The organism is Clostridium bornimense, assembly GCF_018917145.1.
Classification (GTDB): Bacteria; Bacillota; Clostridia; order Clostridiales; family Clostridiaceae; genus Clostridium_AN; species Clostridium_AN bornimense_A.
Map to the genome: position 1 here is coordinate 1 of NZ_JAHLOD010000015.1, position 57,671 is coordinate 57,671.

Consider the following 57,671-nt stretch of genomic DNA (forward strand, 5'->3'; position numbering starts at 1 on the left):
ACCACCGCGAGTATTACCATACTTAATTCCAAGATCTAAACATATTTGACGACAACTTCTAGTTCCTGAAATATAATCTTTTGATGCCTTGATTTTATCTTCAAAAGAATATTTATATTTTTTTCCCATAAAAAATACCTCCAAAGTAGATTTTGGTTATTTACCATGTCTACTTTAGAGGTATCATATCATTATGCTGGTGATAGTTCTTTTTTATAATTAAATGAAATAGATTAATAAAAATTCGTCATTACTTTCGTATAATAATTAAACATTATTATTATTATTGTTATTATCACTATAAAAGTTATTATATGTATTCGAAAAGTTATCTTGGCAAGGTGAAGTACTTAACTTTTCTTTATGTTTATCATTAAGTATTTTTACTGAAGTGCAAGTAATACCTACTACTGCTAGTACCATAAACACAATAGAAATAGCAGAAAATAGAAGAAAATCACCAAGCTCAGCATCTTCGTTTTTTAAGATAGTTAATGTATATTTGTCATCAGTAGATTCATTACTAGATTCATCCGTAGATTTATCACTAGATGTTATAGAAAAAGTATATGCACCTGGATCTTTAATATAAAATTCAAAAATTGCTTCACCATTTTCATAATCCAAATTGTAGTCATTATCTAAATTGCATGTATAGATAGGAACTTTTTTATTAGTTTCTTTATTAACTAATGAAATATCTGAACTAGTTATAGGAGAGTCATTTTCGTCAATTGTATTATTTTCATTAGGGAATAAATCATCTATATTGAAAGCAAAGTCATTGTCATAATAACTATCATCGTCGTAATAGCTGTTATTGCTAGAATATATATCGTCGTAGGTATAATCTTTGTATATAATATATTTTCCTGGCTTATCGAAAGCTATAAGATGTTCACCAGGAACATTTACTCTATTCATAGGAGTATCATTGAAGATATTAGAAGTGTAGCAACCATACACGAAAGTTACTACGGTAAGTATTATTAAAAATGCCCCAAGAATATATCCTAGAATATAAATTGTTTTTTTCATAGTCATCCTCCTAAAATTACATAGTTTATTTCAATATATATAATTATACAATAAAGGATATAATTGAATAAACAAAAACTTACACAAAATTCAAATACATTTCATATTGATATGTTAGTATTTCCTCAATGAATAATGGAGAGGGGATTTTAATAATATGAACGATAAAAAGGCGACGAGGAAGTTTTGTATTAATGGATCAATGGCTATAATATATTTATTACTTATGACATTAAATACAACAGGAGTATTAGTTCATGAAATTTTAGGTATTGCATTTTCTGTTTTAGTAATAATTCATATTACATCTAATAGAAAGTGGCTAAAGCTTGTTGGTGAAGGGATATTTACTAATAGAATAAAAGTTCGAGCAAAGTCAATGTGGATTGTGGATCTAATTATGATTATTTCTATGTTAGCAAGTATTATTACAGGAATATGTATTTCTAAATATATTTTTAGTTTTTTAAATATAAGCAATACTAGTACCATTGAAAATTTACATATATCTGCATCGTATATATGTTTAATTGCAATTTCAATACACACAGGATTTCACTTTTCTAAAATACTTGATGCATTTAGAAAGGTTTGGGGAATAAATGAAGAGTTTAAAACTAGGAGAGTAATACTGAGAATTTTAGTTATTGTGTTAGTTCTTAATGGTATAAGAGTATCAATTCAAGAAGATATAGGATCTAAGATATTATCTCCTATAGCTTGGAATTCCAATAAAGAAAAGACTATTCAGTGGCCTGAAGATAATGGAATGCCGGATAATAACAATAATCAATATGTTATTGGCAGGTTAAACAATAACAATTCAATGGCAAGAGGAAGAAATTCTCAAGGTAAAGGTAATTTTAATAATGGAAACAATGGTTATGGGCAACAATCTGGTGAAGGTGAACAAGGTTACGACTCTCAATATGGAGAATCAGATAACTATGGACAAAATGATGAAGGAAATGGAGGATTTTATGGCAATGGTCAAGGAGAAATGCCAGATGGTTCAAGTGGTAATGGCCAAGGTGGAATTCCAGGAGAATTTAATGGTAATATAAAAATTAATGAAAGGTATACCTCTACCAGTGGAAATTTAGATTCTATTTTTAATATTATCTCAATTATGAGTATATATGTAGCTGGAACATATTATACAGTAAGGTTAATTGATAGAAAAAGTGAAATAAAGAAATAATATAAAATAATTGACATACATAATATTTTAAAATTAGTATTGTGTGTCAATTATTTTGTTTTTATAATAATTAATAATCAGGTTGGAAATTATATTCATAACACAATATTTAAACTGTTTTTCAAAGTAAGGAGTAATTTTTAATGAAGAAGTTATTAAATTTATTTTGGGCATTTTTCAAAATAGGCGCTTTTACCTTTGGTGGAGGATATGCTATGGTTCCTTTAATTGAGAAAGAGATAGTTGAAAAACAAAAGTGGGTTGATAAAGACGAATTTGTTGATATCATAGTTTTATCGCAGAGCTTTCCCGGTGCATTAGCAGTAAATTGTTCAACAATGGTAGGATATAAAATATGCGGAATTGTTGGAGCAGTAGTAACTCTTTTAGCAGTTGTATTACCATCATTTATAATAATGCTTATGGTAGCAATGTATCTTATGAAGTTTAGAAATAATATATATGTTAATGCTGCTTTTAAAGGAATTAATGCTGCAGTACCAATAATGGTATTGGTAGCAATAGTTTCATTATCAAAGTCATTAAGAAAATCAACAATGACATATATAATTATGGCAGCAGCACTAATAGTATTACTGTTTTTCGATATTAATCCTATATGGGTTATTATAGCTTCAGCACTATTTGGAGTGGTTTATTATGGTAGAGGAGAAGAAGAGTAATGATTTACATAAAGCTATTTTTATCTTTTTTAAAAATAGGTACTTTTAGTTTTGGTGGAGGATATGCAATGCTTCCTTTTATACAAAAGGAGGTTGTTGAAAAAAATCAGTGGATAACGATGACGGATTTTACTGATATAATAGGAATTTCGCAAATGACACCGGGACCAGTAGCTATTAATTCAGCCACTTTTGTTGGATATAGAGTTGCTGGAGTTTTAGGCAGTATTGTAGCAACAATAGGGATAATATTCACCTCATTTATTTTAGTGCTTATAACAAGCAAAGCTATAAAAAAATTTAAAGATAATCCTAGAATAAAAGGTATGTTTATGGGGATGAGGCCAGCACTTATAGCGCTGATATTGACAGCATTTTTATCATTGGCTAAGGAAGCTTACGTAGATTTAAAATCGATTTTTATAACATTAATAGCAGCAGGATTTTTATTTACGAAAAAGCTACATCCTATTTTAGTAATTATTTTATCAGCAATTTTAGGGATTATATTATATTTATAATTTTTATTTTGCCACTACTTATCTAGAACAGATTTTAATATGATTTATTTGAAGACAAAAGCTGCTGCACTTATATTTGTGTGCAACAGCTTTTGTATCTATATTAATGTATTGCAAATTGTGAATTATATAACTCTGCATAAATTCCATTTTGCTGTAGTAAATCTTCATGTGTTCCAGATTCAGAGATACCTTCATCTGTTAATACCATAATTTTGTCAGCATTTTTAATTGTTGATAGTCTATGAGCTACAATAATTGTGGTTCTACCTTCAGATAATTTTTCAAGAGACTTTTGAATTATAAGTTCAGTAGTATTATCTAGTGCAGAGGTAGCTTCATCTAAAATAAGAATTGGCGGATTTTTAAGGAACACTCTTGCAATTGAAAGTCTTTGCTTTTGTCCTCCAGAAAGCTTTACACCTCTTTCACCAATAAAAGTATCATAGCCATTTTCAAGACCTAAAATGAAATCATGAATATTTGCTTTTTTTGCAGCTTCTATAATATCTTCAAGAGATGCATTAGGACTTCCATAACATATATTTTCTTTAATTGTCCCTGTAAATAAAAATACATCTTGTTGAACGATACCTATATTACTTCTTAATGAAGCAAGTTTTATATTATTTATATCAATATTATCTATAGATATAGTTCCTTCTGTAGTAGAATAGAATCTTGGAATAAGATTACAAATTGTAGTTTTACCGCCTCCAGAAGGTCCAACTAATGCAACGGTAGAGCCTTTTTCAATTGTGAAAGATATATTATCTAAAATATGATTTTCGTCATCATAATTAAATGATACATTATTAAATCTAATATCACCTTGAACATTAGAAAGCTCTAATCCATTTGGATTATCTTTTTCACATTCTTCTTCAATAAGTTCAATAAATCTTTTAAATCCAGTGGCACCAGATTGAAATTGCTCAACAAAACCAATAAGTCTTTTTATTGGGTTTAAGAACATTGATATATAAAGGAAGTATGCGGCAAAATCACCAAAATTAATTACTCCTTTATAAGCAAAATAGCCACCAGCAATAAGTGCAACAAGATTCAATAAATCTAATAAAAAATACATTCCTGAGTAAAACTCAGCCATTGTTTTATATGCAAAGCTACGAGCTTTTATAAAAAGGACGTTATTTTTCTTAAACTTTTCTAGTTCATAATCACTATTAGTAAATGCTTTTACAACACGAATTCCTGAAATACTATTTTCTAATGAAGCGTTTATTTCTCCAGTTTGAACTCTAGTTTCCATAAATGCAGCTGACATTCTTTTTCTCTTTTTTATGGTAAACCAAATTAAAAGTGGTAATAAAAGAAATATTATAATTGTAAGAGGAACATTTATGGTGCATAATATGAAAAATGATCCAACAAGTGTTATAAGAGATATGAATAGATCTTCTGGACCGTGGTGTGCTAATTCAGATATATCCATTAAATCATTAATAATTCTTGACATTATAACTCCTGTCTTGTTATCAGAAAAATATCCAAGAGGAAGTTTTTGTAGATGAGTAAATACATCTTCGCGCATTTCAGCTTGCATTCTAACGCCAACAACATGTCCCCAATATTGAACAAAAAAATTGAATATATATTTTAAAATATATATCACTAATAAGGAAATACCAAAAACAATTAACAATCGTAGGTTTTTATTTGGTACTACATTATTGATTATTTCTCTTGTAATCATAGGGTATACAAGATCACAGAGTGCTAGAGCAAAGGCGCATAATAAATCTAGTATAAATAGTTTTTTATGATTTGAATAATAGCTAATGAATTTTTTAACCATTAAATACCTCCTTTTCAAGATTAAAAATGCATAATTACTATGTTACACTTATTTTTTGATTATTACAAATGAAAAATAAAGAAAAAAAGAAATGAGGCGATAATTTATTAGATATAAGTGAAAGGAAGGTGTTTATATGGATATTGGTAATTTATCTATGGCTATGAGTCAAAATTTATTAAATACATCAGTACAATTGTCAGTATTAAAATTAGGTATGGATAGTAGTGAAGAATTAATGGTTAATATGCAAGAAATGATGGAAAATGTAGTAGTGGATCCTAATGTAGGGAGAAATATAGATATAATGGCATAAAGAGGAATATTGTAAGGTTATCATAGATAAGATTGTTTATGATAACCTTTTTTAATGTATATTTTACAAAAAAATATGTGCATTTTCATGAAAATTATGAACAAACTTTGACTAAATTATTAAAAAAGAGTAAAATTAACATCGTCGAAAATTATACGGAGGTGGACAAAATGAGACCAAAGCTTTTTACGATGATAAAAAAGCAAGAATTCACAAAAGAGAAGGTTATTAAGGATATCGTTGCAGGTATAATCGTGGCAATTATTGCATTACCACTGTCAGTGGCGTTAGGTATATCTTCAGGGGTATCCCCAGAAAAGGGTTTGATAACAGCTGTTGTAGCTGGATTTATCATATCTTTTGTAGGTGGAAGTAGAGTTCAAATAGGGGGCCCTACAGGCGCTTTTGTTATCATTGTTTATGGAATTATAGAAGATTACGGTATAGATGGACTTATAATGGCAACAATAATGGCTGGTGTTATATTGGTCATTTTTGGATTGTGTAGGTTTGGTAATATCATAAAATTTGTACCCCATACAATAACAGTAGGGTTTACAGCAGGTATAGCTGTTACACTTTTAGCAACTCAATTAAAAGATTTTCTAGGGTTACAAATAGATAAAGTACCAGCAGAATTTATTCCTAAAATAATATGTTATGTTAAAAATATAAGTAGTATAAATTTTACAGCTTTGGTTATAGGAATTTTATCAATTATTATTATTTTATTTTGGCCTAAAATTAATAAAAAGATACCGGGGTCATTAGTGGCTATTATTATAACTACTTTAATTGTACAACTTATGGGATTAGATGTTGAAACTATAGGAAGTAAGTTTCCAACATTATCAGGAGCAATTCCTATGCCATCATTACCTAATATGGATTTGAAAACTATAGAGGGTCTTATACAACCGGCATTTACTATAGCGATTCTTGCAGCAATGGAATCATTATTATCAGCAGTAGTTGCCGATGGAATGATTGGTGGAAATCACAATTCTAATATGGAATTAATAGGACAAGGTCTTGGAAATATTGCATCAGGATTATTCGGAGGAATACCAGCAACAGGTGCTATAGCAAGAACTGCTGCAAATGTAAAAAATGGTGGAAGAAGTCCAATAGCAGGAATGGTACATGCTGTAGTGTTATTATTAACTATGATAATGTTTATGCCTCTTGCAAAAATGATACCTATGACTACACTAGGAGCTATACTTATAGTTGTTTCATACAATATGGGTGAATGGAAGACATTTGCATCATTATTGAAGGCACCTAAAAGTGAAGTAACAGTTTTACTTTTAACTTTCTTTCTTACTGTAGTTTTGGATCTTGTGGTGGCTATAGAAGTTGGTATGGTATTAGCAATGATATTATTTGTTAGAAGAGTTGCAGAAAATACTGAAATTAAATCTACAATACTTGGAGCTGAAGGCGATGATGAGGAAGTAAGCGATAAATCAAAAGGAAATGTTCTTGTGTATGAAATCAATGGACCATTTTTCTTTGGAGTTACTCACAAGTTTATAGATATTATGAAGAGATTAAATTCTTCATATGATGTTTTAGTTTTAGATATGAAACATGCAACTACTGTAGATGCAACAGCTATAGATGCTTTAGAAAGATTATATAAGAGATGTGAAAAGAATAATATTAAACTTTGTTTAGCTAACATTAAAGAGCAGCCTAAAAAAGTTTTAACTAATATGGGCTTTATAGATTTAGTTGGAGAAGAAGCAGTGTTTAAGAGTAGAGATAAGGCAATAGAGGGTGCAGTACCTAATGTTGCTATATAATTAGTATAAGTTAGTAAAGGCATTTCATTGGAATTGATAAATTTTAATGAAATGCCTTTTGTGTTTTTTTGGTATTTATTGAGGGGTGGGGAATATGTTGTTAAAGTTCATATTAGTATCCGTTGCAGATAAGTAGTGGTAAGTGGATATTTATCTCAGGTAAGGAAAAAGATTCAATGTATATTTTTATTAAGAAATGTTCAGAATTTAGAAAAGTATTCTGGAGGAAAAAAATATGCAATATTCAAAGAATCTATTAACTGATAAATCGAAATTCTACTCAATATTAGAGAAAATGAATAACAAGATTAAAGAGGATAAAGAAATTAAAAACAGAAGTTGTCCACATTGTGATAGTACGAAAGTAATAAAGTATGGAAGAGTAAAAAGTAATAAGGCACAGATATTTTATTGTAAGAAATGTAGAAGAAGATTTGTGGAATCTATTGGGACACCATTTTATTGTAGCAAAAAAAGTAATGAAGTATGGGATAAATATTTTGAAAATATGTGGATTGGATGCACTATAAGGCAATGCGCAAAGAAAGGTGAGATCTCTCAAAATACTGCCTTTTTCTGGAGGCATAAAATTCTGAGTTACTATTCAAAGTTTATTAAAAGAAAAACACTAGAAGATGAAGTGGAGATATTAGTGAGAACTTATGCACAGAATTCAAAAAAAATAAAAGAATCAGTTGTTGAAAATGTTAATAAAGAGATATTTGAATTAAAAAAAGGCGAGAGGTTTTACTTCTTTTTTACTAAAGATAATAACGATAATATAGGATTTTTGCCATTTGATAAATATCCCCTAGTAAGATCAACACTAGAAAGAAATTTGTTAAATATTTTAAATGAGGTGAAAAAGGTATCTATTTATGGAAATAATATTATCAAGTCTTATGTAAAAAGGAGATTTAAAGAAGTTTCAAGAATAGCTCAAGATTCCAAGTTATTTTTCTATGAAAGAGAATTGAAGACTTGGATTAGTGGTTTTTGGGGGGTGTCTTTCAGATATATTACTAATTATTTGAATTGGTTTAAATTATATTATGACAATAATAAGGAATATAAGAACACTAGACAGTATATGTATAGAACTATTAGGGAACTTATTTTAGAAAATGTAATATAAAATGAAAGGTATAGTTTTGTCCAATAAAGTGAATTATACAGAAGATAACAAAAAACACTACTTATCTATAACAGATGTTAATATGAAGTTTAGTTAAATGCAAATTCCATGTCGAAAAATATATAGAAAAAATGGTTGATATTTACTAAAAAGTTATTATATACTATATAACAAAATAACAAACAAGTTATAAAAAGTTTATTTTTAAATTGTATAGGGAGATGTGGAAAATGAAAGGAAAAAATACGACTATTATTGCAGCAGCAATAACTACGGTTAGTGTTTTAGGGGTGATTTTATTAATAGATGGGCACAAAACGGTACCTACTGGACATACTGGAATAAAAGTAGTTTTAGGAAAAGCACAAGAAGAAACATTAGCAGAAGGTTGGCATTGGAAAATGCCATTTGTTACAAAGATTGAAGTGATGGACAATAGGACTCAAAAAATTAAAGTAGAAGGTTCTTCTGCAAGTAAAGATTTGCAAACTGTATCAACTAAAGTTGTAGTAAACTTTAGAATTGATAAAGAACAATCATCTAATTTATATAAAAATGTAGGAAGAACATATGAAGATACAATATTAGCACCAGCAATTTCAAACAGTGTTAAGGCAGTTACAGCAAGATATACAGCAACAGATTTAATACAACAAAGGGATGAGGTAGCTTCTGCCATGACAGAAGATTTAAAAGAAAAGATGTCTGTTTATGGTATTGTAATAGATGGATTTAATATTACTAATCTTGATTTTAGTGAAGAGTTTAATAAAGCAATTGAAGCAACACAAACAGCACAACAAAATGCATTAAAAGCGCAACAAGAATTAGAAATTTCTAAGGCGGAAGCAGAAAAGAAAGTTGTAGAAGCTAAAGGTGATGCTGAAGCTAATAGAATAAAAGCAGAATCAATTGATGATAAGATATTACAACAAGAATTTATTAAAAAGTGGAATGGAGAATTACCAAAAGTTATGGGCTCAGATGGTAATGTTTTAGATGTAACTTCATTAATGGGACAATCACAAAATTAGAAGTTGAAAATTAAATAATAAATGATAATATTATTAGGGATAATAATATTATCATTTTTTTTGTACAAAAGAGGAGGAAAGTTAATGGAAGACAAGAGAACTTTAAGGTGGTATAACTTAGGCATGATAGCCTTTGTTATGGTATGGGGATTCGGAAATATTGTCAATAACTTCGCTCAACAGGGACTACAAGTAATAGTATCATGGGTACTAATTTTAGCACTATATTTTGTACCATACGCATTAATGGTTGGTGAAATGGGGTCAACTTTTGATTCAACTAGCGGGGGAGTAAGTAGTTGGGTTAAAGAAACCTCTGGAGCGAAAATTGCATACTTTGCAGGATGGACGTATTGGGTTGTACATATTCCATATTTAGCTCAGAAGCCACAATCAGTAGTAGTAGCTCTTGGATGGGTATTCTTCCAAGATGGTTCTAAAGTTAGTAGTATGAATCCTATAGTTTTACAATTAATTACTCTTGTAATATTTTTAATATTTATGTGGGTAGCATCAAGAGGAATAACCTCTCTTAAGACAATAGGAACAATGGCAGGAACAGCAGTTTTTATAATGTCAATTTTGTATGTAATTCTTGTATTAACTGCACCGGCGTTAAGAAATATAGAACCAGCTACAACTAATATTTCTGTAAAAAGTTTTGTACCGTCCTTTAACTTTAGTTATTTAACAACATTATCAATGTTAGTATTTGCTGTGGGAGGAGCAGAGAAGATATCGCCATATGTGAATAATACAAAGAATCCAGAGCGAGAATTCCCAGTTGGTATGATTATGTTAGCAACATTAGTAGGAATATCTGCAATATTAGGTTCTATAGCTATGGCATTTATGTTTGATGCAAATAATATTCCATCTGATCTAATGTTAAATGGTCAATATAATGCTTTTAAGAGATTAGGAGAATATTATGGACTTGGCAATTTATTTTTAATTATATATGCTTGTGCTAATACTATAGCACAAATTTCAGCGTTAGTTTTCTCAATAGATGCGCCACTTAAAGTATTACTTGCTGATGCTGATGAAAAGTATATACCAAAATCATTAATGAAGACAAATAAATATGGAGCACCAATAAAAGGATATTTGTTAACATTAGTTTTAGTTAGTATATTGATAATTGTTCCAGCTTTAGGGATAAAAGATATTAATGGATTATTTAATTGGTTATTAAACTTAAACTCAATAGTAATGCCAATGAGATATTTATGGGTATTTTTTGCATTTATTGCATTGAAAAAACTTGGAACAAAACAGAATAAAGATGGCTATAAATTTGTTAAGAATGATTCATTAGGATTTGCTATAGGAATGTGGTGTTTTATTTTCACTGCATTTGCATGTATAATGGGTATGTTTCCTAAAGTAGAGGCATTTTCTTCAGAATGGATTTTTCAATTAACGTTAAATGTAATAACACCATTTGTACTTATTGGACTTGGTTTAATATTACCGATAATAGCTAGGAGAGAAAAATCAAGAAATATATAAATATAAAAGTCGTCATATCTCTCTGGCGACTTTTATTTGATTTAATTGTTATAATAAAATATAATTATCATGAAAATGTTTAAATTGAGGTGAGGAATATGTCTAAAGGTAATAATTCGAAGCCAAGTAAAAAAGAATTAAGAAGAGAAGAAAAAAGAAGGTTAGAAGAAAAAGAAAATAAAGTTAAGAAGATTATAGATGTAATTTTAGCTTTAATTTCAGTAGTAATGATTTTATTTGTGTTTAGCATAATGATTGTGAAGACAGAAAAAGGAAAACTTTTAGTGTGTGGTATTGGGGGAATACTGCTATCAATAGTAGCTAGTGTATATGGATATAAAGAATACAGATTTTCAAAACAAGATGGCAAATACAAACAATATTTTGGAGGGGCAGTATTTTCTTTTGTAGTTTCAGTTCTAGTACTAATTACTGCTAATTTAGTATAATGAAAAAAGGATATGCACTTATTACTGGAGCTACTAGCGGTATAGGATTTGCTATAAGCGAAATTTTGATTGGACAAGGATACCCAGTATTGCTTACAGGAAGAAATGTAGAAAAATTAGAGGAATTTAAGAGAAGATTTCCAAATAGTAATATTGACACAATTGCGGTAGATTTAAATAAAGCAGAAGGTATAAATGATTTAAAAGAATATATAGATAAGCACAATATATATATAGAAATTTTAATTAATAATGCTGGAGCAGGATATAATGGCGAGTTTTTAGATATTCCTTTAAAAAAACATAAAGAAATTATAAATGTAAATGTAACGGCATTTACGGAAATTTTATATTTAGCATTAGAAAATATGGTTAAGAATGGCGGAGGCAAGGTGCTAAATGTAGCATCTTCTGGAGCATATCAACCTGGACCAACAATTGCTGTATATTATGCTACTAAAGCTTATGTATTATCGTTATCTTCAGCGTTGCGAGAAGAGTACAGAGACAGGAATATAAGCATTTCAACGCTTTGTCCAGGTGCCACTAAGACTAATTTTTCAAAGAGGGCAGGAAAAGGAGATTTAGTTAATGCTGTATCACCAGAATTTGTTGCTAAAAAAGCTATTAATGGATTATTAAGAGGACAAGCAATTATTAAGCCAGGGATGGTAAATAGATTATTAATAAATATTACTAAAATAATGCCAGCAACATTAAATGCTAAGGTTGTAAAGAAGATACAGAAGAGAGCGGCTAATAAGATTTAAATAAAGTGCTATTTTGGAGTTCTAAGGTTATAAGGTACGTTACCACTACTTAACTGCAACAGGTGTTAATATGGCAGATCACCACTACTTAACTGCAACGGATGTTAATATGATAAAAAAACTATAAGGTGGAAATTAAGAGGGGTTGTCGCACAAAAAAGTAAAATCAAAGTACGGTAGTTTTTTCAGCAAAATAGAAGTCAGGGCACAAGTATGAAGGCACAAGGCACAGGTGTCAGTTCACAGTACACAGTTATGGATGAAATTCCCTTTGGGGAATTTCTGAGATTGTAAGTGAGAGATTTTTGGGGATATAGTAAGCTTTAGCTTCCTAAAGACATTTATATTTGATATATAACTATTACAGGTAGCTAATGAAAGCTTTACTTTCATGTAGCTTGGAGTGGGAACCCATGATTTATGAAAAACAACACTTAAGTATAATAGTTTTATATATGCATTAAATACAATACATGTACCCTGTTTTCTGCCATAATAAAAGGAGGTATCACTAACAAATAAAAAGTTGTTAGTGATACCTCCTTTAATTTTATATTACAAATTCACCGTTTCTAAATATATCTACAACATTACCATCAAAAGTATCTGCTGTAATATTTAAATTAGCGGAACCTACCATAAAGTCTTCATGAACTAAAGAAATGTTACCACCAGCGTTTTTTAATTCTTCATCGCTCATATTTTCACCGTTTTTAATTGTTGTAGCATAGCAACTACCAAAGGCAAAATGACAAGATGCGTTTTCATCAAAAAGAGTAGAATTAAAAATAACACCACTTTGATTTATTGGAGAACTATTTGGAACTAATGCAACTTCTCCAAGATAACAAGACCCTTCATCAGTTTCAATTAATTTTTTTAATAAATCGTAATTATCTTCACAAGTGAAATCTACTACTTTTCCATCTTTAAAATGAAGTGTAAAGTTTTCAATTAATGATCCTCTATAATTAAATGGTTTTGTATTTTTAAGCCAACCATTTATACCAGTTCTATAAGGTGTTGTGAAAATTTCTTCTGTTGGTATATTAGCTATAAATTCGATTCCATTAGCATTTTTTTCAGAACCACCTTGCCAAATTGCACCTTCTGGTAAATCTACTGATAAATCGATAGTAGGCGATTTATAGTGCATTGTTTTTATATGTAAGTTATTTAATTTTGTAGTTCTTTCAAATAAGGTTTTAGTATGATTCTTCCAAGATTCTACAACATTATCATTATCAGCTCTTACAGCAGAAAGTACGATATCGTACAATTTGTCTAATGCTTCATCTATTGGAAGATTAGGAAATACCTTAGACGCCCATGTTGGTGATGGTACATTTACAACACACCAGCTAAGTACGGAGTTAAGAATATATTTACTATGGTTTTTTAAGGCTAAATTTGATGCTTTGCTTTCAATAGATATTCTTTCACTATCAATACCTTTAAGTGCATCAGGATTTGGTACTGTAATTGATAAATAAGCTGCATTAATTTCATCAGCACCATTTATACAGTCAACTAAGAACTTTGGATATTCTTCTAGATACTCCTTTTTAGAATATTGATATCGTGCTCTTTTGCATTTGTTAGATATCCAATTTACATGTACATATTTTGCACCAATTTTATATGCCTCTTCAACAACAATACTGGTAAAGTCTTCACATTCTATAGTACTATTAATATAGAGAGTTTGACCATTTTGTAGATTTATCCCGTTATTTACAATAAGCTTTGCGTAATTAATTAATTTGTCATTTAAAGATAACATTGAAGTCCTCCTTTAGTTGTATTTTATTTACTTATTAATTATTATATCAAAATACATTAGTATTATGAAATGTTTACAAATTGATTAAATAGTATAAAATATAAATATAGAATAAAATTTAGGTAGGATAAAGATGAATCAATTACAAAATAACAAGATCCTTGCTAAGAAGTTTTATGCAGAAAGAAATATTACAAAAGCAATGTACTTTTATTTAAAGGCATATGGCTGCGAAGGAGGAAATAGAGATAAAGAACTTATCTTAGATATAGCTTTATTGTATGATGAGATGGGTCATTTAGAAGAAGCAAAGGAAAAGTTCAAGGAAATAATAACAATAGATCCATTAGAAGAAAGAGCATATTATGGTATGGCCATTGTTTATGATAATAGAGGTCAATTTAGTAAAGCTGTAGAATTTTATAAAAAAGCTATAGAAATTAATCCAAATTATAATAGAGCATATTTTTTTATGGCTGGTGCATATGATGCCATTGGGAAACAAGATGAAGCTATTGAGGCTTATAAAAAAGTAATAGAGCTTAATGAAGAAGATTTTTGGGCTCATTTAAATTTAGGTGCTATATATGAGGAAAGAAATGAAAATCAATTGGCACTTGAAGAAATTGAAAAAAGTTTAGAGATAGAGCCATATGATTATTTGGCTTTATTTAATAAGGGGGTAGTATTAAAGAAGCTTAATAGAATAGAAGAAGCTAAAAAAGCATATTTTAACTCAATAGATGAAAATGATGAATATTCGTATACATATTTAAATTTAGCAGTAATATACAAAGAAGAAAATGATTTAAAAATGGCTATAAAAGTGATAAGTAAAGGAATATTAAAGAGACCAGAAGAGGGTTTTTTATATTATAATAGAGGATGTTTTTATAATAATTTAGGTTGTATTAGAGAAGCTATTGAAGATTTAAAAAAGTGTGTAGAGACATATATTCCTTTTGTTAAGTATATAAGAAAGGATAAAGAACTTAAGAACTTAATGGAGAATGAGGAATTTAAAGCTTTTATAGATAGTATTGACATCCATGAGGAGGAAGAAAAGTGAAAAAGATATTAATTGATTGGGTTTTACCAATATTAACAGCAATAATTTTAGCTATACTTATAAAAAAGTTTTTGTTTGTAGTAGTAACAGTGCCAACTGGTTCTATGAAAGCCACTATAATGGAAGGAGATAGACTTATTGTAACAAAAGTCTATAATCCAGAGAAGTTAAAGACAGGGGATATAGTAGTTTTTGATTTTAAAGAAGATAATGAAAAATTTGTAAAAAGACTTATTGGAACTCCAGGAGATACAGTAGAGATATTTGAAGATGGTAGTGTTAAAGTTAATGGAAAGTTATTAGATGATTCATATGTATATGAAAGAGAGTACGTTACTGATGTTTATCAAAAGTATGAAGTGCCAGAGGATTCGTATTTCTTTTTAGGTGATAATAGAAATGATTCAAAGGATTCAAGAAAGTGGATAAATAGTCCTTATATAAAAGGTGAAGATATTGAGGGAAAAGCTCAGTTTACAATATATCCTTTTAATAGAATTGGAAAATTGAAATCTTATGATTATGCAAAATAGTATAACATAATTAAAAACACAGAGATTTGTTATAAAAGATACATATATCTGTGTTTTTATTTTTAAAAAAAGTTTTTTAATCCAGTATAATATTTTTATAATATAAATGGTTAATACATGAAATTATGTTTCATGCTTTTATGGCATCTATTATATAATATTTAAATTTTATTAATAATAGTGTCTTTTAATATGTTATAATATAAGGTGCTACAATTTTTAATAACATATTAAAGGAGATTAATTAATGGATAATTTAAATCATGAAGTAGAACTTGCTATAGAAGAAAGTCATTTAGGATATGTTATAGAGCAATTACAAAGTGAAAGACTAAAGGAATTAGAAAAAAGAATTAAAATTTCTAACTTAATAATAGATCATAGAAAGAAGACTTTAGAAGCATACGAGGATGATGAAGATAGGGTAGCGGAATATTTTGATCATGAGTCTTATGTAATGGAAGAGACGTTTAAGTCTATAGATAAAACAATTCAAGAGATAACAACGCTAATGCCAGCACCGTACTTTGGAAGAATAGATTTAAGAGAAGAAGATAGTGAAGAAGATAAGCTATATATAGGGCGTTTCGGTGTAATGAATAAAGAAAAATTTGAACCTATTATAGTAGATTGGAGAGCACCTATAGCTTCTACCTTTTATAATGGAACTTTAGGAGAAACAACATATACATCTCCAAATGGTGATATATCAGTAAATGTTCTTTTAAAAAGACAATTTATAATTAAACAAGAAAAGTTAAAAGGAATGTTTGATTCTGCTATTGATGTAAAGGATGAAATATTACAAAGTGTTTTAAGTAAAAATTCGTCAGATAAGCTTAAAGATATTGTTATGACGATTCAAAAAGAACAAGATGAGATTATAAGAAGACCTAGAAATTCTGTTGTTGTAGTTAATGGTGTGGCAGGTTCAGGAAAAACTACAATAGCATTGCATAGAGTTGCTTATTTATTATATAACAATAGAGAAGTTCTAAAAGATAAGATGCTTATATTAGGTCCAAATTATATTTTTATGGAGTATATTAGAGACGTACTTCCTACTCTTGGAGAATCTGGTATTGATCAAATGACATTTGTAGACTTTGCGTTGAATCTTTTAAATTTTGATAGAGATCAATTGATGTCTTTTGATGAGTATATGGAAAAAATAGTTGATAATAACAAAGAATTTATTGAAATAGTTGAGAAGAAAACTTCAGATGAATTTATAAATGAATTAGATAATTTAGTTAAAGACATGGATGAAAATGCCGAAGTAAAAGAAATAAAATATTTTGATAAAGTAGTACAGTCTGTGGATGATATAAAAGAAATGTTATATACGCATTTTAAAACTATGCCACTTTATAGAAGAAAGAAAAAAATAAAAAGAATAATCTTTTCAAAGTTGAGAGATGCAAGAAATGAAAGAGTTTGGGAGATAGAAAGAAAGTTTAAGGAAACTGTAGAATCTCTTAATGAAGATGATCTTAAGTTACAATTAAACAATTTAGAATATAAAAAGACATTAGATATAAGAGAAGCTGTAATGGAAGTTATAAATATAAAGAAAACTTTAACATGGCTTGATAATATTCCAGTTGAAGAAGTATATGAACCATATAAAAATGGTGATATTTATACAATAGATGATTTAGCACCATTACTATACTTAAGAATTAAGTTAGAAGGTATTAAGCTAGGAAAAGAAATAAAACATGTGGTAATTGACGAAGCACAAGATTACTCTAAACTTCAATTTTTAGTTGTAAAGAAAATAACTGAGGCATTAGGACTTACTATTGTAGGGGATAGTAACCAAAGAATAACACCGATAGAAGGCAATATTCCTATGGAAAATATTAAAGAGATATATTCAGATTGCGAAGATATTGAAGTATTTTCACTTAATAAGAGTTATAGATCTACGAAAGAAATCATGGAATATGCTAATAGTTATTTAGAAGGAGAAAAAATAGTTCCATTAGTTAGAAGCGGAAATAAGGTTGTTGTTGAAAATGTTGGATCTAAAGAAGAGTTAGTAGATACTCTAAAAGAAGCTATTATGGATATGGAAGATGCAGAGATGGAGACAGTAGCTATAATAACTAAAAATAAAGAAGAAGCAGAAGAGTTAAATGAACTTCTTAAGGGTGAAGGTCTAAAATTATATGATAAAGAAGAGATGATATATAAAGGCGGTTATATTATTATTCCATCATACTTGTCCAAAGGATTAGAATTTGACGGTGTAATAGTAGTAGAGCAAGGAAATGAAGAAAGCAAGTTGTCTTATGTAATGAGTACAAGAGCATTACATAATTTAAGAGTAGTTAGAAATTGTTAATAGTTAGGAGCTGTTGCAAACAAAGTTTATTTGTTAATGCTACAGCTCCTTTTTGATTTAAATGAAAAGTCTAAATAGTCAGTAATCTTATTTTAAATTTAATACAATAGCTTTTGGTCTGCTCATAGATTCTATTGAATATTTGATACCTTGTGTACCCATACCTGAAGATTTTACACCAAGGAATGGGAAATGGTCAGGTCCTCTTTCAGTTTTATTATTAACTTGAACTGTTCCAACCTCAAGCTTTTTAGCTATGTAGAATGCCTTGTCTATATCTTGAGTGAATACAGATGATTGAAGACCATATTCAGATTTATTAGCAATTTCAATAGCTTCATCAATTGAAGATACTCTGATTAATGGTAATACTGGTCCAAATGGTTCTTCCCAAGCAAGACGCATATCTGTAGTTACATTATCGAATAATGTTGGGTAAATAGTATTACCTTTTCTTGTGCCTCCAGTGATTAATGTAGCTCCAGAGTCTTTTGCATCTTTAATTAAACCTTCTACATAATCAGCAGATTTATTGTCGATTAAAGGAGTTATTACAACACCTTCTTCGTCAGGATTACCAACTTTTAAATTTTCTATTTTTTCTTTTAGTAGGGGAATTAACTTATCTGCAACACTATCAAAAGTTATAATTCTTTTTACTGCAGTACAACGTTGTCCAGAATAGGAGTATGCTCCATTAATTATATTAGTAGCAGCAGTTTCTAAATTTGCATCTTCTAAAACTATAGCAGCATCTTTACCACCTAATTCTAAAAGAAGAGGGATCATTTTTGATAGGGAAGCTATATGTTGACCTACTTCTGTACTACCTGTAAAGTTGATGAAGTTTATACCAGGATGAGTTGCTAAGTAATCTCCAATTTCACTACCTCTTCCAGTTACAGTATTTAAAACACCGGCAGGTAAACCAGCTTTATTAAATATTTCTGCAAGGTATAGGGCTGATAATGAACCTTGAGTAGGTGGTTTTAAAACTACAGTATTTCCTGCCACTATTGCAGGACCAATCTTTGATGCAGATAGATTTACAGGGTAGTTGAATGGAGCGATTGCTAGTACAGTTCCAAGGGGCTCACGAGAAACAAAAGACATTTTTGATTTAGATCCTCCAGGAAAGCTATCGCCAACTAAAGCTTCACCTTGCATAGTTTTTGCAGTATCTGCTGTAAATCTAAGCAAATCTGCAGTTCTAACAACTTCGGAAACACAAGATTTTTTATCTTTTGATATTTCCATCATCATTAATGTTGCCATTTCTTCAGAATTTTCATCTAAAAGATCGGCAGCTTTGTATAGAATTTCAGTTCTGTCACTTAGGGAAGTTTCTTTCCATGAGATAAAAGCTTCTTTGGTATTCTTTATTGTCATGTCAACTTCTTCTGTTGTCATAGCTTGAACTTTACCAAGTAAAGAACCATCTACTGGAGAGAAAATTTCGATTAATTTATTAGAATTAGATTCAATCCAGTGCCCATTATATAGGTTTTTATAAATTTTGTTTTTACAACATAAATTTGTGAACAATAGTATCACCTCTTCAGCCAAAATTTTTTTAATATTTACAATATTTTAAATGTTGTTATACACTATATTATATTGTTCCACAAAAATATACAAGTATTATGACAAAATAAAAAATCTACTGAGATTATTCAGAGTAGATTTTGTTATAACCTATTTTATTGTATTTAATTCAAATAAAAGCCTGAATAATAGCCTAGCGAGCATAACCAATACCTTGTTCTACTAGGTACCATTTTTTATCTTCTTTGTTATATTCATAAGTTACATCATGATAAGGTGTATCATAAAAAAGCTCTGCATACTTGCAATCTTTCAATAGATAATCATATTTTTCGCAAATTTCACTAATTTTCAAACTACTTTCTCTTAAAAAATAATTTGTATCGTTTACAGAAAGTTGTAATATATGTTCACTACAAGGAAAAAAAATAGTATCATCATCTAGGATAATAGGTGGTTTTTTTCCGTAGTGAGCAAAGCCTATAAAGTTTGGATTTAAAATAGGATTTTTTCTCAATGGTAATTCCTCCCTAAAAATGCTATATTTACTATAATTATAAAATTATGAAAACTAATCCTCAACCCTGTTAATTTGGCATTTAAGTATAATATCTCTTGCATAATATCATTTTCTCTTATTAAAAAAAACACACATCATTTTTCAAGTTAAACAATTTTAAATTTTATGATATTACATTTTTAAGAAGATCAGAGGAATATTTTTATATAATTTGCAATTGTTAAAAAAGGGTTCTCGCTAACGATATTTAACCGTTATTGAGAAAACCCTTAAATATTATTTACAAAATGCTTTTGTGTTTATATTAGCAATTACAATTATTTCTGCCAACGATTTGATTTAATGATAAAGTTCTAGTGTCGCAATCGCAAGAACATCTACAAGAATTGTTACAATTATTGTAGTTATTGTTGCTATAGTTAGCTACATCAGAATAATTACGACTATCGTTGTAATTAGCTATATTAGCATAATTGTTGTAATTATCATAATCTACATAATCATTTGAACATTCATTGTAATTATCAGCATAATTTTCAGTGAAGTTATTCCAAGTATTTCTAGTATTGAAATCATTGCTATAATTGCTATATGAATTATAGTCAGAATCACAATTTCTACGAGAATCACAATCACAGTCGCATTGACAGTGGCAATCACAAGTATTTTCGTTTTCTAAAGCTGTTAGTAATTGTGCAAAATCACTAGCTAATTTATTTTCAGCCATAGCTGTTGAATTTAATAATTCTATGAATTCACATACTTTTTTACATAAGTTCTTTGAGCAACCTTTGAAAAGACAGCAGATAAGTCTAGTTACCTCTTTTGTGAAACAAGCAAATGCTTCTGCTTCTTTTTCAGCTGCTTCGGCTATTTGTTGTACTAGACAAGGAGAGTTATTTCCACATTCTAGTGCTTGATTTAAACTATATGCTGTGTTGAATAAATTATTTGCAGCAGCTTTTCTATTACAGAAAGCTTCTTTAACTTCGCAAAGTAATTCTTTCTTTTTGCAACAATTTAAATTGCTTTCTTTAATTAAATTTTGAATTTTACGAAGAGCACAATTGAAAGAATGATTTAATTTCTCCTCAGACTCTGCGATTGATTGATAAAAACAGTACATAATTTTTTCCTCCTATTTGATATTATAATATCAATGTTTTTTTATAATATCAGTATATGAATAAGAGGAAATCTGGTGAAAACTATTTGTTTTTGTTAATAGTTATTACTGTTGAAAAATTTATATTTTTAAGTTTAATTTCTTTATTTATATCATTAATTAAGTCAATTTCAGATTTATACTTTTTAGATAAAGTGTCATCAGTAGTTATATTAAATAATACATTTTTATCATCACCACTACCTACAAGTCTTAAATCAGTCATTTCAGTAACACAAGGGAAAGACTTAAGAACATCGGATAGTATATCTTTTGTAATGCTAATTTCTTTTTGATCTAGATTTATTGGATCCATGTGTATAACAAGATGTACGTTGAATTTTCTAGAAATTTCATTTTCAGCTTTATCAATTATATTATGAACTTCCACAAGACTTAAAGTCGAAGGAACTTCGGCATGGATAGATGCAAGACATTTATTAGGACCATAAGAATGAATTAATAAGTCATGAACGCCTAATATATTAGGGTATGATAATACTTCTGATTCAATATTTTTAACTAATTCACTAGATGGTTTTTCACCTAATAATGTATTTAATGTTTCTTTTGATAATTGAAATCCTGAATATAATATAAATATAGCAACGATTAATCCCATTGTGCCATCTAAAGGAAAAGAAATCCATTGAGATAGAATTAATGATATAACAACAGTACCAGAAGTAAAACAATCACTAAGAGCATCTACAGAAGATGCCTTTAGGGCAGAGGAATTAATAAGTTTAGCTAAATATCCATTAAACTTACTAAGCCATAGTTTAAATGATATTGAGATTAGTATAAGTAAAGTTGGTATCCACTGAAATTTTATTGTAACAGGATGAATAATTCTTGATATAGACGATTTTACGAAGGAAAAACCAACTAACAAAACTAATACAGAAACTATTAGTGCTGATATATATTCAATACGACCATGACCATAGGGATGATCATCATCAGCAGGTTTTGCTGCTAATTTGAAACCTATAATTGTTACTACGGAACTAAAAACATCAGATAAATTATTAAAGGCATCTGCAGTAACAGCTAAAGAATTAGAGAAAATACCAACCACAAATTTTATAGAAAATAAAATTAAATTAACAATTATTCCTACGATTCCACCAAGAAATCCAAATTTATCTCTGACTTTACTATTAGTTTTGAAATTTTCATTATCTTTTATAAATGTTTTTACTAGAAATTTAGAAAACATAGCTAGATGTACGCCCCTTTACTATAGTTTTACTTTAATTATATATTAAAGAAGTGCCATTTGCATATCAATAAATTAATTTGTTATACTGTATAAATCAGGAGGGGATAAATATGTGCAATTTAAGTAACGAATTAATAGATTTTTTATATAATAGTCCTACAGCTTTTCATGCGGTAGAGAATATTAAAGAAATGTTAAAATCAGAAGGATTTGAGGAATTAAAAGAAAATCAAAAATGGCAAGTAAATACTGGTGGAAAATATTTTGTAGATAAAAATGGATCAGCATTAGTGATTTTCAATATTGGAGAGGAAAGTGTAAATTTTGACGGCTTTAAAATAGTTGGTGCTCATACAGATTCACCAGGTTTTAGAATAAAACCTCATCCAGAAATGGTAAGCAATAATTATATTAAGTTAAATACTGAAGTTTATGGTGGTCCTATAATTAATACTTGGTTTGATAGGCCATTAGCTATTGCAGGAAGAATTTGCACTAAAGGAAATGATATTTTAAATTCTGAGTATCATTTTGTTAATATAAATAAACCAATAGCTTATATACCTAATTTAGCAATACACATGAATAGAGAAATAAATAAAGGCGTAGAATTAAATAGACAAGTAGATACATTACCGATTTTGGGACTTATAAACGAAGAGTTTGAAAAAGACAATTATCTTTTGAATATAGTAGCAAAACAATTAGAGATTGATGTTAACGATATTTTAGATTTTGATTTATATTTATATGAATTTGAAAAAGGAACAACTTTTGGTGTTAAAAATGAATTTATTTCATCTTCAAGAATAGATGATTTATCAATGGCTTTTGTTGGAGTAAAAGCAATGATAAATTCTTTAGATAGTGGATTTAAAGGAACAAATGTATTAGTTCTTTTTGATAATGAGGAAATAGGAAGTACAACTAAACAAGGTGCAGATTCACCGATGCTTTCTAATGTATTAGAGAGAATAATATATAGTATGGGTGGAAATAGAGAAAATTTCTTTATGAATATTGCTAATTCATTTATGATATCTGCTGATGGTGCCCATGGAATTCATCCAAATAGAGGCGAAAAGAATGATCCAACAAATATACCACTTATAAATAAGGGTCCTGTAATAAAAATTTCTGCTAATCAAAGATATACATCAGATGCAGATTCAATAGCTGTTTTTAAGAATATATGTAATAAGGCTAATGTGCCATATCAAACTTTTGTAAATCGTTCTGATATGGTAGGAGGATCTACTATTGGACCGATTTCTTCATCACAATTACCAATCAAAAGTGTAGATATAGGTGCAGCTATGCTTGCAATGCACTCTATAAGAGAAGTTATGGGAACTAAGGATCTTGAATATTTTGAAAAAGTTATTACAGAATTTTATAAAATATAGAACTTATTATCAAGTATTGAAATATGTTGTTATTAGTGATAAAATAATTGCAAGTAAATAATTAATCAATGAATATTGCCTATGGTAGAGGTGCTAAAGTCAATAGTAGTTATTTTTAGTGGGTACACAATGAGAAATAATGAAAGGGGCGATGGCCGAAGTGAATGGATAGACATTGAAATTCACTGGCATTGTAAATAATATTTATAATGTTGTCACTAATTTTCGTGGAGAGCTACAAAGGTTACATTTTACAAAAATGATGTATTGTATAATACAGCTAAGGTAAGTGTACCCTAGCTGTTTTTTATTTTTTTAATAACTTTTACATAAGAAAAATAAATCTATATAAATGTTGTAGCATAAAGCAGTATTCGTAGTAAGTTAATTAAGGGGGATATTTTAATGAAATTATTAGGGACAATGAGGACAGAGGAAAATACACTTTATATAGGTGGAGTATCTACAAAAGAATTAGTTAAAGAGTATTCTACTCCATTATATGTTATAGATGAGCAACAAGTTAGAAGCGTATGTAGAGAATATCTAAAGAACTTTAAAGTAAAAGAGAATGGAAATAGAGTTACCTATGCAGGAAAAGCATTTTTACCTATGGAAATGTGCAAAATTATAAATGAAGAAGGATTATGCTTAGATGTAGTATCTGGTGGAGAATTATATACAGCATATAAGAGTGGATTCCCTATGAAAAATGTATTATTTCATGGAAATAATAAAACTATTGAAGAGATTAAGATGGGTATTTCATTAGGTGTTGGAAGATTTGTTACAGATAATCTTTATGAAATAGAAAAGATTAATGAATTTGCTAAAAAAGAAAATAAGACTGTTAATATTTATATTAGAATAACACCTGGAATTGAAGCTCATACCCACGATTATATTAAAACAGGACAAATAGATTCTAAGTTTGGTTTTACACTTATTAATGATGGTGTAATGAATGCTGTGAAAGATATATTAAAGTTAGAAAATGTTAAACTTATGGGATTACATGCTCATATAGGATCTCAAATATTTGATGTGGAACCATTTGTAGATGAAGTAGAAGTGATGTTCAATATAATGAATGATATAAGGTCCGAACTTGGAATTGAACTTCCTGAGTTAGATTTAGGTGGTGGATTTGGAATCTACTATACAGAAGAGGATAAGCCGAAAAATCCAAAGTTTTTTTGTGATGCTATATTGAAAAAGGCGGAAGAAATGTCTAGAAAGTTGGAATATCCTATGCCTAAATTAGTAATTGAGCCTGGTAGATCCGTTATTGGTAATGCTGGTACAACACTTTATACAGTAGGATCAATAAAAGAAATACCAGGAGTAAGAAAGTATATATCAGTTGATGGTGGTATGACTGATAATATAAGACCGTCTTTGTATAGAGCTGATTATGAATGTGCAATTGCAAATAAAATGAATTGTAAGGAAGAAGAAATAGTAACTGTGGCAGGAAAGTGTTGTGAATCAGGAGATATACTAATATCAGATGCTAAGCTGCCAACTGTAGATAGTGGTGATATACTTGCAGTAGCTACTACAGGAGCATATGGTTATTCTATGGCGTCTAACTATAATAAGATACCTAGACCGGCAGTAGTTATGGTTAAAGATGGAGTTAGTAGAGTAGCATGTAAAAGACAAAGTTATGAAGATTTATTAGCTTTAGAAATTATATAAAAGGTGGGGATTTTTATGAAATTTAGTGGAGTATGGTTACCAATTATTACACCATTTAAGGATGGAAAAGTTGATTTTAATTCTTATAAGAACATGATAGAAAATTATATAGATACAGGGATTACAGGGTTTATTCCTTTAGGTACTACAGGAGAAACACCTACATTAAGTGATGATGAATACTTTTCTATAATTGAAAAGACTATAGAATATGTAAAAGGAAGAGTAAAAGTAGTAGTTGGTGTTGGCGGAAATAATACTAAAGCTTTAATTGAGAAAGCGAAGAAGGTAGAAGCTTTAGGAGTGGATGGTATCTTATCAGTTTGTCCATATTATAATAGACCAGATCAAAGGGGAATATATGAGCACTTTAAAGCGCTTGCAGAAGCTATAGATACAGATATTATCTTATATAATATTCCTTACAGGACTGGAAGAAATATTGAAATACCAACAATATTAAAGCTTGCAGAAATACCAAATATAGTTGGTGTTAAAGATGCTTCTGGAAGTTTCACTGAGTCTCAAAAGTTGATTATGAATAAACCTAAAGATTTTGCAGTATTAACAGGAGAAGATGCTTTATTTTATTCCACTTTAGCTTTAGGAGGAGATGGAGGGATACTAGCTTCATGTCATGTAAATACTAAAGAATTTGTTAGCATATATAAATATGTAAAAGAAGGAAAGATGGAAGAAGCGTTAAAACTTTGGAAGCCATTATATAAGTTTATTCCATTATTATTTAAAGAACCAAATCCAGCACCAATTAAATATATAGCTAAAAAGATGAATTTAATTGATAGTGATGAGATAAGATTGCCACTTGTTAAAATTAGTGGAGAATTAGAAAAAGAATTAGATGAAGTATTAAAATTATAATAAAAGTAGGAAACTGCCACAGAAAAATGTGGCAGTTTTTTTCGTAAAATAGTAGCCTATTAGATGAATGGATAATAAATAAGCGAAAAAGGTTATAGGAATTATTAGTATTGTGTTATTTTTGTAGTTGGATTTCAATCATGTGCTTCAGGTTTAGGTAATGCTTTATCCAATAATGGAGAAGTAAGTGGTTCTGCAGGTATTATATTAGGGATTTCAATGCTTATCGCAGGTATCATTACATTAGTATCAAAGGAAAGTAAAGGTTTAACTATTACAGCAATTGTTTTTTACATACTAGGTGGTATTTTAGGATTTGCAAATGCAGGTACATTTAGTGATTTAAAGATATGGGCAGTAATAGATTTAATATTTGCAGCATGTTTGCTTATACAAATATTAAAAAATGGTAAGAAGGAAAATTAGTATATTTCTTCATTTCGTTGAAACAATACAAATGAAGAGGTGATTTTTTTGAGTGATAATAAAAAACAAGAAGAGAAAATTCAAAGAGAATATGATAAAGTGAATAAAGAAGAATATGATAAGTTAAGTCTAGCAGATGACAAAAGAAAGCTAGGAAAAGGCAATCCTCTTAATCAAAAAAGATAAAAGAGTATTGGAAAATATTAAGTAAGAGAGTATGATAAAAAATATCACACTCTCTTTTTTTATATTACTAATAAAATCTATAATAATTTAAAATGAATAGTCATAGATTATTATATCTATGATTATACTAAGGAGTTGTTAAAATGAAAAAACTTTTAGGGACTATTTTATCTGTGATAGTTCTAGTGTCAATTATTGTAGGAGGAGTATATTACATATATTTTTATCCGCAGACAGAGGTAAAATCTTTAGACAGTGACATATCAATAAATCAATTAGAAATTTTAAAAAGATTTATTCCTAATAATACAAGTTTTAGTTTGAATAAAATATCTGTAGATTCTGATGTTAAGTTTTCAGAAGATGAAATTACGGATTTTGCTATATTAGCAGTTAGGAACATAGAAGATATAAAAGATAATATTACAGGAATATTAATTAATATAGAAAAAGATGAAATAAAATTAGTTGTTGATGCAAAATATAAGTCTATACCTGTGGAACTTAATTTAGTATTTAATTGCAGGAGTGAAGATGGTAATGCAGTACTACATTATAAAAAAGGATCTGTAGGATTTTTCTCAATAAGTAAGGATAAAATTTTAAAGAATATAGGAGAAAATAAGTGGCTTAAGGTAGATGAGTCAAGGGGAGATATTATAGTAACTTTAGATTCAATAGATGGATTAGAAATTACTAATGTTACAACTGATAAGGATAATATAGAGTTATCCATTCACGGAGATATTAGTATTTTTAAATAGTAATATTGGCATTAGAGAAAGGAAAGAGTAGAGTGATAAATAAAGCATTGAAAATTGCAGCAGTAGTAGATTTAGTAATGTTTATTATATTTTCTATTATATTTGTAGAGTTTACAGCTATTAATGAGACTTCATTATTTATATTAATTATTTTAATAATAGGATCTATTTATGGAGCAACAAAATTAATAATAATCTATTTTAAATATGATAAAAGTTTAAGTTACTTTTTTTCGATATTGGCCTATTGTTTGGTAGTTGTATTATCTGTAGTAGCAATGATAATTATAGGAAGTTTATTAATATAAATATAATAATTTTCTCTTATTTGGATAAACTAAAAAAGTAACGTTTATAGTAGGAGGAAAGATATGTATTATTTCATAATAATTTTAGTATTATTAGTTATATTAATTGCTTCGGTTACAATATATAAAATAAGTGAAAAAGATAGAAATCTTATAAAAGATATACCTTTTATAAATTCTAAGGGGGTATCTCTAGAAGAAAGGGCAAAGAGTATATCGCTTGAAAACTTAAATGTAGAGATATCTAATTGTAGAGTACAAATTAAACATTCTGTGAAAGAATCTTATGAAACTATCATAAATGGCTACAATTATTTTGATAATGATATAAAAGATGGTGTAGATGTTATTCCACCTAGTGAATGGTTATTAGACAATATATATATATTAGAAAAGGAACATGAAGAAATAAGAACTGCCATTAAGGGTAGAATTCTAAAAGAATTGCCTGTGATAAGCGATGGCGCAATGAGAGGATTCCCAAGAATTTATTTTATTGCCATGGAAATAGTAGGATGTATGGATGGAAAAATAGACATATCATCTATAGAGAGATTTGTAAGGGAATATGAAGAAAATGTTATTTTAACATCAAAAGAAATATGGGCATTACCAATTATGATAAGGATTGCTCTTATGCATAGAGCTGCTAACATTGTTGAGAAAATGGTATATGTACAAAAAGAAAAGGCATTGGGAAATATAGTTGGTGAAGAAATTGTAGATAAAATAAATTCTAGTGATGAGTTAAAGGTAAAATTAAAAGAAATATATGATGATGAGAAGGTATCAGTGCATTTTGTAGAACGTGTACTTAAAGTATTAAGAGATAATGAAGTAGAAAAAATAGAAGTATATAAATTTTTAGAAAAAAGGCTTCATAAAGAAGGAACAACTTTTGATAGGGCAATTACTATAGATCATAATAGAATTTCATCATTTGGAATATCTTTAGGAAATACAATAAACTCTATAAGAACTATGATAAGTGTAGTTTGGGCTCCAAGTTTTGAATCATTAAGTTATGTAGAGAAAGATCTTAGAAGAGATCCTCTTAGAATATATGAAAAAATGGATTTTGATTCAAGAGAAAAATATAGATTAAAAATAGAAGAGTTATCTAATAAATATAACTTATCTGAAACATTTATAAGTGATGCATTATTAAATTGTGCAGAAGAAGGAAAAGAAGATTATAGTAGACATATTGGATATTATTTATTAGGTGATGGAGAAAATACATTAAGAGAGAAATTAGGAATAGAAAAGAAGCAAGAAAAGATTGATCCGAAGTTTTATATTAATAGTATTTTACTTACTATAATTCTTTTAGCATCATTTGTAGTATATGGAGCATATTATACTGGTTACGATGGATTTTCATACATGTATATAATAGCCTTCCTTTGCTTATTAATTCCTTGTAGTGAGATTGTTTTATCATTGATTAATTGGATTATAAACAATGTTTCTAAACCAACATTTATACCTAAATTGCAATTGGAAAATGGAATACCAGATCAGGGGAAAACTATAGTAGTAATACCTACTATGATAGATAGCAAAGAGAAAGTCGATGAACTTTTAGATAAGTTAGAGATATATAGCTTATCCAATGAAGATAAAAATTTGTATTTTGCTCTATTAGGTGATTTTAAAGATTCACTTGTTTTAGAGGAAGATGGAGAAGAAGAGATTAATAATTATGCAGTAGATAGATTTAGATTAATAAATAGAAAATACGGTTTAAAAGAAGATAAGTTTTATTATTTTAATAGAAAAAGAGTTTTTAATGATAAAGAAGAAAAATATATAGGTTGGGAAAGAAAGCGTGGAAAACTTGTAGAATTTGCAGCATTGATACGAGGAGATGAAAATACTACTTATAATGTTATAAGCGGAGATTTATCACCACTAAAAAAAGCACAATATATAATAACCTTGGATTCAGATACAATTTTGCCAAGAGATTGTGCAAAAAGGTTAATAGGATCAATGTTACATCCATTAAATCAGCCTATGATAAAAGATGGGGTAGTGGTAAAAGGTTACGGAATAATGCAACCTAGAATAAACATCACTATTGAAAGTAGTAATAAGACATTATTTTCAAAAGTATTTAGTGGTGAAATAGGAATGGATATATATACATTAGCAATTTCTGATGTGTATATGGATTTATTTGGTGAAGGAATATTTACGGGAAAAGGAATATTTCATATAGATACTTTTAATGAGGTATTAAAAGATAAGTTTCAAGAGAATCAAATATTATCTCATGATTTAATTGAAGGAAGTTATCTTAGAACAGCCTTGTTAAGTGATACAGCTTTATTTGATTCTTATCCTAGTAGTTACATGTCATATATAAAAAGATTACATAGATGGGTAAGAGGAGATTGGCAATTACTTCCTTATATTTTAAAGGATAAGAAATTAAATGCTATTTCAAAGTGGAAGATGATAGATAATTTAAGAAGAAGTTTATTGACACCATCTATAATAATATTGTTTTTGGCAGCATTATTGTTTTTTAAAGGCAATATAGATACTTATATTTCTATTGGAATGCTAGCAATATTTATTCCTATGTTATTTGATGTTTCTGAAGCAGTAGTAAGCCCTATGAAAGGTATTGCTTTATCTGGTGAGATAAGAGATGGAAAAACCCTAGCTTTACAGATTTTTTTACTTTTTGCATTTTTACCTTATTGTGCTTATAGAATGATAGAAGCAATTTCTGTAACATTATATAGATTAGTAATATCTAAAAAGCATTTATTACAGTGGGTAACTGCAGAGGATACTGAAAGATTTAGTGATAATTCTCTGGGAAGCTATATATCGAACATGTGGTTTGCTCCAATATTTGGTTTAGTTATAGCTATATTATCTTATAGAAGTTTTTCTAATGCTTTTGAATTACTTCTTCTAGCATCAATCATATGGGTATTGAGTCCAATATTAGCTTTTATAGTATCTAGAAGCTTAATAGGAGAAAAGGAAGATATATCTGAAGAAGAAGAGAGAGAGTTATATAAAGTTGCTAGGAAAACTTATTGTTACTTCGAGGATTTTGTTAATGAAGAAAATAACTATTTGCCTCCTGATAATTATCAAGAAGATCCTTATGTAGGGGTAGCACATAGAACATCACCTACTAATATAGGTATGGGTCTTATGGCAAATGTTGTGGCTTATGACATGGGATTTATTTTTATAGAAACTTTCTTATGTAATACTGAAAAGATAATAAATTCTGTAGATTCTTTAGAAAAGTATAAGGGACATTTATATAATTGGTATGATACATTAACAAAAAAGCCATTACATCCGTTGTATGTATCAACTGTAGATAGTGGAAATTTAATTTGTTATTTATGGGTTCTTAAAGAAACTATTAAAGATTATATTACTAAACCTATAGATATAGATAGAATGTTAAAAGGTATGGATACTGTTATAGGATTATGTAATGAGGAACTAAGACTTTCTATGGAGAGTTTTGATTTTTATGATGATATAGTAAAGGAGTTTCCAAGAGAAAATTTAGATATAGAATCATATTTAAAGTGCATATCTAAAATATATTCTAAGGAATTGGAGATTGATAGAGTAAAAAGAGAAAAAGGAATAGTTTCTTACTGGAATAGTAAGTTAATAAGAAATATACAAAAGGAAAAGAAGGAGATTTTATCAATATATCCTTTTTTAAATGTTGATGATATAAATAGTGATAAAGATAAAAATATATATAAAGATTTAGTGGAAAAAAGTAGCACATTACCACTAAATCAGTTGGTAGATTTTTATAAAAAAGCTTTTCTAGCTATAGAAAGTAAGGAATTTAAGGCTGCTGTAAAAAGTGGAATAAGTTATATTGAAGATATTATAAAAAGATTTTTAAGTTTAAAAGATAAAATAGAGATTCTAGATAAAAATATGAATCTTTCTATAATGTATGATAAAGGCAGAGAATTGTTTGCTATAGGATATGATGTTGAAAAAGGTGAGATAGGAAATTGTTATTATGATTTATTAGCATCAGAAGCTAGAGGAGCTTCTTTTGTAGCTGTTGCTAAGGGAGAAGTACCGTCAAGTCATTGGTTTAAACTTGGTAGAAGCTTAACTAATACTTATGGATGTAAGGGATTAGTATCTTGGAGTGGAACTATGTTTGAATATATGATGCCATTAATAATTATGAAAAGTTATAAAAATACCATATGGTCAAGTACATATCATTGTGTAGTAAAAGGTCAGATTGATTATGGTGATAAAAGAAAGGTACCTTGGGGTATTTCAGAATCTGGATATTATTTAGTTGATAAATTTAAAAATTATCAATATAAAGCCCATGGTGTACCCGGATTAGGCTTAAAGAGAGGCTTAAGAGAAGATTTGGTTATTTCGCCATATTCCACAATTATGGCTATGATGGTGGATTACGATGATGGGTTTAAAAATTTAAAAGCTCTTAAAGAAGAAGGCTTTGAAGGAAAATATGGATTTTATGAGGCGATAGATTATACTAAGGAGAGATTGCCTAAAAATGAAAGTAGGGCAATAGTCAAGAGTTATATGGTTCATCATCAAGGAATGGCGTTAATGAGTCTTAATAATGTACTGAACGATTTTATTTTTCAAAAAAGATTTCATAATATAAAAAGAGTTAAAGCAACAGAGTTATATTTACAAGAAAGAGTTCCAAATAAGATAACATATAGTAGAGAAGTTATTTTTGAAAGTAATAACACTAAAAAGTCAGTACCAAGAGTCCATACAAGAAATTACTCAACACCATTTACTGATATGCCAGAGTGTGGATTATTATCTAATGGTGTTTATTCGGTGATGGTAACTAATTCTGGAAGTGGTTATTCTAAAAAAGAAGATATGGATGTATATAGATTTAAAGAAGATGTAACTTTAAATGAAAGTGGAATGTTCTTTTATATTAAAGATGTTAGAAATGAAGATATATTTTCACCAACATATCAACCTACAAAAGTTTTAGGAAATGATTATAGAGTTAGTTTTGCTTTAGATAAAATAGAGTTCAAGAAAAATTATAATGGATTTTCTACTTCATTAAATATTGCGGTTCTTGAAGAAGATAATGGAGAATTAAGAGAAATAGATATTACTAATAATAGCGGTGAAGACAAAATTATTGAGGTAACTTCCTATATGGAAGTAACTTTGGCAAATTATGGTGCTGATGCTGTTCATCCAGCGTTCTCAAACTTATTTATAAATACAGAATTTATTGAAAATCCAGATACATTGTTGGCGAACAGAAGACCTAGATCAAAGTATGGAAATAAGCCATGGGTAATGCAAAAGTTACTTGTTATTGGTGGAGAAGATATTAGTGCAACTCAATACGAGACCAGTAGGGTAAATTTCATTGGTAGAGGAAATACGTTAAAAAGTCCTGCTGTCATAAAAAAGGATGGTAATTTATCTAATACAGTAGGTGCAATATTAGATCCGATAATGAGTTTAAGAAAACGAATAAGAATAAAAAGTGCTCATAGTGCGAAGTTCTATTTTTTAACTGCTATAGGAGAGTCACGAGAAGAAGTTATTAATATCGGAAGAAAATATAATAATGAAGATGATATGAATAGAATATTTACTGTAGCATCATCAGAAGTTAATATGGAACTTAATCATTTTGGATTAAAATATCCAAAGGCAAATTTATTCAATTATATGGCTTCAAAGATTATATATTTAAGTCCTCTTATGAGAAAACAAGAAAATGAAATAAAAAGTGTATCTTTAGGTCAAATGGATTTATGGCAATATGGAATATCTGGAGATAATCCAATAGTGTTACTTAAGTTACACAAAGAAAGCGATAGAGAAATGTTATCACAAATGCTTATGGCTCATGAGTATTGGAGAAGAAAAGGATTAAAAAATGATCTTGTGATTTTAGATTATGAAGAAGTTTCTTATTATAATAAAGTAACAAACATGATCAATGAAGAATTAGGAAAGAGGAGTTTACCTAATGTTTATAGTTTAAAGGCAAGGGAAATATCAAAGGAACTATTAAATTTATTAGAGGCTTTAGGAAGAATAGTTATAGATTCTAAGAAAGGTTTATTGGCTACGCAAGTTAAGTATAAATGTAATGGTTTTAAAAATGAAGAAAAACTGCCAGTTGTAAATGTAGATTACAATTATAAAGAAATTAATTTAGAAGAAAATGATTTACTATTTTTTAATGGTTATGGAGGTTTCAAGAAAGATACTGGAGAGTATGTAATTATTATTAAAGATGATAAAAATACTCCAGCTCCATGGATTAATGTAATATCTAATGATAAGTTTGGAACTCATATATCTGAATTAGGATCACAATATACTTGGTGTGGAAATTCTAGAGAAAATAAGTTAACACCATGGAATAATGATTGGATTAAAGATTCACCAGGAGAGGTGTTATATATTAGAGATGAATATGATGGTGAAATTTGGAGTGCCACAGCAATGCCAATAAGACATAAATCACCTTATATTATTACTCATGGTTTTGGATATTCTAAAATAGATCATTATTATAAAGGTATATATTCATCTATGAAGGTGTTTGTTCCAAAAGATAAATCTGTTAAGTGTATAACTTTAACTTTAAAAAATGAAAGTTCTATGAAAAGGAAGTTAGGAATTACTTACTTTGCAACATTAGTAATGGGTGTAATTCCAGAACACACATATACACATGTATATACAGAAATAAATAATGATGGAAGATATATACTTGGAAGAAATCCTTATGGTGGTAATTTTAAAGATAAGATAAGTTACTTGACTATGATAGGGGTAAAAAATGAAAGCTTTTCTGGTGATAGAAAAAGTTTCTTAGGTAGAGAAGGCGAGATTTCAAACCCAAAAGGATTAAAGTATAGAGAGTTAAACGGTATTTCTGGAGCAGGAATAGATCCAGCATTAATTACTATGGGATATGTTACATTAGAAGAAGATGAAACAAAGGAAATTACTATTTTACTTGGAGAGGAAGAATCTATAGAAAATATAGATGATACTATTAAATCACTATCTACAACAAGTAAAGTTGAAGATTCATTAGAGGATGTTAAAGTATTTTGGAGAAATTTACTTGGAAAGATAGAAGTGAATACACCAGATAAGTCTATGGATTTGATGGTAAATGGGTGGTTAATGTATCAAGATATAGCTTGTAGAGTATATAGTAGGACAGCATTTTATCAATCCGGAGGTGCTTATGGATTTAGAGATCAACTTCAAGATGTAATGAGTCTTAGCTACTTAGAACCAGTAATGACAAGAAAACAAATAATTTATTCATCATCAAGACAATACTTGGAGGGGGATGTACAGCATTGGTGGCATCCTATTGTAGATAGTGGTATAAGAACACAATTTTCTGATGATTTACTATGGTTGCCGTATGTCACTGCTGATTATATTAAGAATACAGGAGATTATTCTGTTTTATTTGAAGAAACAACATATCTTGAAGATGAGCCACTACGAGAAGGAGAAGATGAGAGATATTCTATTACAAAATATAGTGATAAGAAAGGAACTATTTATGACCATTGTATAAAAGCTATAGAAAGAGGTTTAAGATTTGGTCAGCATAATATTCCCCTTATGGGTAGTGGGGATTGGAATGACGGAATGAGTGAAGTAGGTAACAAAGGAAAAGGAGAATCAGTATGGCTTGGATGGTTTATATATTCAATATTAAATGACTTTATTGATATATGTGAATATATGAAAGATGAAGAAAAGAAAGTTAGATATATATCTATGAAAGAATTTTTAAGAGAAAATTTAGAGAAAAATGCATGGGATGGAAAGTGGTATAAGAGAGCATATTTTGATGACGGAACGCCACTAGGAAGCAAAGAAAATGATGAATGCATGATAGATTCTTTAGGTCAAACTTGGGCAGTAATTTCAGGTGCAGGATCTAAACAAAGAATAGAAGAAGCGATGAACTCTCTAGAAAAATATCTAGTTAAAGAGAGTAGCAATATGATTTTACTTTTTACCCCTCCATTTAACAATTCTAAGTTAGAACCAGGATATATAAAAGGGTATGTACCAGGAGTTAGAGAAAACGGAGGACAATATACTCATGCTGCGACTTGGGTTATATTAGCTTATAGTAAAATGCACAAAACTAGCAAGGCGTTTAGAACTTTCAATATGATAAATCCTATCACGCATACTAAGACTTACGGAGATTGTAATACTTATAAGACAGAGCCTTATGTAGTAGTAGCGGATATTTATTCTACTGAAGGTCATGTAGGTAGAGGTGGATGGTCATGGTATACAGGGTCAGCAGGTTGGCTATATAGAGGAGCTGTTGAAGGTATATTGGGACTAAAGTTAAAAGGAAAAGATGGTTTTATAGTAGAACCATGCATACCAGATTATTGGGATGAATATACGATTAAGTTTACAAGAAATAATGCAAAATACAATATTAGTATAGAAAGAGGAGAGGATAAAGGTATATATATAGATAATAAAAAGGTAGATATTATATCTTATGATTTATCTGGTGAGATAGAGGTAAAAGTGATTATTTAATTGACTATAGGTCTTGGCAAACTAAAACTAGTTTACAGGACCTTTTGTTGTTACAATAGAATTTAATATAGTAAAAATGCAATAGATACAAACTATTAACAAATTTTTTGGTGTAAATATAGTAAAATAATAGTATTAGATAATGAGTGGGTGAGATAATGGAGAGTAAGGTAGGATTAGTTTTATCTGGTGGAGGAGGAAAAGGCGCATTTGAAATTGGAGCTTGGAAGGCGTTGAGAAGATTAGGTATAGATGAAAAGATACAAGTTATATCAGGTAATTCTATTGGTTCTTTAAATGCTATGATGTTTATGTCAGGAGAGTTAGAATTGTCACTAAAGATGTGGAGAAATTTATCACAGAAAGAGGCATTACCATTAAGCGCTACTCAATTGCTTGGATTATATAAACAATATAAAAAGGGAATAACAAATATATTAGAAGAGGATACTATAGTGGATAACAGCGGTTATCAGAAGATTATAGGAAGTTATGTAGATTTTGAAAAAGTACGAAATTCAGAAATCAAAGGATACATTTCAGCTTATAATATGGATGATGATAGTATTGATTATTTCACTGTAAATGATAAAAGTGATGAGGAGATAGAAAATTTAATTAAGGCTTCATCAGCATTACCAGGTTTATTTGATCCTATAAAAATCAATGATAAGTTTTATAGAGATGGGTGTATAAAGGACAATGTACCTATTGACCCTTTATATGAAGAAGGATGTAATGAAATTATAATTATATATTTAGGTGGCGATGAACAAGTTGATGTATCTAAATATCAAGGGGTAAAGTTTTATGAAATTTGTCCTAGAGCTTACTTAGGAGGAATGCTTGATGGGAATTTAGATTTTAGTGGTAGTGGTGCTAACAAAAGAATTTTACAGGGGTATATAGATACAATGGCATACTTTGACAAGCTAGCTTATGAAGAAGGTGTACCTTTGAATGAACTAAAAATCACTGGAAAAATAAAATAGGTAAATTTTTGAATTGGAAATATTAGATAATATTGACATAGGCGATGAATAGTGATAAAGTAATATTAAATTAAATAACCTTCAGGGCAGGGTGTGATTCCCTACCGGCGGTAAAGCCCGCGAGCGTCATGCATGATTCGGTGAAATTCCGAAGCCGACAGTATAGTCTGGATGAAAGAAGGAAAATAGAATTTTTTTAGCTAAAGTATTATGTTTTACAATTAGGCCCTGAGTATGTTTATACTCAGGGCTTTTAGGTTTTAGGACATAAAATATCTAAGGTTACTGAAGGTTATACAAGTTTTATGGAAAAACTTTGTATAGCCTTTAATTTTTGTAAGGGTGGTGAAGATATTTTGAAAGAAGAATTTATGGAGAGAGCCTTACAATTATCGCTAAAGGGATTGGGATATACTAATCCTAATCCTATGGTTGGAGCTGTTATTGTTAAGGATGGAAAAATTATTGGAGAAGGGTATCATAAAAAATATGGAGAGGCTCATGCAGAAGTAAATGCTTTTGATAATGCTATGGAAGATGTAAAAGGTGCAGAAATGTATGTAACGTTAGAGCCTTGTGCACATTATGGAAAAACACCACCATGTGCAGAGCGAATAGTTAAAGAAGGAATAAAAAAAGTTTATATAGCAATTGGTGATCCTAACTTAAAAGTAGGTGGAAAAGGAATTAAAATTTTAAAAGATGCAGGGATAGAAGTAGAAGTAGGATTTTTAGAAGATAAATGTAATGAAATAAATGAAGTTTTTCTTCATTATATCAAAACTAAGACTCCTTTTGTTATTGCTAAGTGGGCAATGACTCTTGATGGAAAAATAGCTACAAGCACTGGTGATTCTAAGTGGATAACTAATGAAAAAAGCAGAGAATATGTTCATAAATTGAGACAAAGAGTTGCTGCAATTTTAGTAGGACATAATTGTGTAGAAAAAGATGATCCAATGCTTAATGTTAGATTAGAAAATTTAGAGAATGGAGTAAGTAATCCGATTAGGGTTATAGTTGCAAGGAAAGGTAATATTGATTGTAAATTAAAAGTAGTACAAACTGCTAAAGAGATTCCAACTATTGTAGCTGTTAATAATATTGATGATGTAAAGAAGAAAGAGCTAGAGAGTTATGGAGTAGAAGTACTATTTTGTGCAGAAAAAGATGGAAGGGTTTCAATGAAGGATTTAGTAAAAAAGTTAGGTGAAAAAAATATAGATTCGTTACTTATTGAAGGTGGTGGTGAAATATTAGCCTCTGCTTTTGAAGAAAATGTAGTAAATAAGATATCGGCATTTATAGCACCAAAGGTTATTGGTGGAAGAGATGCAGTAACAGCTATAGAAGGTAAAGGACATCCTTTAATGAATATGGCAACGAAGGTGAAAAATATAAAGTATAAGACATTTGATGATGATATTTTGATAGAAGGTGATGTGGAGTGTTCACAGGAATAATTGAAGAAATAGGCGTTGTAAAAAATCTAAAAAAGACTTCGGATGGTATGACATTATTTATAGATGGCAAAAAAGTTACATCGGATATAACATTAGGAGCTTCAATAGCCATTTCAGGAGTTTGTACAACTGTTATATCTTATAAGGATGGAATATTTTCAGTGGATATAATGGAAGAATCATTAGATAGGAGTAATCTTAAATTTCTATCAGTAGGTGATAGTGTAAATCTAGAAAGGGCATTATCCGTAAGTGGAAGGCTAGATGGACATATTGTATCTGGACATGTAGATGGTATGGGAAAGATTGAAAAAGTAGAAAAGAGAGGTTTTTCTCATGAAATTACTATTTCATTAAGTAGTGATTTACTTAGATATATAGTTGAAAAAGGTTCTATCGCTATTGATGGAACATCACTTACTGTTGTTGATGTCAGTGATGAAGATTTTAAAGTAGACGTTATTCCTCATAGTGGAGAGAATACTACGTTATTAAAGAAATCTATAGGAAGCTATGTAAATATAGAAGTAGATATACTTGCAAAGTATGTTGAAAAGATATTTTCTAGGAGTAAGGAAGATAAGAAAAGCAATATAACTTTAGAGTTTTTAAGGAATAATGGTTTTTGATAGGGGGAAAGGATATGAACAATAATTTTTGTACTGTAGAAGAAGCAGTAGAAGATTTAAAAAAAGGGAAAATGATTATAATAGTTGATGATGAAGGTAGAGAAAATGAAGGGGATTTAGTAATTCCAGCTGAAATGGCTACTGGCGAAAATATTAATTTTATGATTAAGTATGCTAAAGGTCTTTTGTGTTCTCCAGTTGAAATTGATATAGCAAAAAGATTATCTTTAGATCCAATGGTAGCTAATAATACGGATAATCATGAAACTGCTTTTACAGTTTCTGTTGATTATAAAGATACTACTACAGGAATATCAGCTTTTGAAAGAGCGGAGACAATAAGACAATTAACAGAATCAAAGGAGCCTAAAGATTTTAGAAGACCGGGACATATTTTTCCGCTTATTGCGAAGAAAGGTGGAGTGTTAGAGAGAACTGGACATACAGAGGCTTCAGTGGATATATCAAAAATTGCAGGATTTAAAGGTGCAGCAGCAATTTGTGAAATAATAAAAGAAGATGGAACTATGGCAAGAAGAGATGATTTAATAATTTTTGCTAAGGAACATAATTTAAAGATATTAACTATAGAAACAATTAAAAAGTATAGAATGGAAACAGAAATAATTGTTGAAAAAGTTACAGAGGCAAAACTTCCAACAGAGTTTGGTGATTTTAAGATAGTTGGATTTGTGAACAAGATAAATGGAGAAGAGCATGTTGCCTTAGTTAAGGGAAATCCAAGTAAAGATGAGCCAACATTAGTTAGATTACATTCTGAGTGTTTAACTGGTGATGTTTTTCATTCTAAAAAATGTGATTGTGGGGCTCAATTAATGACAGCTCTTAATCGTATTGAAGAAGAAGGTACAGGAGTATTATTATACTTAAGACAAGAAGGAAGAGGAATAGGATTAGTAAATAAAATAAAAGCTTATGCTTTACAAGAAAAAGGTATGGATACAGTAGAAGCTAATATAGCATTAGGTTTTCCAGCAGATATGAGAGAATATAATATTGGGGCACAAATGCTTTCACAATTAGGAGTAGGTAAGATAAGATTAATGACTAATAATCCTGATAAGATTGAAAATATAAAAGGATTTGGTGTAGAAGTTATTGAGAGAGTTCCAATAATAATTGAAAGTAATCCTATAAATGAAGGATATTTAAAAATTAAAGAAATTAAAATGGGACATATGTTCAAGTAATGAAAGTTTTAGGAGGAATTAATTATGATAATTGAAGGAAATTTAGTGGCATCAGGTTTAAAAATTGCAATAGTTGCAGGAAGATTTAATGAATTTATAGTAGGAAAATTAGTTTCAGGAGCAGTGGATGCTATAGTTCGTCATGGTGGAAATGAAGAAGATATTGATATAGCATATGTACCAGGAGCATTTGAATTACCACTAGCAGCAAAGAAACTTGCTAAGACTGGTAAGTATGATGCTATAGTAGCATTAGGAACAGTAATAAGGGGAGCAACAACACATTATGATTATGTATGTTCTGAAGCTGCAAAAGGAATTGGAAAGATTTCTTTAGATGAAGAAATTCCAGTAATGTTTGGTGTAGTTACTACAGAAAATATAGAACAAGCTATTGAAAGAGCAGGAACTAAAGCGGGAAACAAAGGATTTGATGCAGCAGTATCTGCAATAGAAATGTCAAATTTACTTAAGAATATTGGATAAGATGAAATAGAGCATGCATGGCACAAGTATATATCAGTGTATAGTGAACAGTGATGGAGGAAATTCCCTTTGGGGAATTTCTGAGATTTTAAATGTGATAATTTTATGTATAGAATAAGATAATTTTCTTAAGAGATTTACATTTGATATTAATACCTGTTATAGAAAAGTAGTGGTAACTGTAAAGAAAATATAAATACCACTACTTTTCTATAACGGATGCTAATATGAAATTTAGATATACTATAAAAGTTGGTAAATTAAAGAAGCTTTCTTATACCCTCTTCTAAATCAATAGTAGGATAATGAAGGTTAGAGTTTTTTAGTTTATCTGTATTAAGTAAGTAAGTCACATCTCTAAAAGGAAAATAACTACGAGCAGGAATATTTTCTGTCACTCTTTTTATTTTATAATCTTTTTCTAAAGCTTTAGCAATAGTAAAGGCAATTTCTTCAAAAGTATATATACTAGGATGAGTTAAGTTGAATATACCAACTATATCTTCATTTAGTATAGCAGATTCAAAAGTTTTAACTACGTCATCAATACTTATAAATTGGATTGAAGAATTCTTTGGGGGAATTGGAATAGTTTCATTATTCAATATTTTATCCATAAAAAACCTTTCACGATATAGATTATTATCTTCACCATAAATATAAGTAGGCCTAAAGATACAATATTTTAAGTTGCTAGCGATTAAGGAATCCTCAGCTTCCTTTTTGTTTGTTCCATAACTTCCCCAATTTTCATTGTAACCTGTTTTATAGGCTTCACTAATAATTTCATCAGTACTTGGATAAACAGCACCTGAGGAACAAAAGACATATTTTTTTACTGTAGATTTATTGATGGAATCTAAAAGAAAATCTATGTCTCTTTTTTCATAGGCAGAAATATCAATAATATAATCATAATTTTTATTTTCAAGGCTTTTCTTTAGCTTTACAAGGTCATGTCTGTCACAGATTATGTGTTCCCTAAAACCGGTATATTCAATAGGAATGATACCTCTAGTTAAAATATCAACAGTATAGTTTTTAGAAATTAAGTATTTTGCAATGGCTTTACTTACAAAAGTAGATCCTCCAAGGACTAAAATAGTATTCATACAATTAATCACCTCATTATTAGTATAACATATTTATTTAAATACCACACACTGTATAATAAATGTGATATACAATATAATTATATCCTTTATATGACAAAAAATCAATATTATGTTATAGTATTTTGTATAAATTTTATGAGGTAGATTAAATAATTTATCAAATTAAGATATTAAAGTGGTATAGGTGAATTTGATTAATTTTTTCTTTTTGGTGTATAATAACAATTGTAAGTATAAAGTAAAGGGGTGAAGCGTTAGTAGAGTTTAACTGCTAACAGTGTATTATGTTAAAAGAAACATTAAAAAAAGATGAAATAGCAGCTATGAAAGCAAAGGAAAAATCTAAGGTTGCTGTTTTAAGATTAATAAATGCTGATATTAAAGGTAAAGAAATTAATACAAGAACTACTTTAAGTGATGAAGAAATAGTTTCTATAATTGAAAAAAATATAAAACAACAAAAAGAAACTTTAGAATATGCAGAAAAACTTGGTGATGAAGAAAAAATCAGCGAATGTAATTTTGCTATTGGAGTATTAACACCATATTTACCAGCGCAATTAAGTGATGAAGAAGTAGAGAATATGCTTAAAGAAATTATAAGCACTAATAATTATACTGCTAAAGATATGGGTAAAATTATGAAAGAAATAATGCCAAAAGTAGCAGGAAGATATGAGAGAGGTAAGATTAATCCAATGGTTAAATCTTTATTATAGAAAATTACAGGTAGTTAGTGCTACCTGTAATTTTTTTATACAATAAAATTTTTTGTTATAGTCATTTTATTGTATATGTTAGAGATAAAATCTAGTAAAGCTCCTAACAATATAAAAGAAATAAAGTGAATTGCATAAGATAAAAATACATCAGATTTATTGAATAGATAGTAAGTTACCCCAGAGGTTTTAAGAATATTATGATTTGCTAAAAATCTAAGAAGTGGATTAGATATAAATAATATGTTGTTGTCTGGATAGCCTGAAAATGTATTTATTATATTTATAATTATAATTAACAAACTGGTTGTTCCAAAAGAAAAAGAAAAATTTTTCATATATACTATTTCACCACCTGTACATAATGTATAACCATAATTATACATTAAAAGTTCTAAAAGTAAATACGTAGTGGCATATGTATATATAATTCATTAAAGATATAAGGGTGGTATCAATAATAAACGATACCACCTAAATAATTATTTTGGTTCAAAGTTATCATCAACACATTCATCGGTATAATCAAATTCTTGATATGCAATATTTTGTTGAACTATATTATCATGAACACCTTTAATGATTGTTGCAAAATCTTTTTCTAAATAGCCTCTTTCTTTGGGAAGGTATTTTTTTTTATTCATATTAATCACCTCGAATGTAGTTTGTGTAAAAAAATAAGAAATATTAATTGGAAATATAATTACATAATTGAGAATATAATTTATAATATATATTAATAAATAGGAAGAGGTGAAATGACATGAATGATGAGAGCTATAAATGGAAAGGAATCATAGCCTACTTATTTAGTTTTGTGGGGGGATTAATTATTTATTTTACAGAGGATAGAAATTACACACTTAAGTTTCATGCTATGCAATCTACAGTTTTTGGATTAATTGTAGCAGTATTAAAGGTATTATGTAGAGCTATTCCTTTTGTAGGATGGATTATTTTTGATTTTGTTAAGATAATATGGATTATATTTGTTGTTATAGGTGCTGTAAATGCTGCTCAAAATAGACCATATAGATTTCCTGTTATAGGAGAAATAGCAGATGCAGCAGAAAAACTTATTGGTTAATATTGCTTTTGATATTTTATAGTGGTATAGTTAATACTATATTAATAATAGTAATTTCATTGATAAGGAAGAGTAGCTATAAAAAAGCTTATAGAGAGTTGTCGGTAGCTGTGAGACAATAGTGGATTTATAGTGAATGGACCTTTGAGAAGTGTGAGGAATACATACTCATAACGTTGCTCGCGTTAAGAGCTTTGGAGGAGAGAAATCTCGAAAATAGGTGGTACCGCGTACTTAACGCCCTATAAGCTTTTGCTTATAGGGCTTTTTATTTTATATAGTGATTAAAAATGGAGGAAAAAATATGAGTGAAAATAAGAAAGTTATTTTTAGTGGAATACAACCATCAGGAAATTTAACTATAGGAAATTATTTAGGTGCTTTAAAAAATTGGGTTAAGTTACAAGATGAAGAGGAATATGATTGTTATTATTGTGTTGTAGATTTACATGCTATAACAGTTAAACAAGATCCAGCAGAGCTTAGAAGAAGAACATTAGAAGTTCTTGCTATATATATAGCAGCAGGATTAGATGTAGATAAGGTTACTTTATTTATTCAATCACATGTTAAGGCTCATAGTGAAGCACAATGGTTATTAAATTGTAGTACTTATCTTGGAGAATTACAAAGAATGACTCAATTTAAAGATAAGTCAGCAAAATATGCAAATGTTGGTGCAGGACTTTTAAACTATCCAGTACTTATGGCTGTTGATATATTATTATATCAAACTGATTTAGTACCAGTTGGTCAAGATCAAAAGCAACATTTAGAATTAACAAGAGATTTAGCACAAAGATTTAATAACACTTATTCAGATACATTTAAAATACCAGAGCCATATATACCAAAAGAAGGGGCAAAAATAATGGACCTTCAAGATCCAACTAAAAAGATGAGTAAGTCAGCAGAAAATCCTAATAGTTATATATTTATTATGGATCCACCAGATGTTATAAGAAAGAAGATTTCAAGAGCGGTAACAGATTCATTAGGTGTAGTTAAGTATGATGTTGAAAATCAACCAGGTGTTGCAAATCTTATGACTATACTAAGTACTCTTACTGGCATGAGTTTTGAAGAGATAGAAAAGAAATATGAAGGTCAAGGTTATGCTAACTTTAAGAAAGATGTAGGTGAAGCTATAGTTGCTGAATTAGAACCTATTCAAAAGAGAGTAAAAGAAATCTTAAGTGATAAAAAGTATCTTGAAGAAGTTTATAAAAAAGGTGCAGAAAAAGCTAATTATGTAGCTAATAAAACATTAAGAAAAATGCAAAAGAAAATAGGTCTTATACCACCGGCAAGATAATAAAGAACTCCCATTTTGGGGGTTCTTTTTATTTTGTCTAAAATTTATAGTTAAGTAAATATAGAATATATAAAAGTTTAATTAAAACTTGAAAATAAATTATTGAAAAAATATACAAAAATAAAAATATATTGTATCATATAATAAGAAGAAAGGTGGTGTGGTGTGTGAATGTAGATTATCAATATAGTTGTGGTGATATTATTATTGAGCCATATAAATTTGATAGCATTTTATATGTTAGTTTAAGTAGAGAAATGAATGAACATGGAAAGTTATTTGTAAAAGGAATTATAAAAGAAGAGAGTCTCGACGATTATGTGGAACAGGCAAATGATAATTCAAAGATTACTTTTGCATTAAGGAATGAAGATGGAAGTGAAAAAATACTGTTTCGAGGTATTGTATCAAATATAGAAGTTATTGTAGAGAGTGGTACAAGAATATTAGTAATAGAAGCATTAAGCAATAGTTTCTATTTAGATATTACTAAGAACTCTAGAACATTTCAAAGTAGTGGATATAGCTATAATGAAATATTGAACATAATTAATAGCAATTATAAAAATGCAGAGGTTTCTGAAGATATACTTAACAATGTAAACGTAGACAAAATGATAGTTCAATATAAAGAAACAGATTGGGAATTTATAAAAAGGATAACATCACATTTTAATGCTATGGTAATAGCAGAATGTCAACTAAATGATATTAAGTATTCATTAGGAACTTCAGAAAGTGATGAGGTTTATATTCTTGATGAGGTGAATTATACGATAAAGAAAAATTTGCATCAATATAGAATTTTAAATAAAGAAGTTAGCATAAGTGAAATAAATGCCATTAGTTATGAGGTTTATAGTAATAAAATTTTAAATTTAGGTAATAAAGTGAAATTTCAAGGAAGGGATTATTATATTTTCTCTGTTGAAATAAGAAGTGATAAAGGTATTCTAAAAAACAAATATATTTTAAAAGACAAAAAAGGAATGATGATAAAAAAGTATTTTAACAATAAAATAAGTGGTACTTCATTAAATGGAAAAGTTTCAGATATAAAAAATGATGAGGTAAAAGTAAATCTTGAAATTGACGGAGGAAATTCTGAAAAGAAACAGTGGTTACCATACTCTACAGTCTTTTCTTCAGAAGATGGTACGGGATGGTATTGTATGCCTGAGGTTGGAGATAATATAAGACTATATTTCCCAGACAATGATGAAAAGAATGGATATGTTATTAGTTCTGTAAATGTCCAATCAAAAGACTCAAATAAAAGAAGTGATCCATCTGTAAAGAGTATAGGTACAAAGTATGGAAAAGAAGTAGTAATGAAAGAGGGCTCTGTAGAGATTGTTGGTAATGGAGATTTACTAATGAGACTTACTGATGATGGTGGTATAGAAATTAAGAGTAATAAAAAGATTGTATTAGATGCAAAAGAAGAAATCGAAATAAATGGTGGTACATCAATTATGATAATTGGTGAAGAATCTGTAGATTTAAAACAAGGAAATGCTGAATTAAAAATTCAAGATGATGTTACTTTGACTGGAGGTAAAGTTAATATTGAATAATTTAATAGAATACTTTTTACTTGAACAAGATAAAAGGTATTTAAAGGTACCAGTATTACTAGACGTTTTTAAGAAAATTGATAAAAGAAGTATAAATAGACAAGATGGATATAAGATAAAAGACATAACTATATTTAATTTAAGAAAAGAAGAGAGAATTCAATTTATTGATATATTAGATAATCAATTATTTATAGTATCTAAAGATATGAAGAATATACTTGGAAAATATGATGAAGATATTATGTTTAAAAATATAGTCTTGCTAGATCATGTAGAAAAGAAGCAAGGTAATTATGTTTTGCCAATATTTGAAGAAGTTGATGGTTTAAGTGAGAAATCTATCTTTAATATGAATAAGACTATAGTAAAGAAAATAGTTCTTGATGGTAAAAAAGTTCAAGGTAAAAAGATATTTAAAATAAAAGGAGGAGACAAGCCTTTAATTGTAGTGAGGCTTGATGTTGCAGAGAGTTTACTTAGAAGAGGATTTACAGGAATTAAATTAACACCATTAGAAGTGAGTGAGGGGTGAATATATGTCTGATAATAGTTTTTATATTGTTCGAGGAGCAAAGATGTTTTGCGATAAAGGCACTCATAAAAGAAAAATAAACTTGCCAGTTAGTCATGGAAGTTATGTAAAGGGTAAGCCTAAAATGAATAGATGTGATGTGGTACCAGAAGAGAATATTAGTTATTTTGGAATATGCAATGGTGAATGCAAAGAAGGAGAGGGAGACATATATTTAGTAGGGGAAGATGGTAGCACTGTATCAGGAAAAAAGTGTTGTTTTGAAGCATTTGATCTTTGGCAACAGTGTAAAGAAGATGCTTTAGTTGATGGTGAACCAGCTATAATTTCAGACTCATACTTAATATGTGCTCATGGAGGAATAATACAATTTGCTACAACAGGTCAAGAGGATGAATAAAGAAGGAGGAATTTTATGAGTGATAATATTGATGAAAAGATACTTGATATTATTAATGCAAAAGAAAGAGTGGAGAGATACAAGAATCTTGAAGAAAATGAAATAAAAATAGGAAAAGAATATTATATTTTTAAAGAGTTTAAGTTTTATGATAATAAGTTAATTATGTATTTACCTAGTGATTTTTCTGATATGAAATTAGAATTAAGAAAAATTAAATATCCCTATGAAGATAGACCGGAGATTATTCGATGCAACAATGATGGTAGCATTTGCTTTACATTAAAAATAATAGACAGTCCATTAAATGAAGATAAAGTAGAAACATTAACAAATGGAATGAAAGAGATGATGCAAAGATTAAATCCAGCAAATGTATTCTTTGATATGAAAATTGAAAAAGCTAATGAAAAAAATATAGGATATTTTGATTTTAAAACTACTGTGATAGATGGATTTTTATATAATATTATGTTTTTCTTTGAGTTTAAAGGGAAAACTGCTTTCGGAGGATTTAGTTGTAAATATAGTGATTGTAATGACTGGAGAGATATTGTAATAGAGGTAATTAAGAAAATAAGGGTAATTGAAGAGGAATAAGTAGTGAATAAAGTTATAGGGTATAAGCTAAATAGAGATGAGAGTAGAAAAAAGGTAGAAAAATTTTATCAAGATTACATTAAGAATAAGTGGATAGAAATTTTTGTAGAGCTAGATAAGGAATATCAAAAAAATTTAAACGTCATAATTAATGATGTAGTAAGAGATTTTTCGAAAGTATGCCAAAGGGTTATAGAGCTTCAGAAAAGAAATGAAAAGGGAAAAGTAAAATATATATATTTTTCTTTTTTACGTACAAACATATTAGCAGACAATGGTGATTTTAGAGTAGATATTTATGATGAAAATTGGTTTTTAGATAATAAACAGTGTAGTGGTAGCATTGATATGTCTTTTGTATTTAAATATCTTTTTAATTTTATAGAGGAAATTAAAAAGAATAGCTTAGAAAATAAAATAAGTATGTCAGATATAGAACTAGAAAAAATAAAATTAGAAGAAAGTGAGAGGTATAAGATACTAGCAATAGAATACTTAAAAACTATTGTATTAAAAATGGTAGAAGATGAAAAATACAAACAAATGATAAAGGATGAGAATATTTATATTATTGCTGGTGAATATATGGACGAATGTCAATTAATATATCCTAAAAATATTGAAGCAGTAGAGTAGTAAAAAATTAGATAAAGATATTATCGCAAAGAGCAAAACATAATAAGGAGTGATAGAATGGGTGCAGTTAGTGATATAAGGGTAAAATCTCCTTATAAGATACTGCAAGTAGAAGATATTACTATTGAGAATAAGCCTAATAATCATGGATACTTATATTTAAAGTGTCTAATAGATGATAGTTTTCAATGTAATACAACTATTAATGCCGATTCAGAAGATAAGATATATGTTTATGAAGAAACTGACTATAATAATTTATTGTTTTGTGGAATAATAAAAACAATAAATACTACTAAGTACGACAATGATTATTATTTAGAAATTGAAGCAATAAGCTTAAGTGGCATGCTAGATACAGAGGTAAAAAGTAGATCATTTCAAAATATTGAGATGACATATGAAGAGCTAGTAAAAGAAGTTATTACTGATTATGTACCTTATGATTTTGTATTTTCCGGAGAAAATAACGTGAGGATAGGTAAACCTATTTTTCAGTATAAAGAAACAGATTGGGAGTTTTTAAAGCGGATTGCTAGTGAAATAGGAGAAACAATAATTATTAATAGTAGTAATGAAAAGTTTTTATTTAGTTTTGGAAAAGAATATGCTAAAAGTTATTGTATAGAAGATGATACATATTATAAAGTTGGTAAGGATTTAAAGAGTTTTTATAAAGCTGGAGGCTATGAAGCAGGTTTTCATGATACCGATTACTTTTATTATGAAATTAATAGGAAAGAAAAATATAATATAGGCGATAAAATAACCTTTAAGAATAAGGAGTTATATGTTGAAAGATATAAAGGTATAATAGAAAATGAAGAAATAATATATAAATATCGTTTATGTAGAAAGAATGGAATTTGGGTTACTAAAAAATATAATGATATGATAGCCGGTGCTTCATTAGAAGGAGAAGTACTAGCTGTTGATGGTGAAAATGTAAAGGTTAAGTTAGATATTGATAAGAAACAAGAAGAAAAAGGAAATGCATGGTTTAAGTATTCTCCACCTACTGGTAATGTTATGTATTCTATGCCACTAGTAGGCACAAAGGTTGATTTATATTTTCCAGATGAAACGATGAATGATCCCATTATTACAAATTGTATAAGAAGTAATGGAGGCAGCTGCGAAAAAACAAGTGATAGTAGTAAAAGATACTTCGGAACAGAACACGGTAGTGAGTTAGAAATGACTCCTAATGCCATTAATATAAAGGGAGGCTGTAAGGAAAATCTAAGTATAAGTTTTGACGATAATGTTGGAGTAATATTAAGTAGTCCTAAAAAGTTAACATTGAAAGCTGATGAAGAAATAATATTTAATACTCCCAAAGAAGTAAAAATAAAAGGTACAAGTCAGGTATTAGTTTTAAAACCAGAAAGCAGTAGTGGTATATCAGTAGAAAATGAGTTTCATATATTAGGAGAAAATGTAGTACAAGATGGTCAGATAAGAGAAACTTATGAAAAATTTGATGATGAACCTAAGAAAGCAGATCCACCTGAGGAAGAGCCTTTTCAATGGGGAAAATTATTTACAAATGTGTTAGCAGGATTAGCAGTAGTGGCAGTAGCAACAGTAGCAATAGGATTGGTTATTGGTACAGGGGGAGTAGGACTAGCAATGATGGCAGGTGCTGCTTTATCAGGTACAATTGCTGTAGGAACAATGGCGGCATCGGATATAATTAGTGGTAAAGTAAGTAGCATGTCGGACTATGTACTTGGTGCAGCGCGGGAAGCATTTATAGGAGCAATATCGGGAGCAGTTTTTGGACCAGTTGGTGCTTTAGAAACATTGACAGGTAAGATGTTATTTGGTGGAGCTACAGGAGTCTTTGAAAGTGTCTTGAGACAGTTAATTCAGGATCATAAAATAGATATAGGAACACTAATTTTTGATGGAATGATAGGAGCAGCTACAGGAGGTATTTTCCACGGATTAGGAAAGGCTGCAAAAGGTTTAGGAAGTAAATTTAGCAAAGCATTCCCGGGAATAAGTGATGAATTAAGAAATTGTTTTAGAGCACTAAGTGGAAAATCGAAAGATGATTTAATAGCGCTAGGAAGATACATAGATGATATAGTAAATAGATTGAACCCTAAAGGCGTAGCAGTAGATGCCTATGGAGGAAAATATTCACTGCCTAATGATAAAAGTACTTTTGAGGACTTTATAAATTATATTGTTGGGCATGGAGATGATTCGGTAGGAAAAGTTAGTGAGACCAGCTATGTGAAGTCAATAGCTGATTTGAAAAATACAAAGAATTTTACGAAAAATGCATTGAAGCATATTTTAGAAGGGGAGATAAACAAAAGAGGAAAAGCAGTAGGATTTCATTATGAAGGATTTCCTACAGCAAAAGGCAAAATAATAGAAGGCACTAAGTCAGTACCTGATGAATTAGGTATTTATACTGGAAGGGTTGAAATAAGTGGCATTGCTAAAACTGCAAATGGAGGAAAGTCAACATTCTTCCCAGAAAGCTGGACTGCTCAGGATATTGTAGATGGAATCAATGAAGCTTATAATAATAGAATATTTAAAAGTGGAAATGAATTTTATGGATATACATCTAAAGGATTGAAAATTAGAATGTATATTGACGTTAATTCTGACAAGATAATTAGTGCATTTCCTGACTTTAGTGTAGGAGGATTAAGATGAAGATAAATTATAAGAAACGATATTTATTTTTGGATGGTAAAAAAGACGATATTTTATTTGAATTCAATAATAAGTATATGTTGATATCAACCTTTTTATCAGCAGATGTCACACCATTTGAGGATTATGTTAAAGAGGGCTTTGATAAAGTGTTAAGTGGAGAAAGTGACTATGAAGAGCTAAATGGAAATGTGTGTGGTGTTGAGATTCATAAGGATAAGACGCAGATATATGATAATTTAGCTGAAGATGGTATGGGAAACTGGTGTGAAGTTGACACAAAAGATTTAAGAGAACTTGTGGACATATGGTGTAAAGAGGTTAAGAAATTTAAAGAGCAACACAAATAAGCCATTAAAGAGATGAAATTTTTTAATAGCTTAATAATGAAATATATAATTTTAATGAGGATTATGACATAGGTTCATAGTCCTTATTATCTCTCATAATGGCATAAATAATATGTGTAAGTTTATGAGCTACTGCGCCCACGGCAGTGAGATGATGCTTACCTTCACTACGCTTTTTGTTATAATAATCATTAAGTGGGCTTTCGTGTAATGTACAAGTTGAAGCACATAGGAATAAAGCTCTTCTGAGATAAGGAGAACCACGTTTTGACATTTTATTATTATTAGCTAAGAATTGTCCGGATTGTTTGACAGTTGGATCAATACCAGCATAAGCAACTAAAGCTTTAGCACTTTTAAACCTAGTTATATCACCAATTTCACTAAGAATAATGGCAGCAGTTACTTTACCTACTCCAGGTATAGATTCAAGATGAGAATCAAATTGATTATAATAAAATTCGATTTCCTTGTCTAAGTCTTTAATTTGATTTTCAATAAATAAAACTTGCTTAATTAACTGTTTAAGTTGAAATTTAAAAGCATTCTGTGCAAATTTTATTCCAAAGGTATTTTGCGCAGATTCCTGAATCTTTTCGGCTTTGGCAAAGCCAAGCTGTCCTCGGCTATGTTCTTTCAAAAAGTCAGCCAATTTATTAGTATCAAGTTCGAGAAAGTCTTCAGGAGTTTGATATTTTTCTAATAATTTTTTAGAGCTTATGCCCCAAGTGTCAGAAAAAAGTTTTTCATATTCAGGAAATATCTGATCAAGAACAGTAATAATTCTACATTTAAGTTCAGAAACACTATCTACTAAAGAAAGTCTATATCGGCATAATTGTTTTAAAGATAGTATTTTTTCGTCTGCTAACTGGGTAGTAGTAAATCTTCCAAATCTGATAACTTCAGCAATTATAAATGAATCTTTAGTGTCATTTTTAGTTTGTCTGATATAAAGATTTCTAAAGCTATCAGATTGAATAGGGTTAATTACATTAATAGTGTAGCCCTTTTCTAGTAAAAAAGAATAAAGGGAAAGCCAATAATGTCCAGTAGCTTCAAGACCAAAGACAACTTCTTGATTTCCTATATTTTTATAAATATGATCCATAAGTTTGTTAGCACCATTATGAGAATTTGTGAATTTTATAGATTTACCAATGATAACCCCAGTATCATCAATAATAGTAGCTTCATGATGATTTTTACCAATATCAATTCCTATAATATACATAACACCAACTCCTTATAAAGTTTAGATAGAATCCTCTATACAATGCAAGTTACATCCTGGTTCGACATACGAAGAATTATAAAATTTATAATCTACATCCAGCTTATACGCAATATCTCGCAGAGATGAGGTAACAGTCTCAATAACGAGGTCATAATATAAAAATGCCTCAAGGGGGCGTAAGTAAACCTCTATCTATACGAGAATATTGTCTCAAAATAAGAGGGATTAAACAATATAAACAGAATAATTAACTTAAGATATTATTAGAAAAATAATTTAAGTTTTTGATATGATTGTTGTTTAATCCTTACTAGCTTATCATACCAGGGGGTAGGTAATCCTAAAATAGATTATAAAAAAGTATTTTTTGATGAATATCCTGATTTAAAGGGAAAGGTAGTAGTTCATCATGGTATGGAACAACAAGTATTAAGAAAACCTCAGACAAAAGGATTATTTACAGAATTCGAGATGCATTCATTAGAAAATTTAAGGGGGATTCCAAAAGAAATAAATTCTGATTTACATTTATCTAAAATAAGAAAAGAGTGGAATAGATTTTATAAAGAATTTCCTAATCCGACTAAAGAACAGTTACTAAATAAAAGATTAGAAATTGATAAAAAATACGGGGATTTATTTAATCCACCACTAAAATAGGAGATGATGAGTATGTATTTATATATGTTAGAACCAGAAGTAGCAGGAGAAATAGGAGAAAATACTATATATGACAATTTTGAAGATATAAGATATACAGGCGCTAAGCCAGAAATATCTAAGTTACATTTTATATTTTCAGGATGGTTGGGTGATGATATCATAGAAAGTACGCCATGTTTTATAGTAACAGAAGAACTAAAGAGAAAGATTGAAGAAAGTAAGCTAGTAGGATATGAATTTCAGAGTGTAGAAATTTCATTAAGTGATGAATTTATTGAAATGTATCCGGAAAGAGAGTTACCTAAATTTAAAAGGCTGATTCCAAAGGGAAGGGTTGCTATAAAATATGAAAGTTATACAGAGTGGACAGGAGAAGATTTTAATTTTTCAGATAAATCCTATCTTGTAGTTTCTCAAAAAGCATTAGATATAATTAATGAATTTAATATAGATAATTGCGATATATATAAATTAAGCCCGAAAGAGGATGCAAAATAAAATATCTGTTAACTGCATAAAGAATAAAAACATAGCAAATTATCTAAATCAATCAAGGTGAGAAAAATAAATACTGTATAATTTTAATAATGCAGTGGATAGAGGGCAAAGGGGGAAGAGTGGTAGATAAAATGAAAAAGTAAATTCTAGTTGATGAAACTAAAAATACTTTCTAAAATTCTTTACCACCTTATCCCCTTTCAACCTAAAGTAAAAGAAAATATCGTTGTAAATGAAATACTGATACTTCAATTACAACGGTATTTTTTTTGTTTATGTAAATTACCTAATGTAGAAATTAAAGATGTAGCATGATAAAATTAGATTAACAGATTAAGGAAAATTAAGGGTGAAAAAGTAGCTACATAACACTAAAAATGGTAAGTAATTAGAAATAGCTGAAAAATAGTGTAAGGTATTGAAAACACTAGATTTATAGAAAAGACAGACTCTGCCCCAAGGGGGATACACAAGCTAAGACTAAGCAAGTTAAAAAAGGACTTCCAGATTGGCTTAAGGAAAGATTTAACCAAGGAAATCAATTTAATAAAGACAATAGACCTAGATATGAGTATAATGAAGTAAGAGTAACTAAAGATGGAAGTGAATTTAGAGTAGATTCATATAACAGAAACTCAGAGATAGTGTCAAGAAAGTTTACACAACTAGGAGAAATTAAGGAAGAAACGGCTATATCTTATCTAAATGAATTAGATAAAAAATATTCGCCAGGAACAGAAATAATTAATGGGGCCTTTAATCCAAAAGAATTAGGTGGATTAACGTTAGAAGGTCAAATGATATTAGAAATCCCAGTACAAAAATATGATATTCCGGCAAAAGTTTTAGAGAAGGCAAAAGAATTGCACATAGTAATAAGAGATGTCGAAGGGAAGGTGTATAAGTAGTGGAAATAAGATATTGTGAAAGATGGTCATTATTCTATAAAGAAGCTCATAAGTATATAAGTGAAGATGAAGCTTGTAAGAGGCATGCTGAGAGAAAAAGTTATACTGCTATTATTGTTGAAAATGATGTAGAGAAGTATATAATTAATGTAGCTGGAGCATGGGTAAGTGTCTACTTTTTAGATAAATATAAAAGAAACTATTTATATTATTCATTTAAAGAGGTTGAAAAAAATAAACTTTTCCTAAATGAGTCATCATACTGGGAGTATGATGGAGAGAGCGAAAAAGTTTTAAGCACTATGCATTTTACTTTTTTACAGGATGGAAATACAATTATGAGTGAAAAAAATGAAATAACAGGAGAAGTGGTGCAAAAGGAAGGTAACTTTAGTGTTGAAGGGAATTGGGATGTATATCCTGCATTTGCAAGATATAATAGTTTATGTAGAGAACAGAGAGAATAGAATAAATCTAAATGCAAAAAATAAAAAAACTAACTGTGTAAAAATGTTTATTTTGAAGATATTATAGTATTATAAGAATACATGAATAGTGAATGTCCACATAATTTTAATAATGAAGTGGATAGAGGGCAAAGGTGGGAGAGTGGTAGATAAATTTAAAAAGTAAATTCTAGTTGATGAAACTAAAAATACTTTTTAAATACTTTGCCACCCTATCTCCTTTTCAACTTAAAAGTTAAAGAAAATATCGTTGTAACTGAAATACCGATACTTCAATTACAACGGTATTTTTTGTTTATGTAAATTATCTAATGTAGAAATTAAAGATGAGGCTTGATAAAATAAGGTTAGCAGATCAAGGAAAATCAAGGCTGAAAAGTCACTACTTAACAGAAAAAATGATAAGTTGTTGAAAGTAGTCTTAAAAAGTAATTTTAAAAGTTTTCTTAATAATTGTACCATTAGTATCAATAATAGTTACTTTATGAGTAAATTTTCCGATATCAATACCAGCAATATACATAATAAAACCTCCAAATAAGTTGATTTTATAGATAGTCCTTAAATCCTCTATGAGTTACAACTTAGTTAGACATAAGAAGAATTATAATAAATATAACCAACATCCAGCTTATTCGTAACATCTCGTAGAGATGAGGTTCTCAGTCTCAGGGACGGAAATTAAATTTCAAGGGGGCGGAGGACATCCTCTATCTATACGAGAAATTATTGCCTCAAAATTAGATGATTAAACATCGTTATATTACTTTGGGAGGATTAAGCAAATAAAGGCTTTAGAAGTGATTCCTATAATAGCTTAACATACTAGGGAGTAAGTAAAGTTGAAAAAATTATTTCAAAAATAGATGAAATAGAAGTAAAGTTTAATTATAAGACTAAAAATGCTATATTGATAGGTTCAGGTTTTTATGACGCAGATTTTAGAAAAGCAATATTAATTAATGCAGATGTTAGTTCAACAACATTTGAAGGAGTTTTAATAAATGGAGCAAAATTAAGTGGAGTTAAAGGAATATTAGAGGCGACTATAAAAAGCATTGATGTCGGAACAAGAGAAAATCCAATAATTATAGAAGGTAATCAAGCTGTACAATGCTTATTAAGCAGGAGCTTATTAGATTAATGAAATTAAAGTATATTGTAATTTTAAATATTACCCAAACTTTTGAGAGAATAAATTTGCATATATGTAATACTTATTTGAATGCATTATAAAGTATTAATTAACTGCATAAAAATAATAATTGAGATACTATAATAAGATTATGTTATAGGAACAATGGCTGCATCAGATATGATTAGTGGCGAAGTAAGTAGTATGTCGGAT

Annotated in this window: 53 protein-coding genes, 2 riboswitches and 1 other annotated feature (1 of these 56 running past the window's edge); of the genes, 42 read left to right on the forward strand and 11 right to left on the reverse strand. The window is 29.0% G+C overall.

Annotation, left to right across the window (positions count from 1 at the left end):
- Positions 1 to 267: 267 nt before the first annotated feature.
- Positions 268 to 1,038 (reverse strand): hypothetical protein, encoded by a 771-nt coding sequence (locus tag KQI30_RS07035; protein WP_216462587.1) that lies wholly within the window; start codon positions 1,036 to 1,038, stop codon positions 268 to 270.
- Positions 1,039 to 1,195: 157 nt separating this feature from the next.
- On the opposite strand from KQI30_RS07035, the gene KQI30_RS07040 reads away from it, so the two are divergent.
- The 3 genes from KQI30_RS07040 to KQI30_RS07050 all read left to right on the forward strand — a co-directional run bounded on the left by KQI30_RS07040 (position 1,196) and on the right by KQI30_RS07050 (position 3,443).
- Positions 1,196 to 2,239, forward strand: a complete 1,044-nt coding sequence (locus KQI30_RS07040) for a DUF4405 domain-containing protein (protein WP_216462588.1) — start codon at positions 1,196 to 1,198, stop codon at positions 2,237 to 2,239.
- A 143-nt stretch (positions 2,240 to 2,382) separates the two neighbouring features.
- Positions 2,383 to 2,922: a chromate transporter gene (locus KQI30_RS07045; RefSeq protein ID WP_216462589.1), complete on the forward strand. Its 540-nt coding sequence runs from the start codon at positions 2,383 to 2,385 to the stop codon at positions 2,920 to 2,922.
- Entirely contained in the window at positions 2,922 to 3,443 is a 522-nt protein-coding gene (locus KQI30_RS07050) for a chromate transporter (protein ID WP_216462590.1), read from the forward strand. Before KQI30_RS07045 ends, KQI30_RS07050 begins: the two co-directional genes overlap by 1 nt.
- 103 nt (positions 3,444 to 3,546) lie before the next feature.
- On the opposite strand, the gene KQI30_RS07055 is transcribed toward KQI30_RS07050, so the two are convergent.
- Positions 3,547 to 5,262: an ABC transporter ATP-binding protein gene (locus KQI30_RS07055; RefSeq protein WP_216462591.1), complete on the reverse strand. Its 1,716-nt coding sequence runs from the start codon at positions 5,260 to 5,262 to the stop codon at positions 3,547 to 3,549.
- Positions 5,263 to 5,398: 136 nt separating this feature from the next.
- Here KQI30_RS07055 and KQI30_RS07060 point away from each other — a divergent pair, with 136 nt between their 5' ends.
- The 7 genes from KQI30_RS07060 to KQI30_RS07090 all read left to right on the forward strand — a co-directional run bounded on the left by KQI30_RS07060 (position 5,399) and on the right by KQI30_RS07090 (position 12,289).
- Positions 5,399 to 5,578: a YjfB family protein gene (locus KQI30_RS07060; RefSeq protein WP_216462592.1), complete on the forward strand. Its 180-nt coding sequence runs from the start codon at positions 5,399 to 5,401 to the stop codon at positions 5,576 to 5,578.
- 170 nt (positions 5,579 to 5,748) lie between these two features.
- Positions 5,749 to 7,386, forward strand: a complete 1,638-nt coding sequence (locus KQI30_RS07065; RefSeq protein WP_216462594.1) for a SulP family inorganic anion transporter — start codon at positions 5,749 to 5,751, stop codon at positions 7,384 to 7,386.
- Between the two features lie 235 nt (positions 7,387 to 7,621).
- Positions 7,622 to 8,521 carry an IS1/IS1595 family N-terminal zinc-binding domain-containing protein gene (locus KQI30_RS07070; protein ID WP_216462595.1) on the forward strand — a complete coding sequence of 300 codons (900 nt, stop codon included), beginning with the start codon at positions 7,622 to 7,624 and terminating at the stop codon, positions 8,519 to 8,521.
- A 230-nt stretch (positions 8,522 to 8,751) separates the two neighbouring features.
- Positions 8,752 to 9,555 carry a prohibitin family protein gene (locus KQI30_RS07075; protein ID WP_216462597.1) on the forward strand — a complete coding sequence of 268 codons (804 nt, stop codon included), beginning with the start codon at positions 8,752 to 8,754 and terminating at the stop codon, positions 9,553 to 9,555.
- Between the two features lie 84 nt (positions 9,556 to 9,639).
- Positions 9,640 to 11,070 carry an APC family permease gene (locus KQI30_RS07080; protein WP_216462599.1) on the forward strand — a complete coding sequence of 477 codons (1,431 nt, stop codon included), beginning with the start codon at positions 9,640 to 9,642 and terminating at the stop codon, positions 11,068 to 11,070.
- Positions 11,071 to 11,168: 98 nt separating this feature from the next.
- Complete coding sequence (locus tag KQI30_RS07085; protein WP_216462600.1) at positions 11,169 to 11,519, forward strand: DUF4181 domain-containing protein; 351 nt, start codon at positions 11,169 to 11,171, stop codon at positions 11,517 to 11,519.
- Positions 11,519 to 12,289: an SDR family NAD(P)-dependent oxidoreductase gene (locus KQI30_RS07090; RefSeq protein ID WP_216462602.1), complete on the forward strand. Its 771-nt coding sequence runs from the start codon at positions 11,519 to 11,521 to the stop codon at positions 12,287 to 12,289. Before KQI30_RS07085 ends, KQI30_RS07090 begins: the two co-directional genes overlap by 1 nt.
- A gap of 550 nt (positions 12,290 to 12,839) precedes the next feature.
- Here the strand turns inward: KQI30_RS07090 and KQI30_RS07095 are convergent.
- On the reverse strand, positions 12,840 to 14,072 hold the full coding sequence (locus KQI30_RS07095; RefSeq protein ID WP_216462604.1) for an aminopeptidase: 1,233 nt from the start codon (positions 14,070 to 14,072) through the stop codon (positions 12,840 to 12,842).
- Positions 14,073 to 14,199: 127 nt separating this feature from the next.
- On the opposite strand from KQI30_RS07095, the gene KQI30_RS07100 reads away from it, so the two are divergent.
- From KQI30_RS07100 to KQI30_RS07110, 3 genes are all read left to right on the forward strand, one after another.
- On the forward strand, positions 14,200 to 15,141 hold the full coding sequence (locus tag KQI30_RS07100) for a tetratricopeptide repeat protein (protein WP_216462658.1): 942 nt from the start codon (positions 14,200 to 14,202) through the stop codon (positions 15,139 to 15,141).
- Entirely contained in the window at positions 15,138 to 15,674 is a 537-nt protein-coding gene (gene lepB, locus KQI30_RS07105; protein WP_216462605.1) for a signal peptidase I, read from the forward strand. The genes KQI30_RS07100 and lepB overlap by 4 nt, the downstream gene beginning before the upstream one ends.
- A 247-nt stretch (positions 15,675 to 15,921) precedes the next feature.
- Positions 15,922 to 18,024: a HelD family protein gene (locus KQI30_RS07110; RefSeq protein ID WP_216462606.1), complete on the forward strand. Its 2,103-nt coding sequence runs from the start codon at positions 15,922 to 15,924 to the stop codon at positions 18,022 to 18,024.
- Between the two features lie 87 nt (positions 18,025 to 18,111).
- On the opposite strand, the gene KQI30_RS07115 is transcribed toward KQI30_RS07110, so the two are convergent.
- From KQI30_RS07115 to KQI30_RS07130, 4 genes are all read right to left on the reverse strand, one after another.
- Positions 18,112 to 19,569: an NADP-dependent glyceraldehyde-3-phosphate dehydrogenase gene (locus tag KQI30_RS07115; RefSeq protein ID WP_216462607.1), complete on the reverse strand. Its 1,458-nt coding sequence runs from the start codon at positions 19,567 to 19,569 to the stop codon at positions 18,112 to 18,114.
- A 193-nt stretch (positions 19,570 to 19,762) separates the two neighbouring features.
- On the reverse strand, positions 19,763 to 20,086 hold the full coding sequence (locus KQI30_RS07120; RefSeq protein ID WP_216462608.1) for a hypothetical protein: 324 nt from the start codon (positions 20,084 to 20,086) through the stop codon (positions 19,763 to 19,765).
- 307 nt (positions 20,087 to 20,393) lie between these two features.
- Positions 20,394 to 21,215, reverse strand: coding sequence for a hypothetical protein (locus KQI30_RS07125; RefSeq protein WP_216462609.1), 822 nt, complete (start codon positions 21,213 to 21,215; stop codon positions 20,394 to 20,396).
- 82 nt (positions 21,216 to 21,297) lie between these two features.
- Positions 21,298 to 22,476 carry a cation diffusion facilitator family transporter gene (locus KQI30_RS07130; RefSeq protein ID WP_216462610.1) on the reverse strand — a complete coding sequence of 393 codons (1,179 nt, stop codon included), beginning with the start codon at positions 22,474 to 22,476 and terminating at the stop codon, positions 21,298 to 21,300.
- A gap of 113 nt (positions 22,477 to 22,589) precedes the next feature.
- Here KQI30_RS07130 and KQI30_RS07135 point away from each other — a divergent pair, with 113 nt between their 5' ends.
- The 13 genes from KQI30_RS07135 (at position 22,590) to ribH (ending at position 41,537) form a co-directional block, all read left to right on the forward strand.
- The gene (locus tag KQI30_RS07135; protein ID WP_216462612.1) at positions 22,590 to 23,885 is read left to right on the forward strand and encodes a M18 family aminopeptidase; all 1,296 of its coding nucleotides are present in this window, start codon (positions 22,590 to 22,592) and stop codon (positions 23,883 to 23,885) included.
- A 77-nt stretch (positions 23,886 to 23,962) separates the two neighbouring features.
- Positions 23,963 to 24,131, forward strand: a riboswitch (Lysine riboswitch).
- Positions 24,132 to 24,290: 159 nt separating this feature from the next.
- Positions 24,291 to 25,586, forward strand: coding sequence for a diaminopimelate decarboxylase (lysA, locus tag KQI30_RS07140; protein ID WP_216462613.1), 1,296 nt, complete (start codon positions 24,291 to 24,293; stop codon positions 25,584 to 25,586).
- A 15-nt stretch (positions 25,587 to 25,601) separates the two neighbouring features.
- Positions 25,602 to 26,468 (forward strand): 4-hydroxy-tetrahydrodipicolinate synthase, encoded by an 867-nt coding sequence (gene dapA / locus KQI30_RS07145; RefSeq protein WP_216462614.1) that lies wholly within the window; start codon positions 25,602 to 25,604, stop codon positions 26,466 to 26,468.
- Between the two features lie 219 nt (positions 26,469 to 26,687).
- Positions 26,688 to 26,894, forward strand: a complete 207-nt coding sequence (locus tag KQI30_RS17510) for a hypothetical protein (RefSeq protein ID WP_367397836.1) — start codon at positions 26,688 to 26,690, stop codon at positions 26,892 to 26,894.
- Positions 26,895 to 26,942: 48 nt separating this feature from the next.
- Positions 26,943 to 27,080 carry a hypothetical protein gene (locus tag KQI30_RS07155; protein ID WP_216462662.1) on the forward strand — a complete coding sequence of 46 codons (138 nt, stop codon included), beginning with the start codon at positions 26,943 to 26,945 and terminating at the stop codon, positions 27,078 to 27,080.
- A gap of 143 nt (positions 27,081 to 27,223) precedes the next feature.
- The gene (locus tag KQI30_RS07160; RefSeq protein WP_216462615.1) at positions 27,224 to 27,844 is read left to right on the forward strand and encodes a hypothetical protein; all 621 of its coding nucleotides are present in this window, start codon (positions 27,224 to 27,226) and stop codon (positions 27,842 to 27,844) included.
- Positions 27,845 to 27,876: 32 nt separating this feature from the next.
- The gene (locus tag KQI30_RS07165) at positions 27,877 to 28,152 is read left to right on the forward strand and encodes a hypothetical protein (protein ID WP_216462616.1); all 276 of its coding nucleotides are present in this window, start codon (positions 27,877 to 27,879) and stop codon (positions 28,150 to 28,152) included.
- Positions 28,153 to 28,215: 63 nt separating this feature from the next.
- A complete protein-coding gene (locus tag KQI30_RS07170) occupies positions 28,216 to 36,756 on the forward strand; it encodes a GH36-type glycosyl hydrolase domain-containing protein (protein WP_216462617.1) in 8,541 nt (2,846 codons plus the stop codon).
- Between the two features lie 158 nt (positions 36,757 to 36,914).
- Positions 36,915 to 37,748 (forward strand): patatin-like phospholipase family protein, encoded by an 834-nt coding sequence (locus KQI30_RS07175; protein WP_216462618.1) that lies wholly within the window; start codon positions 36,915 to 36,917, stop codon positions 37,746 to 37,748.
- A 73-nt stretch (positions 37,749 to 37,821) separates the two neighbouring features.
- Positions 37,822 to 37,935, forward strand: a riboswitch (FMN riboswitch).
- Positions 37,936 to 38,053: 118 nt separating this feature from the next.
- Positions 38,054 to 39,211 (forward strand): bifunctional diaminohydroxyphosphoribosylaminopyrimidine deaminase/5-amino-6-(5-phosphoribosylamino)uracil reductase RibD, encoded by a 1,158-nt coding sequence (gene ribD / locus KQI30_RS07180; RefSeq protein WP_253287426.1) that lies wholly within the window; start codon positions 38,054 to 38,056, stop codon positions 39,209 to 39,211.
- Complete coding sequence (locus KQI30_RS07185; protein WP_216462619.1) at positions 39,196 to 39,840, forward strand: riboflavin synthase; 645 nt, start codon at positions 39,196 to 39,198, stop codon at positions 39,838 to 39,840. The genes ribD and KQI30_RS07185 overlap by 16 nt, the downstream gene beginning before the upstream one ends.
- A gap of 14 nt (positions 39,841 to 39,854) precedes the next feature.
- On the forward strand, positions 39,855 to 41,051 hold the full coding sequence (locus KQI30_RS07190; RefSeq protein ID WP_216462620.1) for a bifunctional 3,4-dihydroxy-2-butanone-4-phosphate synthase/GTP cyclohydrolase II: 1,197 nt from the start codon (positions 39,855 to 39,857) through the stop codon (positions 41,049 to 41,051).
- 21 nt (positions 41,052 to 41,072) lie between these two features.
- Positions 41,073 to 41,537, forward strand: coding sequence for a 6,7-dimethyl-8-ribityllumazine synthase (gene ribH, locus KQI30_RS07195; protein ID WP_216462660.1), 465 nt, complete (start codon positions 41,073 to 41,075; stop codon positions 41,535 to 41,537).
- 260 nt (positions 41,538 to 41,797) lie between these two features.
- Here ribH and KQI30_RS07200 read toward each other — a convergent pair whose 3' ends face one another.
- Entirely contained in the window at positions 41,798 to 42,649 is an 852-nt protein-coding gene (locus KQI30_RS07200) for an NAD-dependent epimerase/dehydratase family protein (protein ID WP_216462621.1), read from the reverse strand.
- Between the two features lie 287 nt (positions 42,650 to 42,936).
- On the opposite strand from KQI30_RS07200, the gene KQI30_RS07205 reads away from it, so the two are divergent.
- A complete protein-coding gene (locus KQI30_RS07205; RefSeq protein ID WP_216462622.1) occupies positions 42,937 to 43,371 on the forward strand; it encodes a GatB/YqeY domain-containing protein in 435 nt (144 codons plus the stop codon).
- A 35-nt stretch (positions 43,372 to 43,406) separates the two neighbouring features.
- Here KQI30_RS07205 and KQI30_RS07210 read toward each other — a convergent pair whose 3' ends face one another.
- Both KQI30_RS07210 and KQI30_RS07215 read right to left on the reverse strand, forming a co-directional pair.
- Positions 43,407 to 43,709 (reverse strand): hypothetical protein, encoded by a 303-nt coding sequence (locus KQI30_RS07210; protein WP_216462623.1) that lies wholly within the window; start codon positions 43,707 to 43,709, stop codon positions 43,407 to 43,409.
- Positions 43,710 to 43,853: 144 nt separating this feature from the next.
- Positions 43,854 to 44,015 carry a hypothetical protein gene (locus KQI30_RS07215; protein WP_216462624.1) on the reverse strand — a complete coding sequence of 54 codons (162 nt, stop codon included), beginning with the start codon at positions 44,013 to 44,015 and terminating at the stop codon, positions 43,854 to 43,856.
- 119 nt (positions 44,016 to 44,134) lie between these two features.
- Here KQI30_RS07215 and KQI30_RS07220 point away from each other — a divergent pair, with 119 nt between their 5' ends.
- The 9 genes from KQI30_RS07220 to KQI30_RS07260 all read left to right on the forward strand — a co-directional run bounded on the left by KQI30_RS07220 (position 44,135) and on the right by KQI30_RS07260 (position 52,550).
- On the forward strand, positions 44,135 to 44,458 hold the full coding sequence (locus KQI30_RS07220; protein ID WP_216462625.1) for a DUF4870 domain-containing protein: 324 nt from the start codon (positions 44,135 to 44,137) through the stop codon (positions 44,456 to 44,458).
- A gap of 50 nt (positions 44,459 to 44,508) precedes the next feature.
- Positions 44,509 to 44,706 (forward strand) — a binding site (T-box leader).
- Positions 44,707 to 44,762: 56 nt separating this feature from the next.
- Positions 44,763 to 45,773 (forward strand): tryptophan--tRNA ligase, encoded by a 1,011-nt coding sequence (trpS, locus tag KQI30_RS07225; RefSeq protein ID WP_216462626.1) that lies wholly within the window; start codon positions 44,763 to 44,765, stop codon positions 45,771 to 45,773.
- A gap of 167 nt (positions 45,774 to 45,940) precedes the next feature.
- Complete coding sequence (locus KQI30_RS07230) at positions 45,941 to 47,350, forward strand: phage baseplate assembly protein V (protein ID WP_216462627.1); 1,410 nt, start codon at positions 45,941 to 45,943, stop codon at positions 47,348 to 47,350.
- Positions 47,343 to 47,885 (forward strand): hypothetical protein, encoded by a 543-nt coding sequence (locus KQI30_RS07235; RefSeq protein WP_253287429.1) that lies wholly within the window; start codon positions 47,343 to 47,345, stop codon positions 47,883 to 47,885. The genes KQI30_RS07230 and KQI30_RS07235 overlap by 8 nt, the downstream gene beginning before the upstream one ends.
- A 4-nt stretch (positions 47,886 to 47,889) precedes the next feature.
- Positions 47,890 to 48,285 (forward strand): DUF4280 domain-containing protein, encoded by a 396-nt coding sequence (locus tag KQI30_RS07240; RefSeq protein WP_216462628.1) that lies wholly within the window; start codon positions 47,890 to 47,892, stop codon positions 48,283 to 48,285.
- Positions 48,286 to 48,300: 15 nt separating this feature from the next.
- Complete coding sequence (locus tag KQI30_RS07245; protein ID WP_216462629.1) at positions 48,301 to 48,885, forward strand: hypothetical protein; 585 nt, start codon at positions 48,301 to 48,303, stop codon at positions 48,883 to 48,885.
- A gap of 3 nt (positions 48,886 to 48,888) precedes the next feature.
- Positions 48,889 to 49,521: a hypothetical protein gene (locus KQI30_RS07250; protein WP_216462630.1), complete on the forward strand. Its 633-nt coding sequence runs from the start codon at positions 48,889 to 48,891 to the stop codon at positions 49,519 to 49,521.
- A 57-nt stretch (positions 49,522 to 49,578) separates the two neighbouring features.
- Complete coding sequence (locus tag KQI30_RS07255) at positions 49,579 to 52,200, forward strand: EndoU domain-containing protein (RefSeq protein WP_216462631.1); 2,622 nt, start codon at positions 49,579 to 49,581, stop codon at positions 52,198 to 52,200.
- Positions 52,197 to 52,550 (forward strand): hypothetical protein, encoded by a 354-nt coding sequence (locus KQI30_RS07260; RefSeq protein WP_216462632.1) that lies wholly within the window; start codon positions 52,197 to 52,199, stop codon positions 52,548 to 52,550. The genes KQI30_RS07255 and KQI30_RS07260 overlap by 4 nt, the downstream gene beginning before the upstream one ends.
- 61 nt (positions 52,551 to 52,611) lie before the next feature.
- Here the strand turns inward: KQI30_RS07260 and KQI30_RS07265 are convergent, their stop codons facing one another.
- On the reverse strand, positions 52,612 to 53,784 hold the full coding sequence (locus tag KQI30_RS07265; RefSeq protein WP_216462633.1) for an IS110 family transposase: 1,173 nt from the start codon (positions 53,782 to 53,784) through the stop codon (positions 52,612 to 52,614).
- A 417-nt stretch (positions 53,785 to 54,201) separates the two neighbouring features.
- On the opposite strand from KQI30_RS07265, the gene KQI30_RS07270 reads away from it, so the two are divergent.
- The 6 genes from KQI30_RS07270 to KQI30_RS07300 all read left to right on the forward strand — a co-directional run.
- Positions 54,202 to 54,447 carry a hypothetical protein gene (locus KQI30_RS07270; protein ID WP_216462634.1) on the forward strand — a complete coding sequence of 82 codons (246 nt, stop codon included), beginning with the start codon at positions 54,202 to 54,204 and terminating at the stop codon, positions 54,445 to 54,447.
- A 12-nt stretch (positions 54,448 to 54,459) separates the two neighbouring features.
- Entirely contained in the window at positions 54,460 to 54,948 is a 489-nt protein-coding gene (locus tag KQI30_RS07275) for a hypothetical protein (protein WP_216462635.1), read from the forward strand.
- Positions 54,949 to 55,592: 644 nt separating this feature from the next.
- The gene (locus KQI30_RS07280) at positions 55,593 to 55,856 is read left to right on the forward strand and encodes a hypothetical protein (RefSeq protein WP_216462636.1); all 264 of its coding nucleotides are present in this window, start codon (positions 55,593 to 55,595) and stop codon (positions 55,854 to 55,856) included.
- Positions 55,856 to 56,323 (forward strand): hypothetical protein, encoded by a 468-nt coding sequence (locus tag KQI30_RS07285; protein WP_216462637.1) that lies wholly within the window; start codon positions 55,856 to 55,858, stop codon positions 56,321 to 56,323. The genes KQI30_RS07280 and KQI30_RS07285 overlap by 1 nt, the downstream gene beginning before the upstream one ends.
- Positions 56,324 to 57,233: 910 nt before the next feature.
- Entirely contained in the window at positions 57,234 to 57,467 is a 234-nt protein-coding gene (locus KQI30_RS07295) for a pentapeptide repeat-containing protein (RefSeq protein ID WP_216462639.1), read from the forward strand.
- A gap of 156 nt (positions 57,468 to 57,623) precedes the next feature.
- Positions 57,624 to 57,671 carry the 5' portion of a hypothetical protein gene (locus tag KQI30_RS07300; protein WP_216462640.1) on the forward strand. 819 nt of this gene lie beyond the right edge of the window, so the window shows 48 of its 867 coding nt (coding positions 1–48); the start codon lies at positions 57,624 to 57,626; its stop codon lies off the right edge, out of view.

What these genes read in the sequence shown, in the direction of transcription:
- KQI30_RS07035 (WP_216462587.1), bottom strand. Translation starts at nt 1,038, where the DNA reads ATGAAAAAAACAATTTATATTCTAGGATATATTCTTGGGGCATTTTTA.
- KQI30_RS07040 (WP_216462588.1), top strand. Translation starts at nt 1,196, where the DNA reads ATGAACGATAAAAAGGCGACGAGGAAGTTTTGTATTAATGGATCAATG.
- KQI30_RS07045 (WP_216462589.1), top strand. Translation starts at nt 2,383, where the DNA reads ATGAAGAAGTTATTAAATTTATTTTGGGCATTTTTCAAAATAGGCGCT.
- KQI30_RS07050 (WP_216462590.1), top strand. Translation starts at nt 2,922, where the DNA reads ATGATTTACATAAAGCTATTTTTATCTTTTTTAAAAATAGGTACTTTT.
- KQI30_RS07055 (WP_216462591.1), bottom strand. Translation starts at nt 5,262, where the DNA reads ATGGTTAAAAAATTCATTAGCTATTATTCAAATCATAAAAAACTATTT.
- KQI30_RS07060 (WP_216462592.1), top strand. Translation starts at nt 5,399, where the DNA reads ATGGATATTGGTAATTTATCTATGGCTATGAGTCAAAATTTATTAAAT.
- KQI30_RS07065 (WP_216462594.1), top strand. Translation starts at nt 5,749, where the DNA reads ATGAGACCAAAGCTTTTTACGATGATAAAAAAGCAAGAATTCACAAAA.
- KQI30_RS07070 (WP_216462595.1), top strand. Translation starts at nt 7,622, where the DNA reads ATGCAATATTCAAAGAATCTATTAACTGATAAATCGAAATTCTACTCA.
- KQI30_RS07075 (WP_216462597.1), top strand. Translation starts at nt 8,752, where the DNA reads ATGAAAGGAAAAAATACGACTATTATTGCAGCAGCAATAACTACGGTT.
- KQI30_RS07080 (WP_216462599.1), top strand. Translation starts at nt 9,640, where the DNA reads ATGGAAGACAAGAGAACTTTAAGGTGGTATAACTTAGGCATGATAGCC.
- KQI30_RS07085 (WP_216462600.1), top strand. Translation starts at nt 11,169, where the DNA reads ATGTCTAAAGGTAATAATTCGAAGCCAAGTAAAAAAGAATTAAGAAGA.
- KQI30_RS07090 (WP_216462602.1), top strand. Translation starts at nt 11,519, where the DNA reads ATGAAAAAAGGATATGCACTTATTACTGGAGCTACTAGCGGTATAGGA.
- KQI30_RS07095 (WP_216462604.1), bottom strand. Translation starts at nt 14,072, where the DNA reads ATGTTATCTTTAAATGACAAATTAATTAATTACGCAAAGCTTATTGTA.
- KQI30_RS07110 (WP_216462606.1), top strand. Translation starts at nt 15,922, where the DNA reads ATGGATAATTTAAATCATGAAGTAGAACTTGCTATAGAAGAAAGTCAT.
- KQI30_RS07125 (WP_216462609.1), bottom strand. Translation starts at nt 21,215, where the DNA reads ATGTACTGTTTTTATCAATCAATCGCAGAGTCTGAGGAGAAATTAAAT.
- KQI30_RS07130 (WP_216462610.1), bottom strand. Translation starts at nt 22,476, where the DNA reads ATGTTTTCTAAATTTCTAGTAAAAACATTTATAAAAGATAATGAAAAT.
- KQI30_RS07135 (WP_216462612.1), top strand. Translation starts at nt 22,590, where the DNA reads ATGTGCAATTTAAGTAACGAATTAATAGATTTTTTATATAATAGTCCT.
- lysA (WP_216462613.1), top strand. Translation starts at nt 24,291, where the DNA reads ATGAAATTATTAGGGACAATGAGGACAGAGGAAAATACACTTTATATA.
- dapA (WP_216462614.1), top strand. Translation starts at nt 25,602, where the DNA reads ATGAAATTTAGTGGAGTATGGTTACCAATTATTACACCATTTAAGGAT.
- KQI30_RS17510 (WP_367397836.1), top strand. Translation starts at nt 26,688, where the DNA reads ATGCTTATCGCAGGTATCATTACATTAGTATCAAAGGAAAGTAAAGGT.
- KQI30_RS07160 (WP_216462615.1), top strand. Translation starts at nt 27,224, where the DNA reads ATGAAAAAACTTTTAGGGACTATTTTATCTGTGATAGTTCTAGTGTCA.
- KQI30_RS07170 (WP_216462617.1), top strand. Translation starts at nt 28,216, where the DNA reads ATGTATTATTTCATAATAATTTTAGTATTATTAGTTATATTAATTGCT.
- KQI30_RS07175 (WP_216462618.1), top strand. Translation starts at nt 36,915, where the DNA reads ATGGAGAGTAAGGTAGGATTAGTTTTATCTGGTGGAGGAGGAAAAGGC.
- ribD (WP_253287426.1), top strand. Translation starts at nt 38,054, where the DNA reads ATGGAAAAACTTTGTATAGCCTTTAATTTTTGTAAGGGTGGTGAAGAT.
- KQI30_RS07190 (WP_216462620.1), top strand. Translation starts at nt 39,855, where the DNA reads ATGAACAATAATTTTTGTACTGTAGAAGAAGCAGTAGAAGATTTAAAA.
- KQI30_RS07200 (WP_216462621.1), bottom strand. Translation starts at nt 42,649, where the DNA reads ATGAATACTATTTTAGTCCTTGGAGGATCTACTTTTGTAAGTAAAGCC.
- KQI30_RS07205 (WP_216462622.1), top strand. Translation starts at nt 42,937, where the DNA reads ATGTTAAAAGAAACATTAAAAAAAGATGAAATAGCAGCTATGAAAGCA.
- KQI30_RS07210 (WP_216462623.1), bottom strand. Translation starts at nt 43,709, where the DNA reads ATGAAAAATTTTTCTTTTTCTTTTGGAACAACCAGTTTGTTAATTATA.
- KQI30_RS07215 (WP_216462624.1), bottom strand. Translation starts at nt 44,015, where the DNA reads ATGAATAAAAAAAAATACCTTCCCAAAGAAAGAGGCTATTTAGAAAAA.
- KQI30_RS07220 (WP_216462625.1), top strand. Translation starts at nt 44,135, where the DNA reads ATGAATGATGAGAGCTATAAATGGAAAGGAATCATAGCCTACTTATTT.
- trpS (WP_216462626.1), top strand. Translation starts at nt 44,763, where the DNA reads ATGAGTGAAAATAAGAAAGTTATTTTTAGTGGAATACAACCATCAGGA.
- KQI30_RS07240 (WP_216462628.1), top strand. Translation starts at nt 47,890, where the DNA reads ATGTCTGATAATAGTTTTTATATTGTTCGAGGAGCAAAGATGTTTTGC.
- KQI30_RS07245 (WP_216462629.1), top strand. Translation starts at nt 48,301, where the DNA reads ATGAGTGATAATATTGATGAAAAGATACTTGATATTATTAATGCAAAA.
- KQI30_RS07255 (WP_216462631.1), top strand. Translation starts at nt 49,579, where the DNA reads ATGGGTGCAGTTAGTGATATAAGGGTAAAATCTCCTTATAAGATACTG.
- KQI30_RS07260 (WP_216462632.1), top strand. Translation starts at nt 52,197, where the DNA reads ATGAAGATAAATTATAAGAAACGATATTTATTTTTGGATGGTAAAAAA.
- KQI30_RS07265 (WP_216462633.1), bottom strand. Translation starts at nt 53,784, where the DNA reads ATGTATATTATAGGAATTGATATTGGTAAAAATCATCATGAAGCTACT.
- KQI30_RS07270 (WP_216462634.1), top strand. Translation starts at nt 54,202, where the DNA reads ATGGAACAACAAGTATTAAGAAAACCTCAGACAAAAGGATTATTTACA.
- KQI30_RS07275 (WP_216462635.1), top strand. Translation starts at nt 54,460, where the DNA reads ATGTATTTATATATGTTAGAACCAGAAGTAGCAGGAGAAATAGGAGAA.